Source organism: Sphingopyxis sp. (genome assembly GCF_035998905.1).
In the GTDB taxonomy this organism is placed as follows: domain Bacteria; phylum Pseudomonadota; class Alphaproteobacteria; order Sphingomonadales; family Sphingomonadaceae; genus Sphingopyxis.
In genome coordinates this window covers 54,342-110,200 of sequence record NZ_DASYHG010000030.1, presented here as the reverse complement: position 1 = coordinate 110,200, position 55,859 = coordinate 54,342, and the positions used below count along the sequence as shown (strand labels likewise).

The 55,859-nt window shown below is 65.0% G+C and carries 54 protein-coding genes, 1 tRNA gene and 1 other RNA gene (2 of these 56 cut by a window edge); 39 read left to right on the top strand and 17 right to left on the bottom strand.

Annotation, left to right across the window (positions count from 1 at the left end):
- Positions 1-570: the 5' portion of a phosphoribosylglycinamide formyltransferase gene (purN, locus tag VGN62_RS20070; protein WP_327457268.1), read on the bottom strand. 381 nt of this gene lie to the left of the window's left edge; the window shows 570 of its 951 coding nt (coding positions 1-570); its start codon is at positions 568-570; its stop codon lies beyond the left edge, outside the window.
- Entirely contained in the window at positions 563-1,669 is a 1,107-nt protein-coding gene (gene purM, locus VGN62_RS20065) for a phosphoribosylformylglycinamidine cyclo-ligase (RefSeq protein WP_327457266.1), read from the bottom strand. The genes purN and purM overlap by 8 nt, the downstream gene beginning before the upstream one ends.
- A gap of 85 nt (positions 1,670-1,754) precedes the next feature.
- Between purM and VGN62_RS20060 the strand changes: the two genes are divergently transcribed.
- Genes VGN62_RS20060 through VGN62_RS20045 form a run of 4 tightly spaced genes read left to right on the top strand, consistent with a single transcriptional unit; the run spans position 1,755 to position 7,360 of the window.
- Positions 1,755-3,026 carry a heavy-metal-associated domain-containing protein gene (locus VGN62_RS20060; protein ID WP_327457264.1) on the top strand — a complete coding sequence of 424 codons (1,272 nt, stop codon included), beginning with the start codon at positions 1,755-1,757 and terminating at the stop codon, positions 3,024-3,026.
- The gene (locus VGN62_RS20055; RefSeq protein ID WP_327457262.1) at positions 3,026-3,685 is read left to right on the top strand and encodes an HdaA/DnaA family protein; all 660 of its coding nucleotides are present in this window, start codon (positions 3,026-3,028) and stop codon (positions 3,683-3,685) included. The genes VGN62_RS20060 and VGN62_RS20055 overlap by 1 nt, the downstream gene beginning before the upstream one ends.
- Positions 3,676-5,850: an RNA degradosome polyphosphate kinase gene (locus tag VGN62_RS20050; RefSeq protein WP_327457260.1), complete on the top strand. Its 2,175-nt coding sequence runs from the start codon at positions 3,676-3,678 to the stop codon at positions 5,848-5,850. Before VGN62_RS20055 ends, VGN62_RS20050 begins: the two co-directional genes overlap by 10 nt.
- A complete protein-coding gene (locus tag VGN62_RS20045; RefSeq protein WP_414713308.1) occupies positions 5,813-7,360 on the top strand; it encodes a Ppx/GppA family phosphatase in 1,548 nt (515 codons plus the stop codon). Before VGN62_RS20050 ends, VGN62_RS20045 begins: the two co-directional genes overlap by 38 nt.
- Here the strand turns inward: VGN62_RS20045 and VGN62_RS20040 are convergent.
- Positions 7,357-7,767 (bottom strand): MliC family protein, encoded by a 411-nt coding sequence (locus VGN62_RS20040; RefSeq protein ID WP_327457254.1) that lies wholly within the window; start codon positions 7,765-7,767, stop codon positions 7,357-7,359. The genes VGN62_RS20045 and VGN62_RS20040 overlap by 4 nt on opposite strands.
- 87 nt (positions 7,768-7,854) lie before the next feature.
- Positions 7,855-9,030 carry a ribonuclease D gene (gene rnd / locus VGN62_RS20035; RefSeq protein ID WP_327457252.1) on the bottom strand — a complete coding sequence of 392 codons (1,176 nt, stop codon included), beginning with the start codon at positions 9,028-9,030 and terminating at the stop codon, positions 7,855-7,857.
- A gap of 109 nt (positions 9,031-9,139) precedes the next feature.
- Between rnd and VGN62_RS20030 the strand changes: the two genes are divergently transcribed.
- From VGN62_RS20030 to VGN62_RS20005, 6 genes are all read left to right on the top strand, one after another.
- Positions 9,140-9,469, top strand: coding sequence for a hypothetical protein (locus VGN62_RS20030; RefSeq protein WP_327457250.1), 330 nt, complete (start codon positions 9,140-9,142; stop codon positions 9,467-9,469).
- Positions 9,469-10,980 (top strand): FAD-binding protein, encoded by a 1,512-nt coding sequence (locus tag VGN62_RS20025; RefSeq protein WP_327457248.1) that lies wholly within the window; start codon positions 9,469-9,471, stop codon positions 10,978-10,980. The genes VGN62_RS20030 and VGN62_RS20025 overlap by 1 nt, the downstream gene beginning before the upstream one ends.
- A 103-nt stretch (positions 10,981-11,083) precedes the next feature.
- Complete coding sequence (aspS, locus tag VGN62_RS20020) at positions 11,084-12,874, top strand: aspartate--tRNA ligase (RefSeq protein WP_327457246.1); 1,791 nt, start codon at positions 11,084-11,086, stop codon at positions 12,872-12,874.
- 3 nt (positions 12,875-12,877) lie between these two features.
- Positions 12,878-13,747: an alpha/beta hydrolase gene (locus tag VGN62_RS20015; protein WP_327457244.1), complete on the top strand. Its 870-nt coding sequence runs from the start codon at positions 12,878-12,880 to the stop codon at positions 13,745-13,747.
- Positions 13,748-13,845: 98 nt separating this feature from the next.
- The gene (locus VGN62_RS20010) at positions 13,846-14,631 is read left to right on the top strand and encodes a polyphosphate kinase (protein ID WP_327457242.1); all 786 of its coding nucleotides are present in this window, start codon (positions 13,846-13,848) and stop codon (positions 14,629-14,631) included.
- A 54-nt stretch (positions 14,632-14,685) separates the two neighbouring features.
- Complete coding sequence (locus VGN62_RS20005; RefSeq protein ID WP_327457240.1) at positions 14,686-15,222, top strand: J domain-containing protein; 537 nt, start codon at positions 14,686-14,688, stop codon at positions 15,220-15,222.
- A gap of 32 nt (positions 15,223-15,254) precedes the next feature.
- Here VGN62_RS20005 and VGN62_RS20000 read toward each other — a convergent pair whose 3' ends face one another.
- Entirely contained in the window at positions 15,255-15,758 is a 504-nt protein-coding gene (locus tag VGN62_RS20000; protein ID WP_327457238.1) for a sugar O-acetyltransferase, read from the bottom strand.
- Between the two features lie 63 nt (positions 15,759-15,821).
- A complete protein-coding gene (gene mtgA / locus VGN62_RS19995; RefSeq protein WP_327457236.1) occupies positions 15,822-16,529 on the bottom strand; it encodes a monofunctional biosynthetic peptidoglycan transglycosylase in 708 nt (235 codons plus the stop codon).
- A gap of 91 nt (positions 16,530-16,620) precedes the next feature.
- On the opposite strand from mtgA, the gene VGN62_RS19990 reads away from it, so the two are divergent.
- Positions 16,621-17,421 carry a transporter gene (locus VGN62_RS19990; protein ID WP_327457234.1) on the top strand — a complete coding sequence of 267 codons (801 nt, stop codon included), beginning with the start codon at positions 16,621-16,623 and terminating at the stop codon, positions 17,419-17,421.
- Positions 17,422-17,497: 76 nt separating this feature from the next.
- Here the strand turns inward: VGN62_RS19990 and rpoH are convergent, their stop codons facing one another.
- The gene (gene rpoH / locus VGN62_RS19985; protein WP_293648630.1) at positions 17,498-18,400 is read right to left on the bottom strand and encodes an RNA polymerase sigma factor RpoH; all 903 of its coding nucleotides are present in this window, start codon (positions 18,398-18,400) and stop codon (positions 17,498-17,500) included.
- An 80-nt stretch (positions 18,401-18,480) separates the two neighbouring features.
- Positions 18,481-19,437 (bottom strand): RluA family pseudouridine synthase, encoded by a 957-nt coding sequence (locus VGN62_RS19980; RefSeq protein WP_327457227.1) that lies wholly within the window; start codon positions 19,435-19,437, stop codon positions 18,481-18,483.
- A 139-nt stretch (positions 19,438-19,576) separates the two neighbouring features.
- Between VGN62_RS19980 and VGN62_RS19975 the strand changes: the two genes are divergently transcribed.
- The 8 genes from VGN62_RS19975 (at position 19,577) to VGN62_RS19940 (ending at position 29,401) form a co-directional block, all read left to right on the top strand.
- Positions 19,577-20,224: a histidine phosphotransferase family protein gene (locus tag VGN62_RS19975; RefSeq protein WP_327457225.1), complete on the top strand. Its 648-nt coding sequence runs from the start codon at positions 19,577-19,579 to the stop codon at positions 20,222-20,224.
- A 63-nt stretch (positions 20,225-20,287) separates the two neighbouring features.
- On the top strand, positions 20,288-22,678 hold the full coding sequence (locus tag VGN62_RS19970; RefSeq protein WP_327457222.1) for a chemotaxis protein CheA: 2,391 nt from the start codon (positions 20,288-20,290) through the stop codon (positions 22,676-22,678).
- Positions 22,675-23,112 (top strand): chemotaxis protein CheW, encoded by a 438-nt coding sequence (locus VGN62_RS19965; protein ID WP_327457220.1) that lies wholly within the window; start codon positions 22,675-22,677, stop codon positions 23,110-23,112. The genes VGN62_RS19970 and VGN62_RS19965 overlap by 4 nt, the downstream gene beginning before the upstream one ends.
- Positions 23,113-23,188: 76 nt before the next feature.
- Positions 23,189-23,563: a response regulator gene (locus VGN62_RS19960; RefSeq protein ID WP_058802094.1), complete on the top strand. Its 375-nt coding sequence runs from the start codon at positions 23,189-23,191 to the stop codon at positions 23,561-23,563.
- Between the two features lie 10 nt (positions 23,564-23,573).
- A complete protein-coding gene (gene cheB / locus VGN62_RS19955; protein ID WP_327457215.1) occupies positions 23,574-24,686 on the top strand; it encodes a chemotaxis-specific protein-glutamate methyltransferase CheB in 1,113 nt (370 codons plus the stop codon).
- Positions 24,683-25,540, top strand: a complete 858-nt coding sequence (locus VGN62_RS19950; protein WP_327457213.1) for a protein-glutamate O-methyltransferase CheR — start codon at positions 24,683-24,685, stop codon at positions 25,538-25,540. The genes cheB and VGN62_RS19950 overlap by 4 nt, the downstream gene beginning before the upstream one ends.
- A 77-nt stretch (positions 25,541-25,617) precedes the next feature.
- A complete protein-coding gene (locus tag VGN62_RS19945; protein WP_327457211.1) occupies positions 25,618-26,307 on the top strand; it encodes an N-acetylmuramoyl-L-alanine amidase in 690 nt (229 codons plus the stop codon).
- Between the two features lie 241 nt (positions 26,308-26,548).
- Positions 26,549-29,401 carry a TonB-dependent receptor domain-containing protein gene (locus VGN62_RS19940; RefSeq protein WP_327457209.1) on the top strand — a complete coding sequence of 951 codons (2,853 nt, stop codon included), beginning with the start codon at positions 26,549-26,551 and terminating at the stop codon, positions 29,399-29,401.
- A gap of 78 nt (positions 29,402-29,479) precedes the next feature.
- Here the strand turns inward: VGN62_RS19940 and VGN62_RS19935 are convergent, their stop codons facing one another.
- On the bottom strand, positions 29,480-30,598 hold the full coding sequence (locus VGN62_RS19935; protein ID WP_327457207.1) for a membrane dipeptidase: 1,119 nt from the start codon (positions 30,596-30,598) through the stop codon (positions 29,480-29,482).
- Between the two features lie 120 nt (positions 30,599-30,718).
- On the opposite strand from VGN62_RS19935, the gene rnpB reads away from it, so the two are divergent.
- Positions 30,719-31,107, top strand: an RNA gene (gene rnpB / locus VGN62_RS19930) — RNase P RNA component class A.
- Between the two features lie 75 nt (positions 31,108-31,182).
- The gene (locus tag VGN62_RS19925; protein ID WP_156419570.1) at positions 31,183-31,338 is read left to right on the top strand and encodes a hypothetical protein; all 156 of its coding nucleotides are present in this window, start codon (positions 31,183-31,185) and stop codon (positions 31,336-31,338) included.
- 9 nt (positions 31,339-31,347) lie between these two features.
- On the opposite strand, the gene VGN62_RS19920 is transcribed toward VGN62_RS19925, so the two are convergent.
- Entirely contained in the window at positions 31,348-32,004 is a 657-nt protein-coding gene (locus VGN62_RS19920; protein WP_327457204.1) for a hypothetical protein, read from the bottom strand.
- Between the two features lie 238 nt (positions 32,005-32,242).
- On the opposite strand from VGN62_RS19920, the gene VGN62_RS19915 reads away from it, so the two are divergent.
- Complete coding sequence (locus VGN62_RS19915; protein WP_327457758.1) at positions 32,243-33,937, top strand: caspase family protein; 1,695 nt, start codon at positions 32,243-32,245, stop codon at positions 33,935-33,937.
- Between the two features lie 3 nt (positions 33,938-33,940).
- On the opposite strand, the gene greB is transcribed toward VGN62_RS19915, so the two are convergent.
- Positions 33,941-34,423, bottom strand: coding sequence for a transcription elongation factor GreB (greB, locus tag VGN62_RS19910; protein ID WP_327457202.1), 483 nt, complete (start codon positions 34,421-34,423; stop codon positions 33,941-33,943).
- Between the two features lie 6 nt (positions 34,424-34,429).
- Entirely contained in the window at positions 34,430-36,460 is a 2,031-nt protein-coding gene (locus VGN62_RS19905; RefSeq protein ID WP_327457198.1) for a lytic transglycosylase domain-containing protein, read from the bottom strand.
- 100 nt (positions 36,461-36,560) lie between these two features.
- Between VGN62_RS19905 and dapA the strand changes: the two genes are divergently transcribed.
- From dapA to VGN62_RS19835, 14 genes are all read left to right on the top strand, one after another.
- Positions 36,561-37,436 (top strand): 4-hydroxy-tetrahydrodipicolinate synthase, encoded by an 876-nt coding sequence (dapA, locus tag VGN62_RS19900; protein WP_327457195.1) that lies wholly within the window; start codon positions 36,561-36,563, stop codon positions 37,434-37,436.
- 9 nt (positions 37,437-37,445) lie between these two features.
- Positions 37,446-37,931 carry an SsrA-binding protein SmpB gene (gene smpB / locus VGN62_RS19895; RefSeq protein WP_327457193.1) on the top strand — a complete coding sequence of 162 codons (486 nt, stop codon included), beginning with the start codon at positions 37,446-37,448 and terminating at the stop codon, positions 37,929-37,931.
- A complete protein-coding gene (locus VGN62_RS19890) occupies positions 37,928-38,551 on the top strand; it encodes a DUF2062 domain-containing protein (protein ID WP_327457191.1) in 624 nt (207 codons plus the stop codon). Before smpB ends, VGN62_RS19890 begins: the two co-directional genes overlap by 4 nt.
- Positions 38,552-38,647: 96 nt before the next feature.
- Positions 38,648-40,708, top strand: a complete 2,061-nt coding sequence (locus VGN62_RS19885) for a M13 family metallopeptidase (protein WP_327457189.1) — start codon at positions 38,648-38,650, stop codon at positions 40,706-40,708.
- A gap of 89 nt (positions 40,709-40,797) precedes the next feature.
- Positions 40,798-43,182: a hybrid sensor histidine kinase/response regulator gene (locus VGN62_RS19880; protein ID WP_327457756.1), complete on the top strand. Its 2,385-nt coding sequence runs from the start codon at positions 40,798-40,800 to the stop codon at positions 43,180-43,182.
- On the top strand, positions 43,172-43,525 hold the full coding sequence (locus tag VGN62_RS19875) for a response regulator (protein ID WP_327457187.1): 354 nt from the start codon (positions 43,172-43,174) through the stop codon (positions 43,523-43,525). The genes VGN62_RS19880 and VGN62_RS19875 overlap by 11 nt, the downstream gene beginning before the upstream one ends.
- Positions 43,526-43,647: 122 nt before the next feature.
- Positions 43,648-44,727, top strand: coding sequence for a recombinase RecA (recA, locus tag VGN62_RS19870; protein WP_327457184.1), 1,080 nt, complete (start codon positions 43,648-43,650; stop codon positions 44,725-44,727).
- 195 nt (positions 44,728-44,922) lie between these two features.
- Complete coding sequence (gene speB, locus VGN62_RS19865) at positions 44,923-45,738, top strand: agmatinase (RefSeq protein ID WP_327457182.1); 816 nt, start codon at positions 44,923-44,925, stop codon at positions 45,736-45,738.
- 18 nt (positions 45,739-45,756) lie between these two features.
- Positions 45,757-46,407 carry a glutathione S-transferase family protein gene (locus tag VGN62_RS19860; protein ID WP_327457180.1) on the top strand — a complete coding sequence of 217 codons (651 nt, stop codon included), beginning with the start codon at positions 45,757-45,759 and terminating at the stop codon, positions 46,405-46,407.
- Positions 46,397-46,990, top strand: a complete 594-nt coding sequence (locus VGN62_RS19855) for a hypothetical protein (RefSeq protein WP_327457178.1) — start codon at positions 46,397-46,399, stop codon at positions 46,988-46,990. The genes VGN62_RS19860 and VGN62_RS19855 overlap by 11 nt, the downstream gene beginning before the upstream one ends.
- Positions 46,991-47,114: 124 nt before the next feature.
- The gene (locus tag VGN62_RS19850; protein ID WP_327457176.1) at positions 47,115-47,636 is read left to right on the top strand and encodes a hypothetical protein; all 522 of its coding nucleotides are present in this window, start codon (positions 47,115-47,117) and stop codon (positions 47,634-47,636) included.
- On the top strand, positions 47,615-47,854 hold the full coding sequence (locus VGN62_RS19845; RefSeq protein ID WP_327457174.1) for a hypothetical protein: 240 nt from the start codon (positions 47,615-47,617) through the stop codon (positions 47,852-47,854). The genes VGN62_RS19850 and VGN62_RS19845 overlap by 22 nt, the downstream gene beginning before the upstream one ends.
- Positions 47,855-47,916: 62 nt before the next feature.
- The gene (gene alaS / locus VGN62_RS19840) at positions 47,917-50,580 is read left to right on the top strand and encodes an alanine--tRNA ligase (protein ID WP_327457172.1); all 2,664 of its coding nucleotides are present in this window, start codon (positions 47,917-47,919) and stop codon (positions 50,578-50,580) included.
- A complete protein-coding gene (locus VGN62_RS19835) occupies positions 50,577-51,053 on the top strand; it encodes an SRPBCC domain-containing protein (protein ID WP_327457170.1) in 477 nt (158 codons plus the stop codon). The genes alaS and VGN62_RS19835 overlap by 4 nt, the downstream gene beginning before the upstream one ends.
- Positions 51,054-51,174: 121 nt before the next feature.
- On the opposite strand, the gene VGN62_RS19830 is transcribed toward VGN62_RS19835, so the two are convergent.
- Together VGN62_RS19830 and VGN62_RS19825 are read right to left on the bottom strand one after the other, a co-directional pair.
- A complete protein-coding gene (locus VGN62_RS19830) occupies positions 51,175-51,588 on the bottom strand; it encodes a holin family protein (RefSeq protein WP_327457168.1) in 414 nt (137 codons plus the stop codon).
- 61 nt (positions 51,589-51,649) lie between these two features.
- On the bottom strand, positions 51,650-52,219 hold the full coding sequence (locus tag VGN62_RS19825) for a glycoside hydrolase family 108 protein (RefSeq protein WP_327457166.1): 570 nt from the start codon (positions 52,217-52,219) through the stop codon (positions 51,650-51,652).
- A 72-nt stretch (positions 52,220-52,291) separates the two neighbouring features.
- Here VGN62_RS19825 and VGN62_RS19820 point away from each other — a divergent pair, with 72 nt between their 5' ends.
- Positions 52,292-53,269, top strand: a complete 978-nt coding sequence (locus VGN62_RS19820) for an NADPH:quinone oxidoreductase family protein (RefSeq protein WP_327457164.1) — start codon at positions 52,292-52,294, stop codon at positions 53,267-53,269.
- Between the two features lie 98 nt (positions 53,270-53,367).
- Complete coding sequence (locus VGN62_RS19815) at positions 53,368-53,691, top strand: EF-hand domain-containing protein (RefSeq protein WP_327457162.1); 324 nt, start codon at positions 53,368-53,370, stop codon at positions 53,689-53,691.
- Here the strand turns inward: VGN62_RS19815 and VGN62_RS19810 are convergent.
- The 3 genes from VGN62_RS19810 to VGN62_RS19800 form a co-directional block, all read right to left on the bottom strand.
- Complete coding sequence (locus VGN62_RS19810) at positions 53,688-54,461, bottom strand: TSUP family transporter (RefSeq protein ID WP_327457160.1); 774 nt, start codon at positions 54,459-54,461, stop codon at positions 53,688-53,690. The two genes, VGN62_RS19815 and VGN62_RS19810, sit on opposite strands and share 4 nt — an antisense overlap.
- A 65-nt stretch (positions 54,462-54,526) precedes the next feature.
- The gene (locus tag VGN62_RS19805) at positions 54,527-55,270 is read right to left on the bottom strand and encodes a sulfite exporter TauE/SafE family protein (RefSeq protein WP_327457158.1); all 744 of its coding nucleotides are present in this window, start codon (positions 55,268-55,270) and stop codon (positions 54,527-54,529) included.
- 52 nt (positions 55,271-55,322) lie between these two features.
- Positions 55,323-55,399, bottom strand: a tRNA-Pro gene (locus VGN62_RS19800).
- Positions 55,400-55,646: 247 nt separating this feature from the next.
- Here VGN62_RS19800 and yajC point away from each other — a divergent pair.
- Positions 55,647-55,859: the 5' portion of a preprotein translocase subunit YajC gene (gene yajC, locus VGN62_RS19795; protein WP_052182143.1), read on the top strand. Its footprint extends 117 nt past the window's final position; only the first 213 of its 330 coding nucleotides appear in the window; it begins with the start codon at positions 55,647-55,649; its stop codon lies beyond the right edge, outside the window.

The following is a 55,859-nucleotide window of genomic DNA, read 5'->3' as shown; positions in this document are numbered from 1 at the left end:
CTCGCGCGTCACGAACGCGGCGAGGGTGGCGGGATAGAGCTGATGCTCGGCGAACTGCACCCGCCGCGCGAGCGTTTCGACCGTGTCGCCGGGAAGGATCGCGACCGGCGTCTGCGCGAGCACTGGCCCCTCGTCGACGCCGGGCGTCACGACGTGCACGCTGCATCCGCCGAATTTGTCACCTGCCTCGATGGCTTGGCTGTGCGTGTTCAGCCCCTTGTAGAGTGGCAGCAGGCTGGGGTGGATGTTGATCATCCGGCCCGCCCATCGCGCGACGAACGCGTCGGACAGGATGCGCATATAGCCCGCGAGCGCGACGAACTCGGCGCCGACGCCGCGCAATTGTTCGTCGACCAGTGCGTCGAACGCGTCGCGGTTCATGCCCTTGTGCGACAGACCCCATGTCGCGATGCCTTCGGCCCCGGCGATCGCCAGCCCCGGGGCTTCGGGATCGTTGCTGCCGACAAGCACCAGCTCATAGGGGCAGGCTTCGGCCTTCGCGGCGTAAAGCAGCGCCGCCATATTGGTGCCGGCGCCCGAAATCAGGACGGCGACACGCGCCTTAGCCATTATGCGTCGCACTCCACGGCGCGCGTGCGCTCCACGTTTCGGCGCCGCCCGTCACGGTGCAGCCCTTTTCACCCTCGGCGATGTGGCCGATGCGGAACACGGTCTCGCCCGCGGCTTCGAGCGCCGCGGTAACAGTGTCAACATCGCTCGCGGCGACGACGACCGCCATGCCGATGCCGCAGTTGAACGTGCGCGCCATTTCCTCGGGCTCGATATTCCCCTGCGCCTGCAGGAACGCCATCAGTCGCGGTTGGCCCCACGCATCGGCGTCGACGTGCGCGTGCAATGTCTTTGGCAGGATGCGCGGGATATTCTCGAGCAGGCCGCCGCCGGTGATATGCGCGAGTGCGTGGATATGGCCGGTCTTCACGAGGGGCAGCAGGCTCTTCACGTAGATGCGGGTCGGCGCCATCAGCGCGTCGATCAGCAGGATATTCTGGTCGAAGAGGGCAGGGCGGTCGAGCTTCCAGCCCTTGTCCGCCGCGAGCCGGCGCACGAGCGAAAAACCGTTCGAATGCACGCCCGAAGAGGCGAGGCCCAAAATCACGTCGCCCGCCGCAACCTTGTCGGCGGTCAATACCTGGTCGCGCTCGACCGCGCCGACGCAGAAGCCCGCAAGGTCATAGTCGCCGTCCGAATACATGCCCGGCATTTCGGCGGTTTCGCCGCCGATCAGCGCACATCCAGCCTGCTTGCACCCTTCGGCGATGCTCGCGACGACTTCGGTCGCGACATCGTTGTCGAGCTTGCCCGTTGCATAATAATCGAGAAAAAACAGCGGCTCGGCGCCCTGCACGATCAGGTCGTTCGCGCACATCGCGACAAGGTCGATCCCGACGCCGTCATGCTTGCCCGATTCGATGGCGAGCTTCAGCTTTGTGCCCACCCCGTCGTTCGCGGCGACGAGCAAAGGATCGTTGAACCCCGCCGCTTTCAGGTCGAAGAATCCGCCAAAGCCGCCGAGGTCGGCGTCGGCGCCGGGACGACGCGTCGCACGGGCGAGCGGGGCAATGGCACGGACCAGCGCGTTGCCGGTCTCGATCGATACGCCGGCCTGCGCATAAGTGTAGGAGGCGGGTGGGTTGTGCTTGGAATCCATGGCCAGCGCGACTAACGACTCTGGCCACGAAATGCCATGATTTCCTTGTCCGGGGCCACGCTTTTGGGCAAAGCATAGAGAAGATATGATTTCGGCTGCCTTTCCCCGCTTCGCCCCGAGCTTCTCGCTTCGCTCCCTGGCACCCCGCGATTGGCGCTGGGCCGCACTTTTCGGCCTGTTCTGCGCGATTCTTGTCGCCGGGATCGTCGATGGCCAGATCACCCGCGGCGATCGCGGCATCACCCCGATCAACAGCAGCGGCGATTTCCTCGCAAGCGGGATCCTCGTCGACGTCACCGGCGATAATGCCGACGACGCGCGCTCGAAGGGCTGGCGCGAGGCGCAGCGCAAGGGCTGGGCGCAGCTTTATCGCAAGCTGAACGGCAGCGACGGTCCCGCGCTCGGCGATTCGGTGCTCGACGGGATCGTCACCGCGGTCGTCGTCGAGGAAGAACAGATCGGACCGCGCCGTTATGTCGCGCGGCTCGGCGTCCAGTTCGACCGCGTCCGCGCCGGCCAGATTCTCGGCGTCAGTGGGCGGACCTTGCGCTCGCCGCCGCTGCTCGTGATTCCCGTCTATTCGATCGACGGCATCCCGCAGGTCTTCGAACAGCGCAGCGCATGGCAGCGCGCGTGGGCCGAATATAATACGGGGCAAAGCGCGATCGACTATGTCCGCACCGCGGGAACCGGCGCCGACACGCTGCTGATCAACGCGGGGCAGACCGGCCGCCGCGGCCGCGTCTGGTGGCGCGTCATCCTCGATCAATATGGCGCCGCCGACGTGCTGACGCCAATCGCACGCGTCGAATATTCCTATCCCGGCGGCCCGATCAAAGGCTATTTCACTGCGCGCTTCGGCCCCGACAGCAAGCTGATTTCCAGCTTCACGATGACCGGGCCCAGCCCCGCCGCGCTGCCCGACATGATGGAAAAGGCGGTCGCGCGGATGGATCGCATCTATATCGACGCACTGGCCGCCGGTGTGCTGCGCACCGACACCTATCTCGTCCTCGAAAAGCCGGTCGAAAAGGCCGACCTGCCCGAAGAGGTCGCGACCGATGAAGAGGCGCTGCCCAGCGAAACCGACAGCAGCGTGCCGACCACGGCGCCGGTCGGGGTGCAGAGCTTCACCGTCCAATATAATTCCCCCGACGTCGATTCGGTCACCGCGACCGAACGCGCGGTGGGCGGTATATCGGGCGTCCAGTCGGCCTCGACCACCAGCCTCGCGCTGGGCGGTACCTCGGTGATGCGCGTGACCTTCCGCGGCGATATCGCGGCGCTGAAGGCCGCGCTCGCCGCGCGCGGCTACAAGGTGCAGGAGGGCGGCAGCACGCTGCGGATCAGCCGCTGATGGCGCGCGCCGCTCCCGGCCAGATCGCCTTGCCGCTCGACTGGAGCGCCGGCGGTAGCAACGATGGTCCGCTGATCGTCGGCACCAGCAACGCCGACGCGGTGCGCTATCTGCGCCACCCGGCAACATGGCCCGTCCGCACCGCCGTGCTCGTCGGACCACGCGGATCGGGGCGCAGCCTGATGGGCCGCCTCTTCGCCGCTGAAACCGGCGGCCGCGTGATCGATGGCCATGCCAGCGTTTCGGAAGAAGAGATTTTCCATGCGTGGAACGCCGCGCAGACAAGCGGTGCGCCGCTGCTGATCATCGCCGATGCACGGCCTTCGGAATGGAATGTCGCGCTGCCCGACCTGCGCTCGCGCCTCGCGGCGGTGCCGGTGCTGACGATCGGCGATCCCGACGACTGCCTTGCGCGCGACCTGATCGAGGCGCTGTTCGCGCAGCGCGGTGTGGCGCTCGCACCCGGCGTCGCCTCCTATATCGTCCCGCGGATGGAACGCAGCTATGCGGCGATCCACCGCGTCGTCGCGGCGCTCGACGCGGCGTCGCTCGAAAAAGGGGGCGGCATTAGCATTCGTCTTACGCGTGAAACATTACTGTCACAGGGGCTCATCGATCCCGATTTGCTCGAAAGACAGGATGAAGCGACATGTCGATAGCCGGCGGCCCCCTACGCGCAGACAATGATGCCGCCACCGCGGCGACACCGCCCACTTTCGGCCCCGAACGCTTCTTCAACCGCGAACTCAGCTGGCTGGCCTTCAATCGCCGGGTGATGGAAGAAGCGCGCAATCCCGCGCATCCCTTGCTCGAACGGCTGCGCTTCCTGTCGATTTCGGGGAGCAATCTCGACGAATTCTTCATGGTCCGCGTCGCGGGGCTGAAGGGCCAGCAGCTCCAGGGAATCGATGATCCCTCGGCCGACGGCCGCTCGCCGGGGCAGCAGCTTGCCGAGATCGAGGCCGAGGTGAACCGCCTCGTCGACCAGCAGCAGAGCGAATGGCAATTGCTCCACAAGCTGCTCGCCGAACAGGGCATCGTTGTCCACGGCACCGGGTCGGACAAGGACGTGCTGCGCGCGGCGCTCCGCCAATATTTCATCGACCAGATTTTCCCGATCCTCACCCCGCAGGTGCTCGATCCGGCGCATCCCTTTCCTTTCATCCCCAACCGCGGCCTTGGGGTCATCTTCGATCTTCAACGCAAGGCGACCGGCGAGACGATCCGCGAACTGGTGATGATTCCCGCCTCGCTGGCGCGCTTCGTACCCGTGCCTGGCCAGCCGGGCGCGTTCGTCCCGATCGAATATCTGATCGAGATTTTCGGCGACCTGCTGTTCCCGGGCTTCACGATCCGCTCGCTCGGCGTGTTCCGCATCATTCGCGACAGCGATATCGAGCTTGAGGAAGAGGCGGAGGATCTCGTTCGCCTGTTCCGCACCGCGATCCGCCGCCGCCGCCGCGGCCGCGTGATCCTGCTCGAACTCGAAGCCGACATGCCCGGCGAAATCGCCGAAGTGCTGGGCGCCGATATCCAGGGGCATGAAGCGATCGTCGCCAAGATCGGCGGTTTCATCGGCCTCGCGGCGCTGTCCGCGCTCGTCGACGTCGACCGGCCCGACCTCAAATTCCCCGCCTATTCGGCGCGCTTTCCCGAACGCATCCGCGAACATGGCGGCGATTGTTTCGCCGCGATCCGTTCGAAGGACATCGTCGTCCATCACCCGTACGAGAGCTTCGACGTCGTGCTCTCCTTCCTCCGTCAGGCCGCGGCCGATCCCGACGTCGTTGCGATCAAGCAGACGCTCTATCGCGCGGGCAACCAGTCGCCGGTAATACGCGCGCTGATCGAGGCGGCCGAGGCGGGCAAGTCGGTGACCGCCGTGGTGGAGCTCAAGGCGCGTTTCGACGAGGAACAGAATCTTCTCTGGGCGAACCAGCTCGAACGCGCTGGGGTGCAGGTCGTCTACGGCTTCATCGAGTGGAAGACGCACGCCAAGATTTCGATGGTCGTGCGCCGCGAAGGGCAGGGGTATCGCACTTACTGTCACTTCGGCACCGGCAATTATCACCCGGTGACCGCGCGCATCTATACCGATCTCAGCTTCTTCACCGCCGACCCGCGCGCCGGGCGCGACGCGGCGCAGCTGTTCAATTATATCACCGGTTATGTCGAACCCGAACGGCTCGACCTGATCACCATGTCGCCGCTCAACATGCGCGCGCATCTGTCCGAACTGATCGACGCCGAAACCGCGGCGGCAAAGGCGGGACAGCCGTCGGGCGTGTGGGCGAAGATGAACAGCCTCGTCGACCCCGATATCATCGACAAGCTTTACGAGGCGAGCGCCGCGGGGGTGCCGATCGAACTGATCGTGCGCGGCATCTGCTGCCTGCGTCCGGGCGTGCCGGGGCTGTCCGAAACGATCCGCGTCAAGTCGGTCGTCGGCCGCTTCCTCGAACATAGCCGCGTATGGGCCTTTGCGAACGGCGCGGCCCTGCCACACCGCGCGGCAAAGCTGTATATCAGCAGCGCCGACTGGATGCCGCGCAACTTCGACCGCCGCGTCGAATATATGATCCCGATCGAAAACCCGACGGTGCACGACCAGATATTGGACCAGGTGCTCGTCGCGAACCTGATCGACAATGAACAAAGCTGGATTCTTCAGTCCGACGGGACCTCCGTGCGCGTGGTTCCCGGTGACAAACCATTCAACCTGCACCATTATTTTATGAACAACCCGTCACTGTCGGGCCGCGGCACCGCGCTTCACAAGCGTCAGGATGTGCCGACGCTTGCCTTCGACGTGCGCGAAGATTGAAACGGAACCCGGTTTGCTGCGTCCCCCGAAACAGACGGTCCACCGCTCTGCGGTCATCGACATCGGCTCGAACTCGGTGCGTATCGTCGTCTATGAAGGGCCGGCGCGCGCGCCCGCGGTGATCTTCAACGAAAAGGTCGCCGCGGGGCTCGGCCGCGGCCTCGCGCTCGATGGCCGGATCGCGCCGCAGGATGCCGAGCGCGGACTCGTCGCGCTCCGCCGTTACGCGCTGCTCGCCAAGCATATGGATGTGCAGGACGTGCAATGCGTCGCAACCGCTGCGGTGCGCGACGCCGCGAACGGCCCCGACTTCATCGCCGCGGCGGCCGAGGCGGGGCTGAGCATCCGCCTGCTGTCGGGCGAGGAAGAGGCCGAAGCTGCCGGGCATGGGGTGCTCGCCGCGATTCCCGACGCGCATGGCATCGCGGTCGATCTCGGCGGCGGCAGCCTCGAATTGGCCGAAGTGTCGGACGGAAGGGTCGGTCGCCGCGCATCCTTCCCGCTCGGGGTGCTCCGCTTGCCCGCGCTTCGCAAGGACGGCGAGCAGGCGTTCGAGCGTTCGGTGCGCAAGATGCTCCGCGCGGCCGGCTGGCCCGGTGAAGGTCTCACCGGCCTGCCGCTCTATCTCGTCGGCGGGTCGTGGCGTGCGCTCTCGCGCCTCGACCTCGAACTGACGAAGGACCCGCTTGCGGTGCTCGACCAGCACAGCCTGCCGCGCACCGCGCTGCGCCGCCTGACGCGTGCGACCAGGCGGCTGAGTTTCGAGGAATTGCGCGCGATTCCCGGCATGGCGTCGAACCGCGCCGCGGCCTTGCCCGACGCGGCGGCACTGCTCGCGGCGCTCGTGAACATCCTCGACGTGCCCGAAATGACGGTGTCGTCGTCGGGGCTTCGGGAAGGATTGCTCTATCAGGCGCTCGACGCCGAAACGCGCGCGCAGGACCCGCTGATCGTCGCCGCCGAATTCGAGGGCCGCCGCCTCGCGCGCTTCGCCCCGCACGGCCGCGCGATCGCAGAATGGATCGCGCCGCTGTTCGCCGACGAGGCGCCGGTCGACAGCCGCGTCCGTCTCGCCGCCAGCCTGCTCAGCGACGTCGCCTGGTCGGCGAACCCCGATTTCCGCGCCGAACGCGGCACCGAAATCGGCCTGCACGGCAACTGGCGCAGCATCGATATCCCGGGCCGCATCCTCCTCGCGCGCGCGCTTTATGCTGGCTTCGGCGGTGCCGATGCCGAATTCCCGGCGATGGGCGGCCTTGTGTCGGCCGAACGGCTGGCGCGGGCGCGCCAATGGGGGCTCGCGATCCGCCTCGCGCAGCGCCTGACCGGCGGCATCCAGGCGCCGCTCGTAGGCAGTTCGATCGCGCTTACGGACGGCAAGCTGCGGCTATCGGTTGCGCCCGAATGGCACCACCTGATGGGCGAAGCCGTCGACCGGCGCCTGCGCGCATTGGGGAACGCGCTCGACGCAGAACCGGTAATCGATTTGCTGGGCGGCGGCGCGGCCTAGTTCGCGGCCGGAGCGGCGGCGGCGGACGTGCAAGTGGTCCCCGCGGCCGATGCGATATCCTCGCCCGGCTTCAGCGGCGCGAGCATCCCGTCGGTCATGCCCTTCGTCCACCATTGCCAGCCGCCGCCGACATAGCGCGCGCCGCTCGCCGATTGCGCGATCGTCATGTCGACGGTCTTTCCGGCGGTCACGATTTGCGCCGTTTCAGGGGTCGGATAGCGCGCCTCGACGGTCGATCCGTCGGCGCAGCTATAGCGGACGAGTTCGGTTGCGGGCGTCGCCGCAGCGTCGGCCTTGGGCGCCTTTGATTCTGCCGTTTCCGCGGCCGGGCTTTCGGTCTTCTTCGGCGACGCGTTGCAGCCAGCAAGGCCGATGGCGACGAGGGCGATAGCGACGGGAAAACGCATGGCTTGCTCCTTCATTTCGCGGGAAATGGCGCGCGCCCGATTATGGGGCAACGCCGGGTCCCGCGCAAATGATATGGTGCCAGCCGTTCAGGCGGCGCTGTCGATCTCGCTCATCACCAGCTTGCCATTCTTGACCGCGAAACCCATCCGGCCTTCGACAAGGTCGAGCGCGGCATGGCCGAACACATCGTAACGCCAGCCTTCCATCATCGCGATGCCTTCGCGCCCGCCCGCCGCCAGCGCTTCGAGGTCGTCGCTGCGTGCGATCAGTCTTGCCGCGACATTGAGTTCGCGCGCACGAATCTTGAGCAGCAGCTTGAGCAGGTCGGCGACGAGCACGCCTTCCTTGCCGAGGCCGGGTCCGCGCGGCGCGCGATCGGGCATGTCGTCCTTCGCCATCGGCTTTGCATTGGTCAGCGCGTCCATCAATCGCGCGCCGATGTCGTTCGATTTCCACGTCGCCGACAGCCCGCGGACGCGCCCGAGCCCGTCCTGATCCTTTGGCGGATGGGCGGCGAGGTCGGCGAGCGTCTCGTCCTTGACGATGCGACCGCGCGGCAGGTTTTTGGAACGCGCCTCGCGCTCGCGCCATGCGGCGAGCGCCTGCAACCGGCCGAGCACGTCGGGCTTGCGCGACGGAATCTTGATCCGCTGCCACGCCTTGTCGGGGTCGACGCTGTAATTGGCTGGATCGGCGAGCTTTTCCATTTCCTCGTCGAGCCAGTGGCCGCGGCCGGTCTTGATCAGCTTGTCGAGCATCATCGGGAAAATCTTCGCGAGATGGGTGACGTCGCCGATCGCATAATCGATCTGGCGCTTGTCGAGCGGACGGCGGCTCCAGTCGGTGAAGCGCGCGCCCTTGTCGAGCTGGATGCCGATCCACGCTTCGACGAGGTTGGAATAGCCGACCTGTTCGGCTTGGCCGATCGCCATCTGGCCGATCTGCGTGTCGAAGATCGGGTGCGGGGTCTTGCCGGTCAGGTTGAAGATGATTTCGACATCCTGCCCGCCCGCATGAAAGACTTTCAGCATATCTTCATTGGCGACGAGCAGGTCGAGCAGCGGCTTCAAATCGATGCCGGGGGCCATCGGATCGATCGCCGCCGCATGGTCGCGGTCGGCCACCTGGATCAGGCAAAGCTCTGGCCAGAAAGTGTTTTCGCGCATGAACTCGGTGTCGACGGCGATGAAATCGCTGTCCCGGATGAGGTCGCAAAATTCGACGAGCGCGGCGCTGGTTTCGATCAACGGATGGACTTGCATAGCGCGCCTATACAGCTAGTTGGAAGTAACGGGCAGGAAAAATTGTCCGTGCTCTTCGGGTCGCGGAGCCGGAACACCGGCTGGGGAAAAAGACGAAGGGAAAATGGGCATGATGTGGCTCGGTTGGGCGCTTGCCGCGCTCGGTTTTGCGCTGCTTTTCGGGCAATATGCTGCGGGGCAGGCGGATGTTTTCGTATCGATCGCCAACCCGCGGCCGCTCGACGAAGAATCGATGGTCGTGACGCTGAAGGGCTGGGGCTTTGCGGCGCAGGCCGCGCAGCCCTTCGTGACGCCCGAATCCGATCATGGCCTGTGCGACGTCCGCGTCTTTGCGACGCGGCGCCAGATGCTCGTTGCCATCGCGACCTTCGGCTTCCTTCGGCCGGTAACCGTTGCCTGGCGCGCGCACGCCGGCGTCCAGCCGCTGGGAGACGCGTGATGCCCATCGTAAAGCTCGGCGACGAGGGGCGCTGGACCAACTATCATGGCACGGGCACGTGCGAGGCGGCGACGCGCTTTGCCTTGCGCAGCGGCGACGCGCCGCGCGGACGCGACGAGATCGCGATCGCGGCAAAATCGGTGCAGGACTGGCTGGCACAGGCGGCGGCGGCGAAGCGCCGCGTCCGGCCGCTCGGCGCGGGCTGGTCGCCGTCGAACGTCAACATCAGTTCGCAAAGCTGGCTGCTCCATACGCGCCGCTTCAACCGCTGCTTTCGGATCGGCGCCGACGACGTGCGGCCGGGCATCGACGCAAGCACGCTGATGCTCGTCGAAGCGGGCGCGCTCGTCGATGAGGTGTCGGACAAGTTCGAGGAACAGGGGCGCTCGCTGTGGACGAGCGGCGCGGGCAATGGCCAGACGTTCGCGGGTGCCGCCGCCACCGGCACCCACGGATCGATGATCGCGCGCGGGGGTATCCAGGACCATATCCGTGCGGTGCAGGTCGTCACGCCCGCCGGCATCCACTGGATCGAGCCCGAGGCGGGCGTGATGAGCGACACCTTTGTCGCCGACACGGGTTCGACGCCGTTGCGTGACGACGCGATGTTCGCTGCCGCGCAGCTTCCGGTGGGGTCGCTCGGCATCGTCACCGCGCTCGTCGTCGACAGCGTCCCGAAATTCCTCGTTCGCCCGATCCAGAATCTGCGCAAGGTCGATGCGGCGGCGCTGGGCTGGCTTGCTGCGGGCGATTTCCGGCGCTTTTCGGCCGCCTATGCTCTCGATCAGGATCCCGATTTCGTCCAGATGATCGTCAACCCGTACAAGCCGTTCAAGCGGCCGGCGATGCTGCGTTTCCTCTATCGCGAGCCATGGCGCGACGATTATCCGCGCGCGACGCCGGGGCAGCTCGGTGCGGGTTATGACGCGCTCAGCCTGCTCGGCCGTTTCCTCAACGATTATCCGTGGGCGCGGGGGCCGTTGCTGCAATTCGCGATGAAGCAGGGTTATGCGAGCGGTCCCGACGTCGACGCGCCGCCGGTCTATGGCAGCTGGGGGGAGGGGCTCGACACGCACCGGCCGCTCGCCGACCTGTTCAACGCCTCGGTGACGATCGACCGCGCCGATCTTGCGCATGTGTTCGAACTGGTTTGCGCGGTCTATGCGCGGCATGGCGGCTCGACCGTGGTCACGGTGCGCTTCATGGAGCGGGCGCAGGGGTTGCTCGCCCCCGCGCGTTTCCCGCACAATGCGGTGATCGATTTCGACGGCCCGCGCAGCCAGCGTACCGCCGACGCCTATGCGCGCGTCGTCGAACGCCTCGATGCCGAGGGCGTCGCCTTCACGCGCCATTGGGCAAAGAGCTGCTGGCTCGACGCGGTGCGCGTCGCCGCCGACTATGGCGAGGATTTTCGCCGCTGGCGCGCCGCGCGCGACCGATTGCTCCCCGATCCGGCGCACCGCGCGCTGTTCGGCAGCGAGGTGCTCGATGGCCTCGGATTGACCTGCTGATTTGGCCGTCAACCCTTGACAAATGGCGCGCCGACCTGCCTTAGGCGCGGCCATGTTGGCGCGGCGTTCGACCGTGCTTCCCCGGATTTTGAAAGACGAAAAAATGCACGCCTATCGTACTCACACATGCGCCGATCTTCGCGCCGCCAACGTCGGTGAGGAAGTCCGTCTTTCAGGTTGGGTGCATCGGACGCGCGAACATGCGAATGTCCTCTTCGTCGATCTTCGTGACCATTATGGCATCACCCAGATCGTGGTCGAGACGGGTTCGGATCTCTATCCGACGGTCAACGCCATGGGTCCCGAGTCCGTCCTGACCTTCACCGGCAAGGTCGCCGCGCGTTCGCCCGAGACGCTCAACCCGAAGCTCGCGACTGGCGAGATCGAAATTTATCCGAGCGCGGTGACCGTGCAGTCCGCCGCCGATCGTCTGCCGCTGCCGGTGTTCGGCGAGACCGAATATCCTGAGGAAATCCGCCTCACGAACCGTTTCCTCGATCTGCGCCGCGAGCGGCTGCACAAGAATATCGTGCTGCGGTCGAACGTGATTTCGTCGCTGCGCCGCCGGATGATCGATCAGGGCTTTACCGAGTTCCAGACGCCGATCCTGACCGCGAGCAGCCCCGAGGGCGCACGCGACTATCTGGTGCCCAGCCGCGTCCATCCCGGCAAATTCTACGCGCTGCCGCAGGCGCCGCAGATGTTCAAGCAGCTGCTGATGGTCGCGGGCTTCGACCGCTATTTCCAGATCGCGCCCTGCTTCCGCGACGAAGATGCGCGCGCCGACCGCTCGCCGGGTGAATTCTACCAGCTCGATTTCGAGATGAGCTTCGTCACGCAGGACGACGTCTTCAACGCCATCGAACCGGTGCTCCACGGCGTGTTCGAGGAGTTCGCGGACTTCGACGGCAAGGGCCGCACCGTGTCGCCGCTGCCGTTCAAGCGCATTCCCTACCGCGAATCGATGCTGAAATATGGCAGCGACAAGCCTGACCTCCGCAACCCGCTGCTCGTCCACGACGTGGGCGACTTCTTCAAGGGTTCGGGCTTCGGCCGCTTCGCGACGATGGTCGAGGAAGGCCAGGTCGTTCGCGCCGTCGCCGCGCCCGAAACGCACGAGAAGAGCCGCAAATTCTTCGACGAGATGAACAGCTGGGCACAGTCGGAAGGCTTCCCGGGTCTCGGCTATGCGACGCAGAAGGACGGCGTGTTCGGTGGCCCGATCGCCAACAACCATGGTCAGGAAGGCATGAAGGCGATCGCCGACGCGATGGGTCTCGGCCCGAACGACGGCATCTTCTTCGCCGCGGGCGCCGAAGCGAAGGCGGCGAAGCTCGCCGGCCTCGCGCGCACGCGCGTCGCCGACCAGCTTGACCTGATCGACAAGAGCCGTTTCGAATTCTGCTGGATCGTCGACTTCCCGATGTTCGAAGCCGACGAGGACACTGGCAAGATCGATTTCAGCCACAATCCCTTCTCGATGCCGCAGGGCGAGATGGATGCACTGACCGGCAAGGATCCGCTCGATATCCTCGCTTACCAGTATGACATCGTCTGCAACGGCGTCGAACTGTCGTCGGGTGCGATCCGGAACCATCGCCCGGACATCATGTACAAGGCGTTCGAGATTGCGGGCTATTCGCAGGCCGACGTCGATGCGAACTTCAGCGGCATGATCAACGCTTTCAAGTTCGGCGCGCCGCCGCACGGCGGTTCGGCACCGGGCGTCGACCGCATCGTGATGCTGCTCGCCGACGAGCCGAATATCCGCGAAGTGATCGTCTTCCCGATGACCCAGAAGGCCGAGGATCTGATGATGGGCGCCCCTGCGCCGGTGAGCGACAAACAGCTCAAGGAACTCAGCATCCGCCTCGTCGACGGTCCGAAGAGCTAAGGCGTGAGCGAGCCGCGGGAGCACCGGCTGGAAACGCCGGAAGGCGACATCTGCTGGTTCGAATGGGGTGAGCGGGGGCATGGGCCTTCGCTGCTCCTGCTCCACGCGACGGGTTTCCATGCACGGCTCTGGGACCAGGTCGTCGCGGCGCTTCCCGCGGGCACGCACGTCATCGCGCCCGACCATCGCGGCCATGGACGCAGCTACCGCCCTGCGACGCTCGCCAACTGGGCGGCGACCTCCGATGCGCTGCTGCCGCTGCTCGACGGGCTTGGCGGCCACCCGCTCGTCGGCTGCGGCCACAGCATGGGCGCCTATGTGCTGACACGGCTCGCGTCGCAGCGGCCCGCTGCTTTCGCCCGCCTCGTCCTCATTGATCCGGTGATCATGGACCCTGCCTTCTACACGGGCGACGCCGGCCCGATCCCCGATCCGACCGATCATCCGGTAGCGCGCCGCCGCAACGCATGGACATGCGCCGAAGAGATGCGCGCGCGTTTCGCCGATCGGCCGCCCTATGCGAACTGGGATACGGCCGTTCTCGCCGACTATTGCATCCATGGCCTGCTTCCCGTCGCAGACGGAGAGGGGCTGGAGCTGGCCTGTCCCCCGGCGCTCGAAGCGTCGGTCTACCAGAATGCGCTGCGCACCAGTCCGCATGAGTGGTTGCATTATCTGTCGGTGCCGTCGACCGTCATCCGTGCCCCGACGGGCGAGCGCGGCGGTGAGCTCGATTTCTCGCTGAGCCCGACGTGGACCGGGCTCGGCCCGGCGATCGGCGCCGAACGCGACGAACTGTGGGGCGACCAGACCCACTTCATCCCGATGGAAAACCCGGCGCGCGTCGCTGCTCTGCTCGCGGAGCTGCTCTGATCCGCTGCGCGTAACGAACACCGTGCGCGCTGTACCAGAAAATGACATCGGCCGATCGCGCGCTTGGTCGGAAGGCCGGCTCGCGCTAGGGTGGCCGGATGAGCATCTCCCTTTCCGACTTTGAAACCGGCGCCAGATATGACGGCGACTATTCCGATACCCTCGCGGCGCTCGAGGATCGGCTCGAACGGCTTCAGGCTGCGCATATCATTCACGGCCAGCGCAGCATCATCATGTTCGAAGGCTGGGACGCGGCGGGGAAGGGCGGAATCATCCAGCGGCTGACCGCGTCGCTCGACCCGCGCTATTTCGAGGTGTGGCCGATCAGCGCCCCCAATGAGGAGGAAAAGGCGCGCCATTTTCTCTGGCGTTTCTGGAAACGCTTGCCGGGCAACCGCGAAATTTCGATCTTCGACCGCAGCTGGTACGGCCGCGTGCTTGTCGAGCGCGTCGAGGGCTTCGCGAGCGAGGCCGAATGGCGCAAGGGCTATGACGAAATCAACGAGTTCGAGGCGCAGCTGACGGGAAGCCGGACGAACCTCGTCAAACTTTTCATCCACATCACACAGGACGAACAGGACAGGCGCTTCGCCGATCGCCTCGACGATCCTTGGAAACGCTGGAAAACCGGCACCGAGGACTATCGCAACCGGTCGAAGCGCAAGGAATATCTCGCTGCGATGGAAGAGATGTTCGCGCAGACGAACACACGCTGGGCGCCGTGGAAGGTGATCGACGGCAACAACAAGAAGGCGGCACGCATCGCGGCGTTGACCTATATCGTCGAAACACTGGAGGCGGCCGTGCCGATGACGCCCCCCGATCGCGACCTGGCGGTCGTGAAGCTCGCGGCGAAGGCGTTCGGTTACAAGCCGAAAGACTAGGTTTTCGGCCTCCTTGGCCTAGCAATCGCGCGCCCCAGCCGCTACATGGTAAAGATGAGCCGCGCCAAGAGATCCGATGATTGGGGTTTTCCCCGCTGGCGCCCCTATGGCTCGTCGCGCGAGGCGCAAAAGGTGCGCCTGTGCGATCGCCATGGTTGTACCGAACCCGGAAACTGCCCCGCGCCCAAGTCGCCGAACAGCCCCGAACGCTGGTACTTCTGCGAGACGCACGCCGCCGAATATAATCGCGGCTGGGACTATTTCGAAGGATTGAGCGCAGAGGATGCAGCGGCGCGCGCGGCCGAAGAGGCGCGCGGCGCGAACAGCTATGCGCGGGCGCAACATTATGCGTGGGGCGGGTCGGGCGACGGCAGCCGCAGCGCCGACGAGATGCGCGCGCTCGAAATCCTCGACCTCGAACCCGATGCCGATTTCGAGGCGACGAAAAAGGCGTGGCGGAACCTCGCCAAGGAATGCCACCCCGACGTCAAGCCGGGCGACGCCGAGGCTGCGAAGCGCTTCGCGGCGGGGCAGGCGGCGTTCGAGGTGCTGAAGCAGGCCGAAGAGCGGAAGAGCTGGAAGCCGGCGTAGCTGCCGCGTTGTCCTGAACTTGTTTCAGGCCTTCACCTTTCCCGTGCAGGGTTGCCGATCACGGTGGCGCCGGCGGCAACGTCGCGCGTGACAATGCTCCCGGCACCCACGATTGCGTCGTCGCCGATCGTCACGCCCGGCAGGATGATCGCCCCGCCTCCAATCCAGACATTGGCGCCGATGGTCACGGGGCGGCCGAAGCGTATCTTCTGTTTCCGCAACAGAGGGTCTTGAGGGTGGTCGGAGGCGAGTATCTGGACGGCCGGACCGATAGCCGTCCCTTCGCCGATGATGACCGGTTCGACGTCGAGGATGACACAATTATAGTTCAGAAATGCACCCGCCCCCAAAGATATGTTGTGACCATAATCGCAGAAAAACGGCGGGCGTATAAGGGCATCTTTGCCCACGGAGGCGAACTGTTCGACCAACAAATCATATCTTTTCTGGTCATTCAGACCCGGAGCATTGAAGCGCTCCATCCACAGGTCCGCCGGTCCTCGCGGTGTCCGGGCGGCTTCGTCTTTGTCCGGCATGTCACTTCCTTCGGGGGCGATCCAGAGAACCGCCGGTGTCCCTCAAAAACTCTGGAATCGATGCTATTTGTAAACGCACGCATCCAGCCCGTCGCGGCGGACCTGGCCGATGCGCGCGGTGATCGTGTTGCCATAGCGGCGGGTGAAACCCGACGGGCTCACCGCTTCGCGCTTCTTGGGAAGCGGCAGGATCGCGGCAATCCGCGCGGCCTCGCGCGGCGCCAGCTTGGCGGCGCCATGCTTGAAATAGCGCTGCGCACCCGCCTCGACGCCATAGGTGCCGATGCCCGTCTCCGCGACGTTCAGATAGACTTCCATGATCCGGCGCTTGCCCCAGATTTTCTCGATCAGGAAGGTGAACCACACCTCGGGCACCTTGCGGACATAACGCGTCCAGCCGCTGCCCTGCCACAGGAAGACATTCTTCGCGGTCTGCTGGCTGACCGTCGATCCGCCCCGCATGCGCTTGCCCTTGGCGTTGCGTTCGATCGCCTGTTCGATCGCGTCGCGGTCGAAGCCGTCGTGGCTGCAGAATTTCCCGTCCTCGGCGGCGATCACCGCGCGCACCATATTGCGGTCGATGTTCGACAGGCTTTCCCAATCCTTGGTGATCCCGTTGCTGTCGAGCAGCATCGTCAGCGTCACCGGCGGCGGTACGACGGCATAGACGAGCACCCACGCGACCGAGATCGCGATGAACCACAGCAGCCATTTGAACGGTCGCAGATACCAGGGAAGCTTGCGCGTCTTTGCGCGGGAGGAAGTCGCCATGCGGGCAAATTAGCCAGTTGCCGTCCCGAGGCAAGCGGGCTTGATCGATCGGGCGAATTTCGGAAAAGAAGAAGGGTGAAAGGAAACCTCTATGCCGCTTCGACCCGCCCTGCTGCTTGCCGCGCTCGCCTTCGCCGCGCCGGCGCTGGGGCAGGAGGATCGCCGCGATCTTTGCCCTGACCGGCCGGGACTCGGCACGCCCGCCTGCACCGTCGATGCGGGCGCCGTCATGCTGGAGGTCGGGATCGCGGACTGGACGCTCGACCGCAATGCTGCGAGCCGCACCGACGCCTTCGCGTTCGGCGACGCGTTGCTTCGCGCGGGGCTCACGCCCTCGCTCGAGGTGCAGGTCGGCTGGACGATGCTGGGGCATGTGCGCGAACGCGACCGGGCGAGCGGCGACGTGACGCGCCGGACGCGGACGGGCGACGTCACGCTCGCGCTGCGCCAGAATTTGAAGAATCCCGACGGTTCGGGAACGTCGATCGCATTGATGCCCTATGCCACGCTGCCGGTCGGCGGCGAGGGTGTCGGCGCGGGCGACTGGGGTGCGGGACTGATCGTGCCGGTCAGTTTCGAACTCGGTGCGGTGTCACTTGGCTTAACCCCGCACGTCGAGGCGGCGGTCGACGGCGATGGCGACGGTCGCCATCTCGCCTATGGCTCGGTCGTCGGGCTGGGTTTCGGCGTCTCCGACGATATTTCGATGGCCGCCGAAGTGTCGCTGACCCGCGACCGCGATCCCGGCGGACGCTCGACCGAGGCGTTGGCCGGGCTTTCGGCCGGCTGGCAACCCGATGCCGACAGCCAGTGGGACATCGGCGCCAATGTCGGCCTCAATCGCGACAGCCCCGACGTCGAACTCTATTTTGGTTTTGCTCGCCGGTTCTGAGGTTCGCACCCCAGGAATTCGGCGGCGTCCTTTGCATCCGCGCGTTTTAACTGCGGACGCAAAGGCGTAGCGCGGATTAAGCGGTGACCAGCCGGCGATCGCCCGCGAGCTTCAGCATCGCCTTCTGCAGCTTCTCGAACGCGCGCACTTCGATCTGGCGCACGCGTTCGCGGCTGACGTCGTAGACCTGGCTCAGGTCTTCGAGCGTCTTGGGGTCGTCGGTCAGGCGGCGCTCGGTCAGGATGTGACGCTCGCGCTCGTTCAATGTTTCGAGCGCTTCGTTGAGCAGCGAATGGCGCACGTCGCGTTCCTGGGCCTCGGCGACGCGTTCGTCCTGCAACGGACCTTCGTCGCCCAGCAAATCCTGCCACTGGCTGTCGCCGTCCTCGCCCATCGGGACGTTCAGCGAGGTGTCGCCGCCCATCGCCATGCGGCGGTTCATGCTGGTGACTTCTTCCTCGGTGACGCCGAGGTCGGTCGCGATCTTGGTCAGATGCTCGGGCGACAGGTCGCCGTCCTCGAACGCCGCGAGGTTGTTCTTCATCCGGCGGAGGTTGAAGAACAGCTTCTTCTGCGCCGCTGTGGTTCCCATCTTGACGAGGCTCCACGAGCGCAGGATGAATTCCTGGATCGAGGCACGGATCCACCACATCGCATAGGTTGCGAGGCGGAAGCCGCGTTCGGGGTCGAACTTCTTCACGCCCTGCATCAGGCCGATATTGCCTTCGCTGATCAGCTCGCTGACCGGCAGGCCATAGCCGCGGTAGCCCATCGCGATCTTGGCGACGAGGCGGAGGTGCGAGGTGACGAGCTGCGCCGCAGCTTCGTTGTCGCCATGTTCCTGGAACCGCTTCGCGAGCATATATTCCTGCTCAGGGGTGAGCAGGGGGAATTTGCGGATTTCGGCCAGGTAGCGGTTCAGGCTCGCCTCACCGCCGAGTGCGGGCACCGTTGCCGGAACATTGCTTTTGTTAGCCATGGGTAGAGACTTCCCTTATTTTCAGAGGAGAAATATGCCGCGGTTGGCTCCGGCGGTCAAAATAGATTTTCATTCGAAACCTAAACGCGCAATTCATCGATCAGTTCCCGCATGTCCGCTGGGAGTTCGCTGTCGAGCGCGATCCTGTTACCGGTCACCGGATGAATAAAGCCCAAATGGGCCGCGTGCAATGCCTGCCGCGCGAAATTCCGCGCTTTCAGTACCTCCGACAGCGGCTTTTTGGCGCGTCCATAGACCGGATCGCCGACCAGCGGGTGGCCGATGTGCATCATGTGAACGCGTACCTGATGCGTGCGTCCGGTTTCCAGCCGGCATTCGACCAACGTCGCATTTTTGAGCGGCTCGATCGTGCGATAATGGGTGATTGCATGCTTGCCGCGTCCCTCGGCAACGACCGCCATCTTCTTGCGGTTCGTGCTCGATCGCCCGAGCGCCGCATCGATCGTGCCGTTCGCGGGCATCGGCCGGCCGGTCGCGAGCGCGAGGTAGCGGCGGTCGATGCTGTGCGCGGCGAATTGCTTTGCGAGACCCTCGTGCGCCTTGTCGTGCTTCGCCGCGACGATCAGTCCGCTCGTATCCTTGTCGATACGGTGCACGATCCCGGGGCGTGCGACGCCGCCGATCCCCGACAATTGTCCCGCGCAATGGTGGAGCAAAGCGTTGACCATCGTGCCGTCGAGATTGCCCGCGGCGGGGTGGACGACCATGCCCGCGGGCTTGTCGACGACGATCAGGTGCTCGTCCTCAAAGGCGATGACCAGATCCATGTCCTGCGCAACATTATGCGCGGGCAGCGCGGCGGGCAGGCGGACCTCGATCGTCGTGGGCGCCGCGGCCTTCGCCGACGGGTCCCAGAGGATGTTGCCGCCCGCGTCGACGACGCGGCCGCCCTTGATCAGGCTTTTCAGGCGTTCGCGCGACAGGCTTGGCAGCGCTTCGGCAAGGGCCCGGTCGAGCCGCAGCCCGGCCGCGCTATCCGCCAGCGCCACGGTCAAAATGTCGTCATCCCCCTGCATTGATTGGAATGTGGTTTTGGGGCGCCGGAATTCAAGGGCCACGGCCCACCGTATCGCGCTTGCCCTGGACCGCTCCGGTGCCGTAGGAGCGGCGCACGCCGGAAACGTCCGGACACTGCGCTGGGGAGCCCGTTCATCCATGACCGACGATCGCGTCGATTTCGCCTCGATGCTGGCCTCGCGCCTGTGTCACGACCTCTTGAGTCCCGTCGGGGCCTTTGCCAACGGCCTCGAACTGCTCGCCGATGAAAAAGACCCCGCGATGCGCGAGCGCTGTTTCGAGCTGCTCGAACAAAGCGCGCGGACCTCGGCGAACAAGCTCAAATTCTTCCGCCTCGCGTTCGGGTCGGCGGGCGGTTTCGGCGAGCTTGTTCCCGCGGACGAGGCCAAATCGGCGATCCAGGGCATCATCGGCGACCGCGCGATCGACTTGAACTGGATGATCGGAACCGACCCGCTGCCCAAGCCTGCGGTGAAGATCATCCTCAACCTGTCGTTGCTGCTTGTCGATGCGCTGGTACGCGGCGGGCGGCTCGACATCGGCTGCGAAAAGCAGGGCGAGGGGAGCATCGAGATCGCGCTGCATGTCGAGGCCGAGCGCATCTTCCTCGACGCCGACGTCGAACGCATCCTTGCCGAGGGCGAGGGCGCGAGCCCGATGACGTCGCGCACCGCGCCTGCGGTGCTGGTGCAGGCGGTGGCGCGCCAGAATGACGGCACGGTCATGCTCGCACGCGAAACCCCGACGTCGTTGCTGGTTGGGGCCGTCCTCCGCAGTCGCGGGTAAAGCCACTTTTAACCATTGTCCGCCATGGTGCAGCCTCAGTTTTTGGGGCGCACCGGGACGGCAATGGACGATCTGCTGAACGACTTTTTGGCCGAAACGGCGGAAATCCTCGCCGAGGCGGGTGGGGCTATCGTCGCATGGGAAGCCGACCCGGCCGACCGCGCGCAGCTCGACGCCATTTTTCGCTTCGTCCACACGATCAAGGGCAGCTCGGGCTTCCTCGCGTTGCCGCGCGTCACCGCGCTGTCGCACGCCGCCGAAGACGCGCTCGATCAGGTGCGTCGCGGCAATCGCCAGGCAAACGCGGCGCTCGTCTCGGGCGTTCTCGGGATCCTTGACCGGCTGAGCGACCTGTGCACGGCATTGGGCCAGAACGGAACCGAACCCGCGGGCGACGACCGCGACGTCATCGGCGCGCTGGCCGAGCAGGGTTCGATGCTCGATGCACCGTTCGAGGTTGCCGGCGTTCCGCTCCGCCGCGAGGATGACTTCAGCGCCGAATTGCAAAGCTGGCGCTCGATCCGCGTGCCGCTGCCTTTGCTCGACAGCGTGATGACGGGGGTCACCGACATCGTCCTCGCGCGCAACGAATTCGCGCGGATGCTCCGCGAATCGGGCGCAAACCCGTCGGTCATCGCCTCGTTCGACCGCCTTTCGGACTCGATCGCCGGGATGCGCCAGTCGGTCAGCCAGATGCGGATGCAGCGCATCGACAAGCTGTTCGCGCCGCTGCCGCGCATCGTCCGCGACCTTGCGCAGGAGATGGGCAAGAAGATCGCTTTCCAGACAAGCGGCGGCGAGGTCGAACTCGACCGTGAGATGATGGAGAATATCCGCGATCCGCTGATCCACATCGTTCGCAACGCGATCGACCATGGCATCGAGGCGCTCGAGGATCGCGTCGCGGCGGGCAAGGATATCACCGCGACCATATCGGTCTCCGCCCGCCAGTCGGGCAACCAGATCGAAATCGCGATCCAGGACGACGGGCGCGGCCTGTCGCCCGATGCGCTCGTTGCCAAGGCGGTCGCCTCGCGCGCCGTCCCCGCGGCCGAGGCGCGCGCACTGGGAACGAAGGAAAAGCTGGAACTGATCTTCCGCCCCGGATTTTCGACCGCGGCAAAGGTCACCGCCATTTCGGGCCGCGGCGTCGGGATGGATATCGTCAAGGCGAATGTCGAAAAGATCGGCGGCGTCGTCGAACTGCGCAACGAAGAGGGGCGCGGGCTGACGATCCTGCTTCGCGTGCCGATGACGCTGACGATTATTTCGGGCCTGATGGTGCGCGCGGCGGGGCAATATTTTGCGATCCCGCGCGGTGCCGTCCGTGAAATCCTGCTCGAAGGCGGCGACAGCGTGCGCATCGACCGCGTCGGCGGCGGCGAGCTCGCGACGGTGCGCGGTGAGCAATATCCGCTGCTTCGGCTCGAAACCGTCCTTGGCCGCGGCCGCCATCACGGCGACGATGTCGACGACCGCGCGCTCGTCATCGTCCGTCCGGGGCAGGGGCAAAGCTATGCGCTCAGCGTTGCGGCGATCCACGATCATGAGGAATTGGTGATCAAGCCCGCCGCGCCGATGATCATGGCGACGGGACTTTATGCGGGCACGACGCTGCCCGACAACGGCCGGCCGGTGCTGCTGCTCGACGTCCAGGGCATGCTCGCCGCGTCGGCGATCGATGCGAGCGAAGCGGGCCGCAGCCACGACAGGATGGCCGAGGCCGAGGCGGAAGCGGCGGCGGTGCGCAACGCCGCGCAACTGCTTCTGTTCCGCGACATAAATGCCCGTGTCCGCGGCGTCCGCCTGTCGGTGATCGAGCGCGTCGAGGAAGTGTCCGCATCGGCGCTGTTCGAAAGCGCGGGCCGCGTTCAGGTCCAGATCGGCGACGATATTTTTCCCGTCCATGCGGCGACCTTGCCGGCAGGCGAGGGGACGCTGAAGCTGCTCCGCCTCTACGACGGACAGGCGGTGCTCTGCTATCCGATCGTCGAGGTGATCGACATCGTTCGCCTGCCCGACGCGGTGCAGCCGTCGGCCGCGCCCGGGCTGATCGCCGGGGTCGTGCTCGTCGGCGGAGAGCCGGTCGAACTCATCGACCCCTTCTGGCTGATGGAACAATATGCTGCCGGGGCGGTGGCGCTCACGCTGCGCCAGCCGCTCTGCCGCCTCGCCGACGACCATGACGGCTGGGGCGACAATTTCCTCGCGCCGATCCTGCGAAGCGCGGGTTACCGCGTCATCTCCGCCAATGCGCCGTCCGACGAGGCGCCGGACGTGCTGCTGTGTTTGACCGCCGAGGGCGGCGACTGCGATGACGCCGGCGGTGTGCCGGTGATCCGCCTGCGTACCTCGATCGCGGCCGCGGGTCCCGGGGACGAAACCGTCTATCGATATGACCGGCAGGCGCTGCTCGACGCGCTGCGCCGTCAGGTTGGGGGAGAATGCGCATGATGGACAAGCTCTACCTCGTCGCGCGCATTGCCGACACGGGCGTCGCGCTGCGCAGCCGCGCGATCAATTCGGTCGTCACCGTGGGCACGCCGGTGGAGGTTCCCGCCGCACCGCCGCATGTTGCGGGGCTTTTTGCGCTGCGCAGCCGCGTCTTTACGCTGATCGATCCGCACGTCGTTGTCGGCCTTCCCCCCGTGCTCGTTGCGCCGGGACAGCGCGTCATCGTCGTCGAGGTCGCCGAACATGGCTATGCGCTACTCGCTGACGAGATCGAGGATGTCTGCTTCATCGAAGCGCCCGAAACGCGGATCGCGGGCAAGCTGCTCCCCGGATGGGCGCGCGTCGCCGATGCGATGATCGAACATCGCGGTGCTTCGCTGCTCGTCGTCGATCCGTCGCATTTCATCACCTTACCCGCCTTAAAGGCTGCATGATTCCTGCCGTCTATTAACGGGCTGAACACCCCTTCACCGTAAACAGGCCCAAATCCCGGGGGTCGGAGTTAATTTGATGTCGAAATCTTGTCTGGTGGTCGATGACAGCAAAGTCATTCGCAAGGTCGCGCGCCATATCCTTGAAAGCATGTCCTTTGCTGTCGAAGAGGCAGCCGACGGTCAGGAGGCGCTGACCTTTTGCCGCGCCAATCGCCCCGATGTCATCCTGCTCGACTGGAACATGCCGGTGATGAGCGGAATGGAGTTCCTCGGCGCGTTCAACGACCTCGACTATGGGCATGAAGAACGGCCGCGGGTTGTTTTCTGCACGACCGAAAACAGCATCGATCATATCCGCGCCGCGATCGAAGCAGGCGCCGACGAATATGTGATGAAGCCGTTCGACCGCGAAACGCTCGAAGGAAAGCTGCAGCTCGTCGGTATCGCTTGAGGCTGTTTCCATGGGCCGGCCACAACCCCTGATATCTGACCCTGAACCAACCGCCCGCACGGTGCGCGTGATGCTCGTCGACGACAGCCTTGTCGTTCGCAGCATATTGGAACGTATCGTCGACCAGCGGCCGGGCCTCAAAATCTGTGCATCGGTTGCTTCGGCGCAGGACGCGCTCGATTATCTGGCGCGCGAGCCTGTCGACGTCGTCGTTCTCGATATCGAAATGCCCGGGATGAGCGGCATCGACGCGTTGCCGCACATATTGGAACGCGCTGAAAAGGCCCGCGTCCTCATCCTCTCGTCGAACTGCGTAGAGGGCGGCCCCGCCGCGATCGACGCGCTTGCCCTCGGTGCCAGCGACACGCTCGCCAAACCCGGCCGCGGCAGCTTTTCGGGCCGCTTCGCCGAAGTGCTGACCGAACGGATCATGACGCTCGGCCATCGGCAGGATCATCCCGCGCCGGTTCCCGTCGCCGAACGCCGCGCGCCCGCGCCGCCCGCACTCGCGATCGACACCGACCAGCCGATCGAATGTATCGCGGTCGCGGCCTCGACGGGGGGGATTCCCGCCTTCACCAATTTCCTCGCGCATCTCGATCCCCGGATCAGCGCCCCGATCCTGCTCACCCAGCATCTGCCCGACGCGTTCATGGAATTTTACGCCAAACAGATCGCGACGATGGCGACGCGCCGCGTCTATGTTGCCGCGGCGGGCATGGCGGTGGAGCGCGGCTGCATCTATCTCGCCCCCGGCGACGCGCATCTTCTCGTCGTTGCCAATGGCGGCCGTTACGAAATCGCGCTCGACCACCGCGTCGTCGACAATGGCTGCTGCCCGTCGGCCGACCCGATGCTCGACTCGCTCGCGGAGGTCTATGGAAAAGGCGGCATTGCGGTGATCCTGAGCGGCATGGGCCGCGACGGGGCGATCGGCGCAGCGCGCGTGAAGGAGGCTGGCGGGACAGTCTTCGCGCAAGCGCCCGAAAGCTGCGTGATCTGGGGGATGCCGGGCGCGGTCGCCAAGGCGGGTATCGCCGCGGCGACGCTCAACCCCGACGCGATCGCACTGATGCTTGGCAGCTTCCTGCCGGGGCGCGGGCAGGGGCGCCGCAAGCCATGATGGGCGGTAGCGCCAGCGAATCGGCCTATCGGGTGCTGATGGGGGTGCTCGAATCGCGGACCGGCCAGACGCTGTCGCCGAACCGCATCTGGCGGATCGAAATGTCACTCAAACCGGTGATGCAGCGCCATGGGATCGCCGACCTCGACGCACTGGTCGCGGCGCTTGTCACCTCGAACAGCCGGCAACTGCTCGATGATACGGTCGACGCGATGCTCAACAACGAAACCTATTTTTACCGTGAGTATAGTGTCTTCGACGAAATAGCTGCGACAGCGCTTGAACAGATTCGCGAGATCAACAAGCTGCGGCGCCGGTTGACGATCTGGCATTGCGGTGTGTCGACAGGGCAGGAAGCCTATTCGATGGCGATGCTCATCGCCGAACAGGGCGAGAAATGGGCGGGCTGGCAGGTCGATATCGTCGGCACCGACGTCAGCTATCACGCGATCAGCCGCGCGCGTGTCGGCATTTACAGCCAGTTCGAGATCCAGCGCGGCCTGCCCGTGCAGCGCATGGTGCGCTGGTTCGACCAGACCGAGGGGGGCTGGCTTGCCAAGGCCGACTTGCGCCGCCGGATCGATTTTTCGGTGCAGAACATGCTCACCGACCGGCCGCCGCTCGCAAGCCCCGCCGACCTGATCTTCTGCCGCAACCTCCTCCTCTATTTCTCGGCGCCGATGCGCCAGAAGGCCTTCGCGCGGCTCCGCGCGATGGCGGCGCCGCAAAGCTTCCTCGTACTGGGGGCAGGCGAGACGGTGCTCGGACAGACCGACCAGTTCGTCGCGAGCCCGCGCCTGCGCGGTCTCTATGAGCCCGCCGACCAGCAAGTGCGCCGCGCCGCCGCGGCCTGACTTGCAATTTCCACCGCGCTGGCGCAGGTGGGGTGCCAATCCGCTTGGGGGCGGCGCAGGCAGGAACCGCGATACGCATGAGCGATTTTATCGAACGCTGGTCTCCCAATTTCGACGAACGCGCGCTGCCCATTTCGATGATCGTGTTACATTACACGGGCATGAAGGACGGCGCCGAAGCCATTGATTGGCTTGCCAACCCGGAAGCCAAGGTATCGGCGCACTATGTCGTCAGCGAGGACGGCCAGATCACCCAAATGGTACCCGAAGACAAGCGCGCCTGGCATGCCGGGCAGTCGCATTGGCGCGGGGTCAGCGACGTCAATTCGGCGAGCGTCGGGATCGAGATCGTCAATCCGGGGCACGAATGGGGCTATGTGCCCTTTCCCGACCCGCAGGTCGCTTCGGTCGTCCGTCTCGTCCACCTGATCAAGGACCGGCACGCGATCACGCGCGGCAATGTTATCGGCCATTCGGACATCGCTCCGACGCGCAAACAGGACCCCGGCGAACTGTTCCCGTGGGAAGAACTCGCGCGCCGCCGCCTCGCGCTGCCGCGACCGACGAAGAAGCTGACCGATCCCCTGTGGACCGACGCGGGCTTCCTGCTCGCGCTCGAACGCTTCGGCTATGATGTAACCGACGGGTTCGCGGCGACGGTCGCGTTCCAGCGGCGCTTTCGGCCCGAACTGATCGACGGCACAATCGATGGCGAATGCCGCGCGATCCTGCTCGCGCTGCTGCTTCCGCAACCCGAAGGGGGATAGCCGAAACCGTAAGGGAAACCGTCTCCGGCCGCTTCGCGCGGAGCCGCGTTTTTGCCGCGCCGTCGGCATCCTGTTGCAAAATGGTCACAAATTGGAGGAAATTTTGGCGCGCGGCTGAAACCTCCTTTACGCGCCCGGCCGGAAGGCCCATCGGCCCCGGCAGGGGGGGCGGCGCAAGGTTGCAATCCTCCCGGGTGCCGTCCCTTCCTATTCTGCCATAAGCAGCGAGGAATACTGCACTGTGAAAAAAGCTTATCTCCCCCTACTGAAATTGACTGCCGCTCCGCTCGTCCTGAGCGTGGTGATGCTTTCGGCTCCGGCGCACGCCCAGGACGCCGCCGCCACCGCCGATGAAGCGAGCGAAGATACGATTGTCGTGACGGGCTCGCGCATCGGGCGCCCCGAACTCGAGGGATCGAGCCCGGTCCAGGTGCTCGGCGAAGCATCGATCCTTCAGCAGGGCTCGCAGAATATCTCGGACGTCCTGAATGAAATGCCGTCGATCGGCACCGGCATCGGACGCACCAACTCGAACTTCCTGACGAGTGGCAACGGTGTCGCCACGGTCAATCTTCGCAACCTCGGCAACAGCCGTACGCTCGTCCTGGTGAACGGCCGCCGCGTCGCCGCCGGTATCGGCGGGACGTCGGCCGTCGACATCAACAATATCCCGACCGACCTGCTGCAGCGCGTCGAAGTGCTCACCGGCGGTTCGTCGGCGGTCTATGGCTCGGAAGCGATGGCCGGCGTGGTCAACTTCATCCTGAAGGATGACTTCGAAGGCATTCGCGGCCGCGCCCAGGCAGGCATCACCGACGAAGGCGACAACGGCCGCCAGATGCTCGGCCTGACGGTCGGCAAGAATTTCGCGGACGGCCGCGGCAACATCACGCTCGCCGGCCAGTATGACCGCGACACGGGCCTGCGTTCCTACAAGCGCGCCATCTCGGCCGAAGACGTCCCCTTCCGCAGCAGCTTTACGCCGCAGGGCCGCTTCTTTGTCGGCGACACCAGCTACACCTATGATCCCGCAGGGAACCTCAAGGAAGGTTATGACTCGCCAGTCGATGGCTACAACCGCAACGGCGAACGCTATATCGCCGTGCCGCTCGAGCGTTACCTGCTCAACGGCCTCGGGCACTTCGACATCAACGATTCGCTTACCTTCTTTGCCGAAGGCACCTATGCCAAGGTGAAGTCGCGCTCGCGCCTCGAGCCTTATGCGTTCGACAATTCGGATGCGCAGCTGCCCGACGGCACGATCCTGCCCGGTATCTCGATCAACAATCCCTTCGTTCCGCAGACGATTCGCGACGCCGCGATCGCTGCCGGCGAGACCACGATCGGTTTCACCAAGCGCTTCAATGGTGTGTTCGACCGCTCGAATCGTGCCGACCGCGAATTCTATCGCGCGGTGGCGGGCCTTCGCGGCACGCTGTTCGGCGACTGGAAGTGGGACGCCTATTACAACCGCAGCCAGACGGTCGAAAATACCGCGTCCGAAACCGCGTTGCGTGATCGCCTCTATTATGCGCTCGACGCGGTAGGTGCGAATCCCGCGACGGCCGAGTGCCGCGATGCGGCGGCGCGTGCGGCGGGCTGTAAGCCGTTCAACATCTTCGGCGCGGGCACCGCTTCGCCCGAATCGATCGCCTATATCACGAACAATGGCCAGCTCTCGACCTACAAGGCGAAGATCAACCAGGAAGTGTTCGCCTTCAATACCTCGGGTTCGGTCTTCCGTCTGCCGGGCGGCGACGTGAAGGTCGCCGGCGGTATCGAGCATCGCACCGAACGCAGCAGCGAAATCTATGACGCGGCGACGCAGTCGGGCAACACGCTGAGCAATGCGCTGACCAACACCACGGGCAAGTATCGCGTGTTCGAAGCCTATGGCGAAACGGTCGTGCCGATCCTGTCGGACGTTCCCTTTGCCGAATATCTCGGCCTCGAGGCCGCGGTACGCTACGGTGATTATTATGACACCGTCGGGTCGGTCTGGAGCTACAAGATCGGTGGCGACTGGGCGCCGACGTCGGATATCCGTTTCCGTGCGGTCTATTCGCGCGCGACCCGCGCGCCGAACATCGGCGAGCTGTATCAGGGCGCGTCGCAGACCTTCCCGTCGGGCCTGACTGATCCTTGCGAAGGCGTGACGGCGACGTCGAGCCGTCCGCAGGACACCTATTGCCGTACCATTCCGGGTATCGCGCAGCAGATCGCCGCGAACGGCACCTTCGTCTACAACAACAATCTCGATCGTCAGAGCATCGAGGGCGAAGACAGCGGCAACCGCAACCTCAAGGAAGAAACCGCGAACACGTGGACTGCTGGCGTGGTGCTCACGCCGAGCTTTGTGCCCGGGCTCAGCGTCACGGTCGACTATTTCAACATCAAGGTGAAAGACGCGATCCAGCTGATTCCTCGCCAGACCGCGATCAACGACTGCGTTGCTTCGGCCGGTGCGTCGGCGCTTTGCAGCCTGATCGTTCGCGAACAGGTCGGTACGCCGCGTCCGCGTACGCCGGGAACGCTTTATCAGATTAACGCGTACCCGGTTAACTCGGCAAATATCGAAACCGCAGGTGTCGACGTTCAGGCGCGTTACAAGACGAGCTGGGGCGAAGACAGCAGCCTCGACGTCGCGTTGCTCTACACCTACCTCGACAAGCTGACGCTGCAGTCATTTGCTGGCGGCGACGTCCAGGACAACCGCGGCCAGCTCAATGGCGACGGTCGTCTTGGCGCCGGTTTCAAGCATCGTGCGAACCTGTCGGTGACGTACAAGACCGGACCCTTCAGCTTGAACTGGCGCACCAACTACCAGAGCAAGATGCAGGATACGCTCGGCGGCAACCCGGGCCTCGGTGACGAGAACTACGTCAAGGCTTACTGGTATCACGACGTCCAGGCGCGCTTCGCCGTCGACAAGGATCGCCTGGAATTCTACGCCGGCATCGACAATCTGTTCGACAAGAAGCCGCCGGTCATCAACCAGAATGGTGCGTCGAACATCACCGGCACCGAAACTGCGGCGGACAGCTATGATCCGTTCGGTCGCAATCTCTACGTCGGGGCGGTCTTCCGCTTCTAAGAAATCGGGCCCCGGTTCGCCGGGGACCTGTAAACAGGAAGGGGCGGCTCCCCGCGGAGCCGCCCCTTTTCTTGGGCTTCAGCCCAGCACGTCGGTGAGCACGCGGCGCCAGTTCCCGCCCATGATGCGTTCGATGTCGCGCGAGCGGAACCGCGCCTTGTCGAGCGCCGCCGCGATCGTCGCCATGCGGCGGATATTGTTCAGCTCGGGAATGACGACATGCTCGGGCGTCCAGTCGAAGCCGGCAATCCTCTGCTCGCGCATCGCCTGCCACCAGGGCAGATATTCCTTCACGCCTTCGGCATTGTCGTTGTTCAGCGCGACAAGGTTGGTCTGGCCCGCCATCGGGAAATCATTCGATATCCCCACCGCTTCGATCCCGGCGATATTGGCGACATGACGTATCTGCGCGATCAGATGGTCAACCGTCGGTGTCGCTTCGCGGGTCAGCCAGAAGCTCATCATAAAGATGCCCATCATCCCGCCCTTGTCGGCGATCGCCTTGATGACGGTGTCGGAGGCGCAGCGGGGATGGTCGACGATCGCCTTGCACGCGCCGTGCGACAGCAGGATCGGCGTCGAACTGCGCCGTGCGGCATCCAGCATCGTGGGTTCGGACCCGTGCGAGACGTCGGGGACGACCCCGACGCGGTTCATCTCGGCCAACCCTTCGATGCCGAGCGGGGTCAATCCGCTCCATTCGCGTTCGAGCGCGCCGCCGGCGAACAAATTATTGTTATGGTGCGTGAATTGCAGGACGCGGAGACCGCGCCGTTGGAAATCGGCGATGCGCGTCAGGTCGGTGCCGACAGGCTCGCACGATTGGAATTGCAGGAAGGTGGCGCAGCCCGGACGCGTGCCGATGTCCGATCCTTTAAGCGCGACGAAGGCTTCGGGCCGGTTCGCCAGCCGTGCGACGGCCGCGTCGAGTGCGGCGCTGCATTTTTCGAAGGTCCTGAGGTAACGCGGCACATTATCCTTGTCGCGAACCTCTTCGATTTCGGAAATGTCGCAGATCATCCCGCCAAGGCCTGACGCTCCGATTTCGGCTAGGTCTTCGGGCAGGAAGCTGAGGCCGTCCATCATGAAGCGCTGCTTTCCGGCCGCGGCGGCGCCGTATCCGCCCAAGGCAAGGGCCATAGCGCCCGCCGCGAGGAAGGATCGGCGGTCGATCGGGGATTGGCCGGGTTTAGTCACATATTGCTCCTGTTGTGCATCGATTGGCATTTGCCTCCCTATGGCCGCGCCTGTGGGCCAAGCGCGAGCCTTTTTCGTACCGCTCGCCAACCGTCTGCAATATTGCTATAGTCGGGCGTGCCAGAGGGTCGGGCGATCGCCGCTTTCGCAAGGAAGGGGAGGAAAGTCCGGGCTCCACGGAAATCACGGTGCCGGATAACGTCCGGCGGGTCGGCTTTCGGGCCGATTCAGGGAAAGTGCCACAGAGAGCAGACCGCCAACGGCTTCGGCCCGGCGAAAGGTGAAAGGGTGCGGTAAGAGCGCACCGCGCGGCTGGTAACAGGCGCGGCACGGCAAACCCCACCGGGAGCAAGGTCGAATAGGGATGGTACGAGGCAACTCAGGGCTGATTCCGGCCCAACCGTCCGGGTTGACTGCTTGAGCGTTCGGGTAACCGTTCGCCTAGAGGAATGATCGCCTATCCCCGGCAACGGGGTGGACAGAACCCGGCTTACAGACCCTCTGGCACCTCTCCCCAACGCCGTCGTCGGGAACCGCCCGTGCGGGGGCCGCGTTTTACGCGGACAGTTGAAAGGGAACGCATCATGAAAGTCGTCGATGACCATGTCGAAGTGACCGAGACCGAAGCGAGCAGCGGCGTAAAGGGGCATAATGTCCGCTATGTGCTGGCTTTTTCGCTGGTCGCGGTGATTATCGTAATGTCCGCGATCTGGATCATCCCGGTTTTGCTGCAGCCCTGATCGCGAGCTTCATTTCGCCTTCGTGAGGCGGATGAGCTCCTCTTCGGCGCCCGGTGTGTCCTCCATATAGATGGTGCGAACGGGCTGCCTGAATTTGCGGGTATGAAGCTTGTCGTACCCGCGATCGCCGCTCGCCGCGACCTTGAGCAAACTCGTGATGGTGTCGCCGGTCGCGACATTCCAGCTCATCTCATTGCCGTCATGCGCATAGGTCCGGCTGTACACCGTCGCATCGAGCCCGATCAGCCGCATCCTCGGCCCGTCCTTCGTTGCGGCGGGGCGGTAGCGATAGGTCGCCGACAGCGCTGTGGTGCCGCCGGTCAGGTCGCTGATCGTCAGCACGCCCTTGTCAATAGTCAGCCCCGCTGCGCCCAGCCGATCGGGCTCGAGCTTCAGTTCGCCCGCGGGCGAATGGCCGATATCGAACTCGCTGCGATAGCTCAGCATGACGCGGAGCGTGCGTGCATCGGGACTTGCGATGACATAGACCGTATCCGTGTCGCCATCGCCGTTGAGGTCGCCGTCGGCGCGCGTCTCGATTTCTTCGCCGGCCTCCAGCCAGTCGTTCAGCATCGCGTCGGTGATCGGCGGCATCGCCAGCCGATCGGGCGCGGCATGGGCCACACCGCATAGTGAAAATACCGCGATCAATCCCAGGCTGCGCATCGCTCATTCCCCCCTCGATCACCGACAGATTATCAGTCGCTATCATATCGTCCAGCCACCGCGGGTGATTTGGCGCACAGGCCGGTTTTCCGCTTTCCTACATCATCCTGCTGACCTACCCTTGCCTCGGGGTCGCCTGAAACCGCGCATATGCGAATTCAGAGTGAAGTTGCGCAGATTTCCGCCGTTCTTCGCGTGGGTGGGAAAATGCGTCGAAGGGGGCAGGCAGTTGGGAAAAATGTGGCGGATCGGCGCGCTGGGCGCTGCGTTTATCGGACTGGTCCCTTTGGCTCCGGCCGCGATGGCGCAGCCGTCGGGTTCTTGCGGCAGCGGACCGCTACAGGGTGATCGCGTCGCGCTACTCATCGGCAACAGCGCCTATAACGACTGGGAATGGCCGTCGCTCAAAAACGCCGTGAACGACATCGACTATGTTTGCGATGCCTTTGCGAAGGCGGGCATCGCGCCGCGAATCGTCCGCAATGCCGACAAGGCGGCGCTCGATATCGCGCTCGCCAAATTCGCCGGCGAAGCGAAAGGTGCGAAGTCGGTCGTCCTCTATTATGCCGGACACGGGTTCGAATATGGTGGCCGCAACTGGCTGGTACCGATGGACGCGCCGCCCGCGACACGCCGCGCCGACGTCGAGAAGCGCTATCTGTCGATCGAGGCGCTGGTGAAACACGTCGTGCCAGAGGGGGCCTTTACGTTGCTGTTCGTCGACGCGTGCCGCACCGCGGAGCCGGTCGTACGCGTGGAGGACGTCAATATCACGGGCGGTGAAGCCGGATCGGCGCCGCTGGGACTGCTCGATATCGGGCAGGGGGCGGTTTTCTATTCGACCGCCAAGGGGCGTCCCGCGCTCGATTTCGCCCCGGTGGGCTCGCCGGTCAGCCCGTTCGCGGCAGCGGTGGTCAAGGAACTCGGGATCCCGGGGCTCGAAATTTCCGATTATTTCAAGGTCGTGTCGCGCGAAGTGTATAAGCGGACTTTCGGGATGGAGCACGGGCCGCAACAGCCCTTTCATTACGGCAGCTGGTTCGACGATTATTATCTTGTCGCGCCGCCGGAGATATCCCGGACGCCATCGGTGGCGCCGGCGCCCGCTGCGATTTCGGGGGCGGCTGCGACGCGCGGGGCAAAGCCTGCTATCGACCCGCTCGTCGATATTTCGCTCGACCGCCTCGCGATCGAGGACGAGCCGATCCTGATTGCCGACGTGCTGTCGCGGCATAGCGCGGGCGAGATTGTCGGACTGGCCGACGGAGGGCATCCGCTCGCACAGCAACTCGCCGGCTATATGCTGTCGCTCGGGGTCGGGATGAAAAAAGACCTGCCGCGTGCGCGTGCCTATCTCGAAGCGTCGGCGGCGCAGGGTTTCCCGGCAGGGCAGCAGGAACTTGCCTATCTACTCCTCGAAAACGACCCGCCACCCGCCGACGTGAAGCGCGCCTATGACCTGTATGTGGCTGCATCGGACGCGGGTTTCTCCAAGGCGAAGACGCATCTCGCCTATCGGCTGGCGGCGGGCACCTTCGGCACCCCCGACTTCGTGCGTTCGCAGGCGCTTTATGCCGAGGCGGCGGAAAAGGGGCATCCGGCGGCGATCTTTGCGCTGACCTATTTCGCCGATACGCGCGAAGCGAACCTCACGCGGCTGCGTACCCTCGCCGATGCGGGCAATCCGGAGGGCAATCACTGGCTCTGCGAGGCGCATTTCGCCGACAAGACGCTGGCTGGCGCGATCGAGGACTGCGGTGTTGCGGCGCGTGCCGGTTTTGCCGGGTCGCGTGCGATCCTGGCATATGCCTATGCCAAGGGGATCGGCGTCGCGGCCGACGCTCGCGAGGCCTCGCACTGGGCAAAGCTCGCGCGCGACCTTCCCGAACTCCGGAAGGACCAGCGCGACCTGATCGCGGGGATCGGTCTGTAGCGGTCAGGGATAGCTGACCGCGATCACTTCCCATTCCTTGGGCCCGGCAGGCAGTTGCACGGTGCGCAAATCGCCGACCCCGGCGCCTCGCAGCGCGCGGGCGAGGGGGCTGTTCCAGCCGATCCGGCCTTCGCCCGCCTCGGCCTCGTCGTCGCCGACGAGAGTGACGATCCGCCGCGCATCGTCGTCGTCGGCCAGTTCGACAGTCGCACCGAACCAGATGCGGCTCTTGTCGGGTTGTTCGGCAGGGTCGACGACGCGTGCCGCCTTCATCCGCCTCGCGAGGAAGCCTAGCCGGCGGTCGATTTCGCGCAGTCGTTTGCGGCCATAGATATAGTCGCCATTCTCGCTGCGGTCGCCATTGCCCGCCGCCCAGCTGATCACCTCGACCAGCTTCGGCCGTTCGTCGCCCAGCAGCGCGTCATATTCGCCGCGCAGCGCCGCGTAGCCCGCCGGGCTGATGATATTCGTCTTCTCCCCCGCCATTCGGTGTCAGCCGGGCGTGCGTTTGCCGAGGTAGAAGCTCAGCGGCGCCTGCTGCCGCGACCCGCCACCGTCGCGCAGCGTATCGTAGACGACGGCATTTTCGAGCACGCGCTGGACATAGTTGCGCGTCTCGAAGATCGGGATCGCCTCGATCCAGTCGATCATTTCGATCCCGCCGCCGCGCGGATCGCCGTTGGCGCGCAGCCATTTGTTCACATTGCCCGGCCCGGCGTTATATGCTGCGACCGCAAGCGGATAGCTACCGCCGAAATAGCGCAGCATCTGCTGGAAATAGGTCGACCCCAGCATCATGTTGTAATTGGTGTCGGTGGTCAGCGAGCCGGCGTCGTAGCTCATGCCGAGCTTGCCCGCGACTTCGCGCGCCGTACCCGGCATCAATTGCATCATCCCGCGCGCGCCCGCGTGGCTGACCGCCGCGCGGTCGAACTGGCTTTCCTGCCGCGTGATCGCGTGGATGAAGGTCCAGTTGCTTTCGTGGCCCGCGGGGACGCGGACGGTCGGAAAGCCCGAGACCTCGACGGCATCGAGGCTGTTTGCCTGCGCGCTCCGCCCGATCATGACACCAAGGTCGGGGCGCCCGATCTGCGTCGCGAGCTTGCCTGCGAGCACATGGTCCGCGGGCGAGGTTGCTTTCTGCGCGAGCGCGCGCAGGAATTGGGACTGCTCGCGCCACGCACCGATTTCGCCGAGCGCGCGCGCGGCGCGGACCAGCCGGTCATCCTCGAACGTGCGGCGTTCGTCGTTGCTCACCTGGATCGTCGGATCGGGCGTCGGCTTGGGCTGCGGGCGGTTCAGCCGTTCGAGCGACAATTGGCCGTAATATTGATCATAATGCTGCGCCGCATCGGCAAAATGGGCGTTTGCCGTCCCGCGGTCGCCCGCGGCCAGCGCGGCCCGGCCGGCCCAATAGAAACCCTTGGTGCGCGTCTGCGCCGACCGGGCGGCTTCGCCATAGGCACGGTACAGGCGCACCGCTTCGGCCGGGCGGCGAAGATCGCGATAGGCAAGCTGCCCTGCAAGCCATGCGAGCGAAGTATAGTCGTCGCGCACACCGAGCGGGGTTTCGCGGATCACCGTGCCCGCAGGGAAGGCATCGTCTAGCTGGCGCGCGATATTATAGGCGGTTGTCTTGTCTCCGCCTTCGCTCGCCTGTCGCGCGTTGGTCAGCAGCGTTTCCAGCCATTCTTCGGTATCGGTCGGAGGTTTTGCGAGTGAACGCGGCGCGGCGAGCAGCGCGCGCGCTTCGCCGACGCGGCCCGCCTTGCGCAGCCAGGTCGCCTTGTCCGTGATATAGCCGGCATCGGTTCGCGTCAGCGACGGATTCTGGCTTTCGACCGCCGATGCCTGGAAGGCCGCGTCGACCGACGCGTTGCGCATCGCAAGCCGTGCGGCGAAGACGCTGCGCTTGTCGGGCGAGGTATAGGCGAGCTGGCGGCTCGCAGCCGACGTCGCGCCGAGCCACAGCAAGCGGTCCATCCGTGCATCGTGGTCGGCCGAAGTGATCGCGCCGGGGAACATGCTCAGTGCGCGGCTCGTTTCATAATCGTCGAGCGGCCCGCTCGTCCATGCGCGGCGAACTGCGTCGGCGGCGTCCCCGCGGCGGCCCGAGGCGTTGAGTGCGAGCGCATAGCGTAGTTGCCCGCTCGCGGTCTGCGGCGGATAAGCCTGGAAATAGGCGAGGGTGCGGGCCGGATCGTAGCTGTCGAGCGAGATGGCCTTTTCGGCGCGCGTGCGCATCTTTTCGCTATCGGGCCAGCCCTTGTTGGCCATGAGGAAGCGCGAAAGCTGGTCGAACGACGCGCCGGTGTTCGCCGTCAGCCGGCGCCATTCGAGCACGGCATCGCCGACCGAATTGGTCGAGGGCGGCGCGCCCGACTGGGCGGCGAGGCCCATCTGCGCGCGATACCAGGCCATCTGTTCGGGGGTCAGTTCGCTGGCATGAGCGGTGGTCGGGATGAGAAGAGCCGCGGCGAGCGCGAGGCGGGAAATGCGGGACAGCGAGATCATACCGGCCATGCTAATGCCAAACTCCTTGCGGGGCGCTGAATAGACGTCCAATAGCGGCGCGCTGGCCGGATTCTATCGGCCTTCGCGGGTTGTTGTAAAGGAGCGGAGCATGTTTTCGGGGTCGATTCCCGCTTTGGTGACGCCATTTCGCGATGGGGCGTTCGACGCCCCGGCCTTTGCACGCCTCGTCGATTGGCAGATCAAAGAGGGGACGAGCGGCCTCGTTCCATGCGGAACGACCGGCGAAAGCCCGACGCTCGGCTTCGACGAACATTATCAGGTGATCGATACCTGCATCGAGGCAGCGGCGGGCCGCGTGCCCGTGATTGCGGGTTGCGGATCGAACGACACCGCGACTGCCATCCGTCACATGCGCCATGCGCAGGCCGCGGGCGCGAGCGCGGCGCTGATCGTCGCGCCTTATTACAACCGGCCGAGCCAGGACGGGATGGTCGCGCATTTCAAGGCGCTCGCCGACGCCAGCGACCTGCCGATCGTCGTTTATAACGTCCCCGGCCGCACCGTTGCCGACATCAGCGCCGAGACGATGTGCCAGCTCGCCGAAATCCCCTCGGTCGTCGCGATCAAGGATGCCAGCGGCGATCTGGCGCGCGTGACGATCCACCGGGCGGGCGCTGGCGAAGGCTTCTGCCAGTTGAGCGGCAATGACGATCTGTGGCTGCCGCACGCCGTGATGGGCGGCGCCGGTTGCATCTCGGTCACCGCCAACGTCGCGCCGCGCCTGTGCGCCGATTTCGCCGCCGCCAGCGCTGCGGGCGACTGGGCGCGCGCTCGGGTGCTGCACGACCGGTTGTTCGACCTGCACCAGGCGATGTTCTCCGACACCTCGCCCGGGCCTGTAAAATATGCGCTGTCGCGCGTCCATGACTGGTTTTCGCCCGAAGTGCGCCTACCTATCATCCCGGCGAATGCCGCATCGCGGGCGGCCGTCGACGCCGCGCTCTCGTCGGCAGGAGTAATCTGAGCTTTCGTCATGGCCCGTCCCCAGTCCGCCGCCGAATTCGACAAGAAGAAGGTCGTCGCCGAGAACCGGCGCGCGCGCTTCGACTATGCCATCGAACAGGTGTTCGAGGCGGGAATCGCATTGCAAGGGACCGAGGTAAAGGCGCTGCGCTTTGGCGAAGGGACGATCGCCGAAAGCTATGCCGAGGTGACCGGCGGGGAAGTGTGGCTGATCAACAGCAATATTCCCGAATTCAGCCACGGCAACCGGCATAACCACGAGCCGCGCCGGCCGCGCAAATTGCTGCTCAAGGGGCGCGAGATCAACAAGATGCACGCGGGCGTGATGCGGCAGGGCATGACGCTCGTTCCCTTGAGCGTCTACTTTAACAGCCGCGGCCGCGCGAAGGTCGAACTGGCGCTCGCCAAGGGCAAGAAGGCACACGACAAGCGGGAGTCGATCAAGGAGCGCGACTGGAAGCGCGACAAGGAGCGGCTGATGAAGGACCGCGGATGAGCGGCGGCAAGCCTCGCGACAAGGCAGCGGTGATGAACTGGATTCGCCGTAATTCGCCATCGCGCGAAGAGCTGCTCGAGAGTCGCTTCGTCAAACCCTTCGCGCACCGCGTCGCGCACAGCCATTTGTGGCGCTTCACGCGCACCTCGGTCCGGCGCGGAACCGCGCTCGGGCTTTTCGTCGGCATCTTCTTCCTGATCCCGGGCGTGCAGATACTCGGCGTCGCGCTGCTCGCGCTGCCGTTCCGCGCCAACATCCCGATCGGCGCGGCGATGACTTTCCTGTCGAACCCCGTGACGACCCCGCTCATCCTCGCGGCGTCGGTGTGGCTGGGCAGTGCGCTGTTCGGGCTGCACACCAATGTATCGAACCTCTACATCCTCTACGACGAGGGCGCTTCACTGGTCGAATGGTGGCACTGGTTCACCGCCAATGCGGGCACCGCGCTGCTCGGCGGGCTGGCTGGCCTGTTCGTGATTTCAGTCGTGTCGGCCGTGATCGGCTATGTCCTCGCGTCGCTGATCTGGGACAATTGGATCCGCCTGCGCTGGCGCCGCAAGATCCGCCGCGCGCGCGACCAACGACTTGAGGCGTCGACGAGCGACACGGCCGCCGGTTGAACCCCCCAACCGCCAGCGTATAGCTGTCACATCGCTAATCCATATCGTGTCCGAGCGGCACGGATTTTCGCTTCATATTGAACACTGGGGAATATCATGACTCTGCATATTTCTTCGCGCCTGATGGCGACCGCCGCGCTTGGCGCGCTGATGCTGGCCGCCGTTCCGGCTACCGCCAAGGACAAAGCCGCCACCGCGCCTGCCGCTACGCAAACGGCGGCAAAGCCCGAAATCGGTGATTTCGGCTTCGACCTCGGCGGCATGGACAAGAGCGTCCAGCCGGGCGACGATTTCTACGGCTACGCCAACGGTACCTGGGCGAAGAACACCCAGATTCCCGCCGATAAATCGAACTATGGCATGTTTACCGCGCTCAACGATCTGTCGCAGACGCGCACGCGCGAAATTCTCGACACGGCCAAGGGCGATCCGAACAGCATGATCGGCCGCGCCTATGCGTCCTATCTTGATAGTGCGACGGTTGAGGCAAAAGGGCTCGCGCCGATCCAGCCCTGGCTGAACAAGATCCGCGCCGTCGAAAAGCCTGGTCTTGCCGCGCTGCTCGCCGAAGCCGACCGCAGCGGCGTCCAGCATTTCTTCGGCGGCTATGTCGGGCAGGACGACAAGAAACCCGACGTCTATACCTATATCATCTTCCAGGGCGGCATCGGCATGCCCGACCGCGACTTCTACCTGAAGGAAAATGAGCGCAACACCTCGCTCCAGGCGGCATATCTCAAGCATCTCGAAAATGTCCTGACGCTTGCGGGCGAAGCCAATGCAGCGGCGCGCGCCAAGGCAATCTACGATTTCGAAAAGCGGGTTGCGACGGTCCATTGGGACAAGAATGACAGCAGCGACGCGACCAAGGCGTATAACAAGATGACGATCGCCGAACTCGCCAAGGCGGCGCCGGGCTTCGACTGGCCGACCTTCATCCGCGGGATCGGGGTCAAGGAGGATACGCTGATCGTATCGCAGCCGAGCGCCTTCACCGGCGAGGCAAAGCTGCTCGCCGACGCGCCGATCGCGGTGATCCGCGACATGCTGATCGTGCGCAGCCTCGACGGTTTTTCAGGTGTCCTGCCCGACGCGGTCGCAAAGGAGACTTTCTCTTTCTATAACACCGCGCTTTCGGGCACCCCGCAGATGGAGGAACGTTGGAAGCGCGCGGTCGACTTCACGACCGGCAATCTCGGCGACGCGGTCGGCAAGGATTATGTCGCGAAATATTTCCCGCCCGAGACCAAGGCAGCCATGGACACGCTGGTGAAAAATGTCCTGGCATCGATGGGGAGCCGCATCGACGGCCTGACCTGGATGCAGCCGGCAACGAAGGTCAAGGCGCGGAAGAAGCTCGCCAATTTCACCACCAAGATCGGCTATCCCGACCAGTGGAAGGATTACGGCAAGCTGGAGATCCGCGCCGACGACCTGTTCGGCAATGCGCTGCGAGCGAACCAGTTCGCGCACGATGATAACATCGGTCATCTTGGCGGGCCGATCCGCCGCTGGGAATGGTTCATGACCCCGATGACGATCAACGCCTATGCCAATTTCGGCATGAACGAGATCGTGTTTCCCGCCGCGATCCTGCAGCCGCCCTTTTTCGATCCGCACGCCGACGCGGCGATCAACTATGGCGGTATCGGCGCGGTAATCGGGCACGAGGTCAGCCATCATTTCGACGACCAGGGCGCGAAGTATGACGAGACCGGCAAGCTGGCCGACTGGTGGACGCCCGAGGACGTGAAAGCGTTCGAGGCTGCGGGCGCGGCGCTGATCGCGCAGTATAACGCCTATGAAATCTTGCCCGGCGAACATCTCGACGGCAAGTTCACGCTGGGCGAGAATATCGGCGATCTGGCGGGTCTGACTATCGCGTACGACGCTTACCAGAAGTCTCTTGGCGGCAAGGAAGCCCCGGTGATCGACGGTTTGACCGGCGACCAGCGCTTCTTCCTCGGCTGGGCGCAGGTGTGGCGGCGCAACTACCGCGAACAGAATCTGTCGCAGCGGATCACGACCGATCCGCATTCGCCCTCGATCCAGCGGACTTGGGTCTCGCGCAATCTTGACCCTTGGTATAAGGCCTATCAGATCAAGGAAGGCCAGAAGCTCTATCTGGCACCCAAGGACCGCGTTCGCATCTGGTGATGCGCTGAAAAGAAAGTCTGTCGTTGACCGCGCAAAGCCCGCCCTCCGCTGATGGTGATTTCATCAGGGGGGCGGGTCCCGCCGGGCCGCTGTCGGCTCCGGCGGGCCTGTCGCGGCTCGACATTGCGTTGCTTGGGGGGCTTGCGCTGTTGTCGGCGGGGCTGCTGTTCTGGGCGACCGGCAACGCGATCCTGGCGGCGGGTTTCCTCGCCGGGCTCGCGGTTGCCGCCGGCGGCGTGCTGCTCGCGCGGCGCCTGTTTCCCGCAGCGGTGGTCGGCGAAGCCGCGCTGCCGGACTGGACGATGCTTCGGCAGGCGGTCAATCATGACGATATCGCGATCGCGGTCACTGATCGCGCCGGCCGCATGGTGTGCGCGAACGACCTGTTCGCGACATGGTTCAATGGTTTTGTCACGCCGCCGGGGCTTCCGCTTGAAGGCCGCGGCGCCGACGTGCTCAAGAACGCCGGTCGGGTCGCTTGGCGCGACGGCGAGGGGCGTGCCGACGATATCGCGATCGGTCCGCTGCAATTGCGCGCGCAGGTAACGCGCACGGGGCAGGCGGAAGATTATCTCGTCTGGCGCTTCTCGGCGCTCGAACGGCTCGATCTTGCATCGGAAATCGTCCGCCACCTCGATGGCCCGGCGGGCCGGACATTGGGACATGCCGGGATCATGGCCGCGCTGGTAAGCGCCGAAGGGCGGCTGCGGGTCGCGAACCAGGCCTTCCTGCTCCGCGCGCTGGGTGAGGATGATGCGAGCCATTATGCGGGCCGCGACGTCGCGCCGATGATCCGGCTCGACGAGGGGGGCGCGCTCTATTTCGCGCGCGAGGGCGACCGCGCGACGCCGGTGCGGATGATCCAGATTCCGCTGGCGCCCGCCGATGCGAATACGCCGATGCTGCTCGCGATGCTCGACGAGGAGATGGGACCGGCGGACCGCGGTACCGCACAAACCTATGTCGAAACTTTGCTGTCGTTGCTCCCCTTCGGGCTCGCGATGGTCGATCGCGACGGGCGCTTCCTCTATATGAACCGCGCGTTTGTGCGCGCCGCGAGCGTTCCCGATGGCAAGATGCCGCGCTATCCTGGAGACATCGTCGTCGGCGAGGACAAGGGGCCACTCGCCGACATGATCCGCCGCCACAGCAGCGGGCAGCAGGTCGGCGGCGACCTGTCGATCCGGCTCGCGGGGCAAAGCGGCGATCCCGTGTCGATGCGCGTCGTTGGGGTGCGCGGGCTGGGCGAGGCCGCCGTGCTGCTCAGCCTCAAGGATTCGAGCGAGGAGTCGCGGTTGAAGCGGCAGGTCGCGCAGGCATCGAAGATGCAGGCGGTTGGCCAACTCGCCGGCGGCGTCGCGCATGACTTCAACAATATCCTGACCGCGGTGCTCGGCGCATGCGACCTGATGCTGATGCGCCACACGCCGGGCGACAGCGATTATGACGATATCCAGCAGATCCGCAGCAACGCCAATCGCGCAGCAAGCCTGACGCGGCAACTGCTCGCTTTCTCGCGGCAACAGACGTTGCGGCCGCAGATATTGCAGCTTCCCGACGTGATTTCAGAGGTGTCGCACCTGCTGAAGCGGCTGATCGGCGAGACCGTACAGCTCGCGGTACATCACGGTCGCGGGCTCGGCGCGGTGCGCGCCGATCCGGGGCAGCTCGAGCAGGTCATCATCAACCTTGCGGTGAACGCGCGCGACGCCATGCCGGGTGGCGGCACGCTGACGATCGAAACTTATCCGGTCTCGGCGGCCGACGTGCGGCAGATGGGCAATGAATTCATGCCGCCCGCCGACTATTGTGCGCTCAAGGTCAGTGATACCGGTACCGGCATCCCGGCCGACGTGCTGCCCAAGATTTTCGAACCCTTCTTCACTACCAAGGACGTCGGCAAGGGGACGGGCCTCGGCCTCTCGACCGTCTATGGGATCATCAAGCAATCGGCGGGCTTCATCTTTGCCGACAGCAAGCCGGGGCAGGGGACGAGTTTTTCGATCTATCTGCCCGTTCACAGGGCGGAGGGTGATGTGCCAGTGGTGGCACCTCCGCCCGCCAAGCCCAAGAAGAGCCAGTGGGGCACCGGCACCATCCTGCTCGTCGAGGACGAGGATATGGTGCGCGCGGTTGCGGAACGCGCATTGACGCGCGCGGGTTATAGCGTTGTCACCGCCTCGCAGGGCGAAGAGGGGCTCGAGCGTTTTGCCCAGATGGAGAAGATCGATTTGATCATCAGCGACGTTGTGATGCCGACGATGGACGGCCCCGCGATGGTGCGCGCCATGCGCGCCAAGCGCCCCGACCTTCCGGTCCTGTTCATGTCGGGTTACGCCGAGGAGCAGTTGCGCCAGTCGATCGACATCGACGATGTTGCCTTCCTGCCCAAGCCCTTCTCGGTTGCGCAGCTTGCCGAGGCAACCTCGGCGGCGCTCGACGACGCGGCGCATCGGGTGTCCAATGGCGAGTGATCGCCGCATCCTGCTCGTCGAGGACGACGTTTTGATCGGCATGATGCTCGCCGACATGTTCGACGCGCTCGACCTTCCCGAACCCGCGCAGGCCACCAGCAACGAAGAGGCGCTTGCGCTGATCGCCAGCGAGCCGCTCGCCGGCGCGCTTGTCGATATCAACCTTGGCGATGAAAAGGGCTGGCCGGTGGCCGATGCGCTCGCCGAACGCGGCATTCCGTTCGCCTTCACCTCGGGCGGCGGCGATGTCATTCCGCCCGCGCATGCGCATCGCAAGCTGATTACCAAGCCATTCCGGATCAGCGATATCGAGACGGCGCTGGAAGAGTTTTCGGCCGAATAGCAAGCTCCCCGCCGGAACGAGTTTAATTTTTGTTCCCCACTTGTTCCATGAGAACAAATGTGGCACATAGTTCCGGCGTTGCGATGCTTCTGCTGTCGCTCTAGAGCTGGAAAGGGACGGTTATGGCCGGACAATTGTCACTCGTCGAATCGGGGAAATCAGTGAACAACACGGACAGGCAGAAGGCGCTCGACGCCGCGCTCGCGCAGATCGATCGCGCGTTCGGCAAGGGCTCGGTGATGAAATTGGGCTCGAAGGAAGCGATGCAGGTTGAGGCGATCTCGACCGGTTCGCTCGGCCTCGACATCGCACTCGGCGTCGGCGGTTTGCCGCGCGGCCGCGTCATCGAAATCTACGGCCCTGAAAGCTCGGGCAAGACGACACTGGCGCTTCACACGCTCGCCGAAGCGCAGAAGACCGGCGGCACCGTCGCCTTCGTCGACGCCGAACATGCGCTCGACCCCGTCTATGCACGCAAGCTCGGCGTCAATATCGACGAACTCATCGTGTCGCAGCCCGATACCGGTGAACAGGCGCTCGAAATCGTCGACACGCTTGTGCGGTCGAATGCGATCGACGTGCTTGTCGTCGACTCGGTCGCGGCGCTCGTTCCGCGCGCCGAAATCGAAGGTGAAATGGGCGACAGCCACGTCGGCCTGCAGGCGCGTCTGATGTCGCAATCGCTGCGCAAGCTCACCGGCTCGATCAGCCGTTCGCGCTGCATGGTGATCTTCATCAACCAGCTGCGCATGAAGATCGGCGTGATGTACGGCAATCCCGAAACCACGACCGGCGGCAACGCGCTCAAATTTTACGCATCTGTCCGTCTCGACATCCGTCGCACCGGCCAGATCAAGAATGGCGACGAAATCGTCGGCAACACGACGCGCGTGAAGGTCGTGAAGAACAAGGTCGCACCGCCGTTCAAACAGGTCGAATTCGACATCATGTACGGGCAGGGCATTTCGAAGATCGGCGAGATCCTCGACATCGGCGTCAAGGCCGGCCTTGTCGAGAAATCGGGCGCGTGGTTCAGCTATGACTCGATCCGCATCGGGCAGGGCCGCGAAAATGCGAAGAATTTCCTGACCGAGAATCCCGAACTGCGCGAGCGGCTCGAAGCCGCGATCCGCGGCCGCACCGACGCGGTCGCCGAAGAAATGATGGCCGGCCCCGACGATGAGGGCGACGACGACAATTGATAGCCTTCCGGCCGGTTCGCTTTGGTGGATCGGCCGGCGAACGGCGGCGGGCCTCCAGCCCCCTCCTTGCCCCTACCGGGGCGCCTGCATTCCCTCTCCCCTGCAGGTCGGTCCGCCCGCCGTTGACTTCGCGTGACTTTTCATGCCCTTTCCGCTTGATCCTTGCTTGGCCGCGCCCAGCGGGTACAACGCGCCATGCCCGCGATCCGTCTCTTCGGCCTGCCGACCGACATCAATAGCAGCTTCGAACGCGGCGCAGCCGCCGGCCCCGCCGCGATCCGCGCCGCACTTTGGAGCGATCGCGGAAATATGGCGAGCGAACTGGGCCCCGAGATTGGTGCCGAGGTTGCCTTTACCGACGATGGGGATTTGCCGCTGACCGAAGATACGGCGCGCGACGACGTGGCGATCCGCCGTCACGTCACGATGCTCCACGAAGATGGCGAGGTGCCGCTCGCGATCGGCGGCGACCATGCCGTAACCTTCCCGCTTGTCGAGGCTGCGGCGACCTGTTTCGGCCCGGTCAATATCCTCCATTTCGACGCGCACCCCGATCTATACGACGATTTTTCCGGCAACCCGCGCAGCCACGCTTCGCCCTTTGCGCGCATCTGCGAAGCTGGTCATGCCAAGCGGCTGGTGCAGGTCGGCATTCGCACGCTCAACGGCCACTGCCGCGAGCAGGCAGACCGGTTCGGCGTTGAGATTGTCCCCATGGCGGGTTTCATCCCCGATGCGGTCCCGGTGCTCGAGGGACCGCTGTATATCTCGATCGATCTCGACGGCCTTGATCCGTCAGCAGCGCCGGGTGTTGCGCATCCCGAGCCGGGCGGGCTGACGGTGCGCGAGGTCCTTGCCATATTGCACAAGCAGACGGCGCCCATCGTCGGCGCAGATATCGTCGAATTGCATCCCGGTCGCGATATCGGTGGTGTCACCGCGATTCTCGGTGCCAAGCTGGTTCGCGAGCTGGCGGCGCTGATCGACCGCAACGGTCCTTGCCAAGATTGAACCCCCGAGGAGAGCGCCATGAGCCTGATCGTCCACCATCTGAACAACAGCCGCTCGCAGCGCATCCTGTGGCTGCTCGAAGAAATCGGCGCGCCGTACGAGGTCAAATATTATGATCGCGATCCGGTTACCAACCTTGCGCCACCCGAACTGCTCGCCGTCCATCCGCTCGGCAAGTCGCCCGTGATCGAGGAGCTCGACGATGCCGCCCCTGGCGGAAGGGGCCGCGTGATCATCGAATCGGGTGCGATCACCGAATATCTGTGCGAACGGCACGGCGGCGGGCATCTGGTGCCTGAACGCGGCACCGACGATCATATCAGCCACCTCGAATGGCTGCATTTCGCCGAAGGGTCGGCGATGACGCCGATCCTGCTGCGCATCTATACGGCTCGGCTCGGTGAAGCCGCCGCGCCGATCGAACCGCGTATCGCGCAGCAACTCGACGCCCATTTCGCCTATATGGAAAGCCGCGTCGGTGCGAATGGCCATTTCATCGGCAACGACCTGTCGGCGGCGGATATCATGCTGAGCTTCCCGGCCGAAATCGCGATCATGCAGGGCATGGCGCCGCGCTATCCGAAGCTCGCGGCGTTCGTGAACGCGTGTCACGACCGTCCGGCATGGCGGCGCGCGCGTGAAAAGGGCGGCGCCTATTATGGCTATTGAATATCGGGGCCGCGCCATGCTGACGGTAGCGGTCCTGCTTTTCGGAACCTCCGCCGCGACCGCGGCACCACCGGCGCTAGCGCCGGAGGTGGAGCGGGAGGTGGTCGCTCCCGACGGCGTCACGTTCAAACCATCGGCTTTAGACGAGGAAGGCGCCATCGATCGCTTTGCCGAATATACTCTTGCGCTCGAACGCCGCGATTTCGCGGCGGCTTATGCGATGTTGCGTTTGTCGTTTCAGGCGGCGAACCCGCGGCTCGAATGGGAAATGAACTTGCGCAAGCGGACCACCCTGTGGGCCGACGGCCAGATCCGCCCGTTGCGCCTGAGCTGGTATCTCGACCCCGCGGGGCAACCCGCGGGCCTCTATGCCGCGTTCGATTTTCGAGGGGATCGGAAGGACGGGACGATGGACTGCGGTTATGTCGTCGTTCACCGCGTGACGCCCGCCGACGGTTGGACCGTCGTGCGCACCGATACGTCGGAGGTTCCAGCCGATCTGATCGAGGACGCCGTGCCCAAGGCCGACGTGCTACGGCAACTGCCCTGCTATCTGGGCAAGGGAATCGCGACAAACTTCTGAGACTATGAAGAATTGCGCTTGCATCGCGGCGCCCTCCCCAACACGATGGTCGCGTGCTGCAAGGGGGGGCTTCGACCTTTGCGGCATGAGGTCGCGGTTCGAAGGAATCGTTTGGGGGGATTACATGACGACCATTTTTTTCGCGGCGCTTGTGGCGTCGGCGCAACCCTTGCCTGCAATCAAGATTGACGCGGTGCCGGGAAAGGGGTTTTCGGCGACCGTGGCGAAGATCGATGCGGATCAATATGATCCGGTGGTCGATTGTATCAAGGTGCTCGCCGAGCAACGCTGTGGAGCCAAAAAGGTGCGCTTTGGCCGCTATTTCTTCGACAATCAGATCGACGTCGAGCGGGGTGTCACGGTCATCAAGGACTTCCGGCAGGCCTTCACCTGTTACGATCCGGCAACCGATCCGTACAAGCCCGTTCCGGCGGACTGGAAAGCGGGCGCGACCGAGGTGACCGCCGCGACGCGGTTTGCGCAGCGCTTTGTCGACAATCTCGACGCGGGCAATGGCGCATTGCTCGCGAAGCTGATGGATCCGCAGCTTGAACCTACGGTAGCCGAGATGAAGCGGTTCAGCGATGAGGCGAAGATGCATCAAACAGGGCGGGCGAATTTTCGGTGCGGCTCGATGGCTGGTTGAACAATCCGGTCGATGCCAGCTATCCTGGAGCCTACGCCTATTTTGCGGTGCTGAGCTCGCATCCCGGTGTCGCTGGAACCTGCGGCGGCATCTTGCTCTACCGTGTGCGCGAGGGCGAATATCAGGTTTCGCAATATGATGTGCGCTATATCTCTCAATCGCTGATCGACGACGCGGGTTATAGCGACGAAGAACTCAACCGCCTCTGTGAGCGCTAAGTGAGGGGCACGGCGCGTATCTCTTGCTTGAGAAACGCGCCGTTCCGCACTAGATCGCGCGCATGACATCGACCAACGACATTCGCCGCTCTTTCCTCGACTATTTCGGGGGGACGGGCCACCACATCGAGCCGTCGGCGCCGCTCGTGCCTTACAATGACCCGACGCTGATGTTCGTCAACGCGGGCATGGTGCCGTTCAAGAATGTCTTCACCGGCCTTGAAACGCGGCCGTACAAGACCGCGGTCTCGTCGCAGAAATGCGTGCGCGCCGGGGGCAAGCACAACGACCTTGACAATGTCGGCTTTACGGCGCGGCACCATACATTCTTTGAAATGTTGGGGAATTTCTCCTTCGGCGACTATTTCAAGGAGCAGGCGATCCACCACGCCTGGACGCTGATCACCAAGGTGTGGGGTCTCGCGCCCGAAAAGCTGACGGTCACCGTCTATCACACCGACGACGAGGCGTTCGACCTGTGGAAGAAGATCGCGGGCCTGCCTGAAGAGCGGATCATCCGCATCGCGACGAGCGACAATTTCTGGTCGATGGGCGACACGGGGCCGTGCGGTCCGTGCAGCGAAATCTTCTATGACCATGGCGAGCATATCTGGGGCGGCCCCCCGGGATCGCCCGAAGAGGACGGCGATCGCTTCGTCGAAATCTGGAACCTCGTGTTCATGCAGTACGACCAGCGCGGTCCGGGCGACCGGATCGACCTGCCGCGGCCGAGCATCGACACGGGCATGGGGCTGGAGCGCATCGCAGCGGTGCTGCAGGGCGTTCACGACAATTACGACACCGACACGTTCAAGGCGCTGATCGCCGCATCGGTCGACCTGACCGGCGTCCCGGCCGAGGGCGGAAGCCAAGCGAGCCACCGCGTCATCGCCGATCATCTTCGCGCGTCGAGCTTCCTTGTCGCCGACGGTGTCCTGCCGTCGAACGAAGGCCGCGGTTATGTGCTGCGCCGGATCATGCGCCGCGCGATGCGCCACGCGCATCTGCTCGGCGCCAAGGATCCGCTGATGTACCGGCTGCTGCCGTCGCTGACCGCCGAGATGGGCGCGGCCTATCCCGAGCTGATCCGCGCGCAGCCGTTGATCGCCGAGACGCTCGAGCGCGAGGAGACGAAGTTCCGCCAGACGCTCGACAAGGGGCTGCGCCTGCTTGACGAGGCGACCGTGGGCATGAGCGCGGGCGCGACCTTGCCCGGCGACGTCGCGTTCAAGCTCTATGACACCTATGGCTTCCCCTATGACCTGACCGAGGATGCGCTGCGCACGCAGGACATCGCGGTCGACCGCGCGGGCTTTGACGCCGCGATGGCACAGCAGAAGGCGGCGGCGCGCGCGGCCTGGAAGGGCAGCGGCGAAAAGGCGTCGGAGGAAATCTGGTACGATATCGCCGAGACCAACGGCAGCACAGAATTCACCGGCTACACGTCGACCGAGGGCGAGGCGACGGTGATCGCGCTCGTCAAGGACGGCGTGCCGGTCGACGAGGCAAAGGCCGGCGATGAGCTGGTCGTGCTGACCAACCAGACGCCTTTCTATGGCGAGAGCGGCGGCCAGATGGGCGACGCCGGCACGATCGCGACGCTGGGCGGCGCCAAAGCGTCGGTTAGCGACACCGGCAAGCCGCTCGGCCGCTTGCACACGCATCAGGCGAAGCTCGAAGCCGGGACGCTGAAGGTCGGCGATACGGTGCAGCTGACCGTCGACGCCGCGCGGCGTGACCGAATCCGTGCCAACCACAGCGCGACGCATTTGTTGCACGCGGCGCTGCGGGGACGGCTCGGCGGGCATGTGACGCAAAAGGGCAGTCTCGTCGCCGAGGACCGCTTCCGCTTCGACTTCTCGCATCCCAAGGCGCTTACGCCGGAGGAAATCGCCGATATCGAAGCCGAGGTGAACGCGCAGATCCGCGGGAACGAGGCGGTGACGACGCGGCTGATGACCCCCGACGACGCGGTCGCGGCGGGCGCGCTCGCGCTGTTCGGCGAGAAATATGGCGACGAGGTGCGCGTGCTCAGCATGGGACATGCGGACGATCACAGCTATTCGGTCGAGCTGTGCGGCGGGACGCACGTCCGCGCGCTGGGTGATATCGCGCTGTTCAAGATCGTCAGCGAGAGCGCGGTCTCGTCGGGCGTGCGGCGTATCGAGGCGCTGACCGGCGATGCGGCGCGCGTCTGGCTCAACGGCCGCGACGAAGCGCTGAAGGCGGCGGCCGCGGCGCTCAAGACCTCGCCCGACGATGTACCGGCGCGCGTGGCGCAGCTTGCCGAGGCGCTCAAGAAGGCCGAGCGCGAGCTGGCCGATGCGAAAAAGGCGCTGGCGCTCGGCGGTTCTGGCGGCGGTGGCGGCGCGGCGACGGGGCCGGCGGTCGAGCAGGTCGGTGATACGGCGTTCCTCGCGCAGGTCGTCGACGGGCTCGATCCCAAGGAACTCCGCGGCACGGTCGACGGCCTCAAGAAGCAGGTCGGTAGCGGCGTCGCGATGCTCGTCGCGGTCAACGACGGCCGCGCTTCGGTTGCGGTCGGCGTGACCGACGACAAGACGGCGAGCCATAGCGCGGTCGACCTCGTCAAGGCGGCGGTCGCGGCTCTCGGCGGGCAGGGCGGCGGTGGCCGCCCCGACATGGCGCAGGGCGGCGGCCCCGACGGCAAGGCCGCCGACGACGCCGTGGCGGCGGTGATGGCTGCGCTGGCGGCGACGATTTGAAACCGACCAAGAAGACGAGGCGCACCGATCATGCCGAACGGGTGATCGCTGCGCCGCTCGTCGATGTCTTCGCGGCCTTCACGAGCGCGACAAAGCTCGCTTTATGGTTGCCGCCCGAGGGGGCGACGGGGACGTTCGAGCATGTCGATTTGCGCGCGGGTGGCGGCTTTTTGATGCGGCTGACCTTCGATGACGCCGATGTCGAGACCAAGAGCGACGACGATAGCGATATTGTTGAAGTCTATATCCCGACGCTCGACGACGGGCGGCTGGTGGTGTGGCAGGTCGAATTCGAGTCCGACGACCCGCGTTTTTCAGGGACGATGGACATGCACTGGTATCTGTCGCGGCAGGGCGGCGGCACGCTGGTCACGATCGACGCGCATCACGTGCCGCCGGGGATTTCGGCGAAGGATCATGTCGAGGGGTTGACCAGCTCGCTCGCGAATTTGGCGGCGGTGGTTGAGAGCTGACCTCAAATAAGGCGCGTGTCCCCGCGAAGGCGGGGACCCATCTCCTGCCGGCTCAAAATGGCGCGGACCGGTGATGGGCACCCGCCTTCGCGGGTGTGCACGGCTTCTTTTCGCGACGGAGTCAGCCCTCGACCCCCTTCGCTTTCCCCCACGCCCGCGCGGCGGTGTAGCCCAGATAGCCCGTGCCGAAGAGCGCGTAGAGCGATTCCGGAATCCCCGCGAGATAGGCGTTCATGCCGTCGGCGATTCCCTTTGCCATCTCGGGGCGCGCCGCGGCGATCAGGCCCATCGGGATCGCCCAGAGCAGCAGCGCATACATCACATAGAGGAAGCTCGGCCGCGCGCGGCTGGTCCACGGGTCGGAGCTGTTCGCCTCGGCGACGATCGCGGTCATCCGGGTGCGGATTGCTTCCATTTCCTGGCTGCCCTCCATTTTCAGCAGTTCGAGCTTGGCGCGGTCGCGCGCTTCGGGGTCGGGGATGATCTTGTCGATCAGCTTCGCGATGGGGCCGATCAGGCCTTCGATGATGCTCATGGCAATGCTCCTGCAGGTTCAAAGTTCAGGGAAGTTCAGCCCAGTGGCGCGTCGTGAGCTGTCAGCCGTCGCCGATGCGGTTCGCGAGCCAGCCGTAGAGGAAGGCCTCCTGGCTCGGGCGGCGCTCGGCGAGCGCGATATAGCGTTCGCCCTGCAGCGCCTCCATCGCGCGCAGAAGAACGGTTTCGCCGGCTTTGCCGCGTGCTTTCAGGAAACCGTCGAGTGCCGACAGCGTCCGCGGGCCGATTTCGCGGTCGACGGCGATGTCGGGATAATCGCGCGCCGTTCGGTTGAGCGCGTTGAGCGCGCGCTGGAGGAAACCCACCGCGCTACCGGTGCCCATGTTGACCCCGGTGTCGAAGAGTTCTGCGGCGATCCTGGCTGCGCGGAGTGCGACCTTGTCGAAACCGGGGCGCAACCAATAGAGACGGCGGTAAATGCTCGCGGCCTCGCTCCGTGACAGGTCGCGCATCGGGCCCGCATAGCCCTGCGCGCGTGCAACGGCTTCGGTGATTCCCCAACAGGTCGGGCCGCCGCGGTCGGCGGGGTGGTTTACATATCGGCCTTCGCGGTCGATGACGGCGTCGATCAACGCGTCGGCATCGCAGGCCGATGGGTCGGGTCGTGGCATGATTCGCTCCTGTGGTTCGACGGAAAAACAAAACGAACCATATTGGAATATTGTAGGAAAGGGTTTTTCGCCATGCGGGCTTTGCAGGTGCGCGAATTGCTGCCCGATCATGCGGGCGCGGCGCTGGCGGATTTGCCCGTACCCGTGCCCGGACCGGGCGAGGTGCGCGTGCGGGTGCGCGCGGCGGCGGTGAATTTCCCCGACCTGTTGATGACGGGCGGCGGCTATCAGTTGAAGCCCGACCTGCCATTCGTGTCGGGGCTGGAATTTTCGGGCGAGGTCGATGCGGTGGGCGAGGGCGTGCGCGGCTGGGTGCTCGGCGACGCTGTCGTTGGCGGCAATCGCTTTGGCGCGATGGCCGAATATGTCGTTGTCCTCGCGGGGGCGTTGCGCCCGAGGCCCGTGGCGCTGGATTGGGACGAGGCCGCTGCCTATCCCGTCGCATATCTGACCGCTTGGGTCGCGCTGGTTCGCTGTGCGCGGGTCGAGCCGGGCGAGTGGGTGCTTGTTCACGGTGCGGCCGGCGGCGTCGGGCTGGCGACGGTCGATCTGGCAAAGGCGCTGGGTGCGCGCGTGATTGCAGTCGTGAGCAGCGCGGAAAAGCGTGACGCGATTGCGCGGCTCTATGCGCCCGATGCGGTGATTTCGGCCGGGCCGGGTTTCCGCGAGGCGGTGAAGGCGCTGACCGATGGTCGGGGCGCCGACGTGATTTTCGATCCCGTCGGCGGCGATGTCTTCGATGAATCGACGCGCTGTATCGCGTTCGGCGGGCGCCTGCTCGTCATCGGCTTTGCATCGGGACGCATCCCGGAGGTGTCGGTGAACATGCCGCTGATCAAGGGCTTTTCGGTCGTCGGCGTGCGCGCGGGCGAATATGGGCGGCGCTTTCCCGAACGCGGGGCGGAAAATGTCGCGGCGATCGACGCGCTGGCGGCAGCGGGAAAAATCCGGCCGCACGTCCATGCGTCGCTCGACCTTGCCGACTGGCGCGAAGGGTTCGCGATGCTCGAACGGCGCGAGGTGGTCGGCAAGGTCGTGCTGAAACCGTGACGAGCCGAAGCCGAAGCCATGGTTTTGCACCGCGCAAACTGTCATGTCCGTGCCGGGGCGTCCCGGCGTACAAGCCGAACAAGACCAAAGGACATGATATGAAGAAATGGACGATGATCGCGGCAGGTTTCGCGTTGACGCTTCCCGCGGTAGCCGTTGCCCAGCCGCCGCAGGATGGCGGCCGCATGTTTGCGACGATCGATGCCAATGGCGACGGCAAGCTGGACAAGGCCGAGCTTACCAAAATGGCCGAAATGCGCGCTCGGCAGCAAGGCGATCCGGCGATGGCCTCTCCCGAAAAGGTCGAGGCCTTCATCAAATTTGTCGATGCGAACAGCGACGGGGTAATCGACAAGGCGGAGCTGGCGGCGAAACAAAAGGCGCGGGCCGAACCGCCGCCGCCGGCCGAAGACCAGCGCTAGAAGAGCGTCCAGAGGGGATTGGCGGGGTCGGCGAGCAGCTTCGCGGTCAGGGCAAAGGACATGATCACGAGCAGCGGCCGGACCCCGCGCCCGCCGAAGCGGATCGCGAGCCGTGCGCCGAGCTGGTTGCCTGCGACATTCGCGGCGGCCATCGACAGGCCGAGCAGCCAGAGGACGTGACCGCCGACGATCATCGCAAAAAGCGCCGCGATATTGGTCGCCAGATTGAGGAATTTGGTGTTGCCGATCGCGCGGACGAGCCCGAGGCCACCGAGCGCGACGAGGGTCAGCGTCATGAAGGAGCCGGTGCCGGGACCGAAAAAGCCGTCGTAGAAGCCGAGCGCCGCGACGATGAGGGTGAGCCCGACCGGCCCGACGCGCGCATGGCGGTCGACGCTGCTCATCGGCGGGGCGAGCAGGAAATAGAGCCCCATCGCGATCAGCAGGATCGGCACGAGCGCGGCGAGGAAATCGGAGCGCACATATTGCACCGCGGTCGCGCCGAGCACCGAGCCGGCAAAGGCTCCGGCCGCGGGCCATGCAAAGCGACGGAGGTCGACATGGCCGCCGCGCCAGAAGGTCAGGAAAGCCGATGCGGTGCCGATCGTGGCCTGCAGCTTGTTGGTGGCGAGCGCCGCGACCGGAGGAATGCCCGCCGCCATCAGCGCGGGGATGGTGAGCAGGCCGCCGCCTCCTGCCATCGCGTCGATGGCCCCGGCGAGGAAGGCGACGCCGATCAGGAAGGCGAAAATTTCGGGAGCGAATTCCATGGCGGGCCTGTTAGGCGTGGGGCCGCGGTTTGGCCAGTGGCGGGCGCGCGAATAGCAATGCGGCCTCAGGCAAGGGCGATCCGGAATGCCTGGACGAGGAAAGTGGCTCCGACGATGGTGATGATCCAGCGGCGGCTGGCGCGGAAATGCGCCTCGCTGATGCGATCGAGAAGCGCGCCGCCGACCATTATGCCCGCCATCGATGCGAGAATCGCGACGACGGTCACCGGCAGCGGGATCGCCGCGCGTGCCGGGGCGCTGAGCAGCAGCCCGCCATAAACGAATATCTTCGACGCATGGCCGATCGCCTGCATCACCGCCTTGGTCGCAACGACCTGATGCCGGTTCAGCTTGCTGCGGACGAACAGCAGGTCGGTGACCGGGCCCGATACGCCCGATACGAGCGCGAGGCCGGTCGAGACGAAGCCGCCGCCGATCGCGTGCCCGCGCCGCGTCGCATCGAGCGACAGCCAGCTTTCGGGGAGCCAGACGAGGATCGGCATCAAGCCGAGGCCGAGGAAGACGTAAAATCTGGTCGGCGAGAAGATCAGCAGGGAGAAGAGGCCGATGGCGGCCGCGGCACCGATCCCGAACCACAGCAGGACGGGCCATGCGACATGGTGGCGGTGCAGCAGGAAGCGCCATGCGTTCGACGCGAACTGGATGACCCCGTGTAGCGCCAGCGCGAACGCGGCGGGCAGCAGCCATGCGAGCACGCCCATGAAGATGAGGCCGCCCGCCATGCCGAAGACGCCCGAAAGGATGGAAGTCAGGAAGGCGGCGATCACGATCAGCACGCTTGCCTGCATCGTATCTCGCTTTCCGTGAGGATGCGGACCGCAATATCGGCGGTTCAAAATTTGGTCGGGACGAGAGGATTCGAACCTCCGACCCCCACACCCCCAGTGTGATGCGCTACCAGGCTGCGCTACGTCCCGACCGGCCCTGTTGGGCAGGCGAGGCCCCTAGCGCGGGTTGGCGGGCGATGCAAGCGGCGATGGCCGGTAAATCGGCACGGGGTTGATCTGACGGCGCGACTTCCCATTTCGGCGAGGCTTGCCAAGGGGGAGGGGCGCGCACGACCGGTTGCGCGCAACGCCCCTGCGTGATAGGCGCCGCGCCATCTTTGCGCGCCTGTTCCGGAGGGGGAACTGGCTGCGCGTTCGAACGGAAAGTTTTTCACTCATGTCGACGCAATTGCTTCTGACCCAGGCGGCCGGATCGGGCGGCGGGGCTGCCGGTTTCCTGATGCTGGTCCCCTATCTACTGATCTTCGCGGTATTCTGGTTCTTCCTGATCCGTCCGCAGCAGGTCCGCGCCAAGGAGCATCGCGCCAAGGTTGCGGCGGTGAAGCCGCGCGACCAGGTCGTGACCGGCGGCGGCATCGTCGGCAAGATC

What these genes read in the sequence shown, in the direction of transcription:
- VGN62_RS19855 (WP_327457178.1), top strand. Translation starts at nt 46,397, where the DNA reads ATGGCTATTGAATATCGGGGCCGCGCCATGCTGACGGTAGCGGTCCTG.
- speB (WP_327457182.1), top strand. Translation starts at nt 44,923, where the DNA reads ATGCCCGCGATCCGTCTCTTCGGCCTGCCGACCGACATCAATAGCAGC.
- VGN62_RS19810 (WP_327457160.1), bottom strand. Translation starts at nt 54,461, where the DNA reads ATGGAATTCGCTCCCGAAATTTTCGCCTTCCTGATCGGCGTCGCCTTC.
- VGN62_RS20005 (WP_327457240.1), top strand. Translation starts at nt 14,686, where the DNA reads ATGAGCCGCGCCAAGAGATCCGATGATTGGGGTTTTCCCCGCTGGCGC.
- VGN62_RS19805 (WP_327457158.1), bottom strand. Translation starts at nt 55,270, where the DNA reads ATGCAGGCAAGCGTGCTGATCGTGATCGCCGCCTTCCTGACTTCCATC.
- cheB (WP_327457215.1), top strand. Translation starts at nt 23,574, where the DNA reads ATGGGCCGGCCACAACCCCTGATATCTGACCCTGAACCAACCGCCCGC.
- recA (WP_327457184.1), top strand. Translation starts at nt 43,648, where the DNA reads ATGGCCGGACAATTGTCACTCGTCGAATCGGGGAAATCAGTGAACAAC.
- VGN62_RS20000 (WP_327457238.1), bottom strand. Translation starts at nt 15,758, where the DNA reads ATGCCGGACAAAGACGAAGCCGCCCGGACACCGCGAGGACCGGCGGAC.
- VGN62_RS19905 (WP_327457198.1), bottom strand. Translation starts at nt 36,460, where the DNA reads ATGGCCGGTATGATCTCGCTGTCCCGCATTTCCCGCCTCGCGCTCGCC.
- VGN62_RS19975 (WP_327457225.1), top strand. Translation starts at nt 19,577, where the DNA reads ATGACCGACGATCGCGTCGATTTCGCCTCGATGCTGGCCTCGCGCCTG.
- VGN62_RS19885 (WP_327457189.1), top strand. Translation starts at nt 38,648, where the DNA reads ATGACTCTGCATATTTCTTCGCGCCTGATGGCGACCGCCGCGCTTGGC.
- VGN62_RS19960 (WP_058802094.1), top strand. Translation starts at nt 23,189, where the DNA reads ATGTCGAAATCTTGTCTGGTGGTCGATGACAGCAAAGTCATTCGCAAG.
- VGN62_RS19990 (WP_327457234.1), top strand. Translation starts at nt 16,621, where the DNA reads ATGCCGCTTCGACCCGCCCTGCTGCTTGCCGCGCTCGCCTTCGCCGCG.
- VGN62_RS20055 (WP_327457262.1), top strand. Translation starts at nt 3,026, where the DNA reads ATGGCGCGCGCCGCTCCCGGCCAGATCGCCTTGCCGCTCGACTGGAGC.
- VGN62_RS19925 (WP_156419570.1), top strand. Translation starts at nt 31,183, where the DNA reads ATGAAAGTCGTCGATGACCATGTCGAAGTGACCGAGACCGAAGCGAGC.
- VGN62_RS19970 (WP_327457222.1), top strand. Translation starts at nt 20,288, where the DNA reads ATGGACGATCTGCTGAACGACTTTTTGGCCGAAACGGCGGAAATCCTC.
- VGN62_RS19965 (WP_327457220.1), top strand. Translation starts at nt 22,675, where the DNA reads ATGATGGACAAGCTCTACCTCGTCGCGCGCATTGCCGACACGGGCGTC.
- rpoH (WP_293648630.1), bottom strand. Translation starts at nt 18,400, where the DNA reads ATGGCTAACAAAAGCAATGTTCCGGCAACGGTGCCCGCACTCGGCGGT.
- VGN62_RS20040 (WP_327457254.1), bottom strand. Translation starts at nt 7,767, where the DNA reads ATGCGTTTTCCCGTCGCTATCGCCCTCGTCGCCATCGGCCTTGCTGGC.
- VGN62_RS20025 (WP_327457248.1), top strand. Translation starts at nt 9,469, where the DNA reads ATGCCCATCGTAAAGCTCGGCGACGAGGGGCGCTGGACCAACTATCAT.
- VGN62_RS19915 (WP_327457758.1), top strand. Translation starts at nt 32,243, where the DNA reads ATGTGGCGGATCGGCGCGCTGGGCGCTGCGTTTATCGGACTGGTCCCT.
- alaS (WP_327457172.1), top strand. Translation starts at nt 47,917, where the DNA reads ATGACATCGACCAACGACATTCGCCGCTCTTTCCTCGACTATTTCGGG.
- VGN62_RS19890 (WP_327457191.1), top strand. Translation starts at nt 37,928, where the DNA reads ATGAGCGGCGGCAAGCCTCGCGACAAGGCAGCGGTGATGAACTGGATT.
- VGN62_RS19850 (WP_327457176.1), top strand. Translation starts at nt 47,115, where the DNA reads ATGACGACCATTTTTTTCGCGGCGCTTGTGGCGTCGGCGCAACCCTTG.
- VGN62_RS19825 (WP_327457166.1), bottom strand. Translation starts at nt 52,219, where the DNA reads ATGCCACGACCCGACCCATCGGCCTGCGATGCCGACGCGTTGATCGAC.
- VGN62_RS19950 (WP_327457213.1), top strand. Translation starts at nt 24,683, where the DNA reads ATGATGGGCGGTAGCGCCAGCGAATCGGCCTATCGGGTGCTGATGGGG.
- VGN62_RS19875 (WP_327457187.1), top strand. Translation starts at nt 43,172, where the DNA reads ATGGCGAGTGATCGCCGCATCCTGCTCGTCGAGGACGACGTTTTGATC.
- greB (WP_327457202.1), bottom strand. Translation starts at nt 34,423, where the DNA reads ATGGCGGGGGAGAAGACGAATATCATCAGCCCGGCGGGCTACGCGGCG.
- VGN62_RS20010 (WP_327457242.1), top strand. Translation starts at nt 13,846, where the DNA reads ATGAGCATCTCCCTTTCCGACTTTGAAACCGGCGCCAGATATGACGGC.
- smpB (WP_327457193.1), top strand. Translation starts at nt 37,446, where the DNA reads ATGGCCCGTCCCCAGTCCGCCGCCGAATTCGACAAGAAGAAGGTCGTC.
- dapA (WP_327457195.1), top strand. Translation starts at nt 36,561, where the DNA reads ATGTTTTCGGGGTCGATTCCCGCTTTGGTGACGCCATTTCGCGATGGG.
- VGN62_RS19830 (WP_327457168.1), bottom strand. Translation starts at nt 51,588, where the DNA reads ATGAGCATCATCGAAGGCCTGATCGGCCCCATCGCGAAGCTGATCGAC.
- VGN62_RS20030 (WP_327457250.1), top strand. Translation starts at nt 9,140, where the DNA reads ATGATGTGGCTCGGTTGGGCGCTTGCCGCGCTCGGTTTTGCGCTGCTT.
- rnd (WP_327457252.1), bottom strand. Translation starts at nt 9,030, where the DNA reads ATGCAAGTCCATCCGTTGATCGAAACCAGCGCCGCGCTCGTCGAATTT.
- VGN62_RS19860 (WP_327457180.1), top strand. Translation starts at nt 45,757, where the DNA reads ATGAGCCTGATCGTCCACCATCTGAACAACAGCCGCTCGCAGCGCATC.
- VGN62_RS19820 (WP_327457164.1), top strand. Translation starts at nt 52,292, where the DNA reads ATGCGGGCTTTGCAGGTGCGCGAATTGCTGCCCGATCATGCGGGCGCG.
- aspS (WP_327457246.1), top strand. Translation starts at nt 11,084, where the DNA reads ATGCACGCCTATCGTACTCACACATGCGCCGATCTTCGCGCCGCCAAC.
- purM (WP_327457266.1), bottom strand. Translation starts at nt 1,669, where the DNA reads ATGGATTCCAAGCACAACCCACCCGCCTCCTACACTTATGCGCAGGCC.
- mtgA (WP_327457236.1), bottom strand. Translation starts at nt 16,529, where the DNA reads ATGGCGACTTCCTCCCGCGCAAAGACGCGCAAGCTTCCCTGGTATCTG.
- VGN62_RS19945 (WP_327457211.1), top strand. Translation starts at nt 25,618, where the DNA reads ATGAGCGATTTTATCGAACGCTGGTCTCCCAATTTCGACGAACGCGCG.
- VGN62_RS20050 (WP_327457260.1), top strand. Translation starts at nt 3,676, where the DNA reads ATGTCGATAGCCGGCGGCCCCCTACGCGCAGACAATGATGCCGCCACC.
- VGN62_RS19920 (WP_327457204.1), bottom strand. Translation starts at nt 32,004, where the DNA reads ATGCGCAGCCTGGGATTGATCGCGGTATTTTCACTATGCGGTGTGGCC.
- VGN62_RS20045 (WP_414713308.1), top strand. Translation starts at nt 5,813, where the DNA reads ATGTGCCGACGCTTGCCTTCGACGTGCGCGAAGATTGAAACGGAACCC.
- VGN62_RS20060 (WP_327457264.1), top strand. Translation starts at nt 1,755, where the DNA reads ATGATTTCGGCTGCCTTTCCCCGCTTCGCCCCGAGCTTCTCGCTTCGC.
- VGN62_RS19815 (WP_327457162.1), top strand. Translation starts at nt 53,368, where the DNA reads ATGAAGAAATGGACGATGATCGCGGCAGGTTTCGCGTTGACGCTTCCC.
- VGN62_RS19980 (WP_327457227.1), bottom strand. Translation starts at nt 19,437, where the DNA reads ATGCAGGGGGATGACGACATTTTGACCGTGGCGCTGGCGGATAGCGCG.